General features: G+C 53.3%; 53 protein-coding genes and 3 tRNA genes (2 of these 56 running past the window's edge). 38 read left to right on the top strand and 18 right to left on the bottom strand.

Going from position 1 to position 57,671, the window contains the following annotated elements; genetic code table 11:
- Nucleotides 1–298 carry the start of an HTH-type transcriptional activator AaeR gene (gene aaeR, locus A6A26_RS03060; RefSeq protein WP_063877429.1) on the bottom strand. 620 nt of this gene lie to the left of the window's left edge, so the window shows 298 of its 918 coding nt (coding positions 1–298); it begins with the start codon at nt 296–298; its stop codon lies beyond the left edge, outside the window.
- A 230-nt stretch (nt 299–528) separates the two neighbouring features.
- Here aaeR and aaeX point away from each other — a divergent pair, with 230 nt between their 5' ends.
- The 6 genes from aaeX (at nt 529) to A6A26_RS03030 (ending at nt 6,659) form a co-directional block, all read left to right on the top strand.
- On the top strand, nt 529–732 hold the full coding sequence (gene aaeX / locus A6A26_RS03055) for a p-hydroxybenzoic acid efflux pump operon protein AaeX (RefSeq protein WP_006120970.1): 204 nt from the start codon (nt 529–531) through the stop codon (nt 730–732).
- A gap of 7 nt (nt 733–739) precedes the next feature.
- The gene (gene aaeA / locus A6A26_RS03050; RefSeq protein WP_063881045.1) at nt 740–1,672 is read left to right on the top strand and encodes a p-hydroxybenzoic acid efflux pump subunit AaeA; all 933 of its coding nucleotides are present in this window, start codon (nt 740–742) and stop codon (nt 1,670–1,672) included.
- A 9-nt stretch (nt 1,673–1,681) separates the two neighbouring features.
- On the top strand, nt 1,682–3,634 hold the full coding sequence (gene aaeB / locus A6A26_RS03045; RefSeq protein ID WP_063877428.1) for a p-hydroxybenzoic acid efflux pump subunit AaeB: 1,953 nt from the start codon (nt 1,682–1,684) through the stop codon (nt 3,632–3,634).
- A gap of 112 nt (nt 3,635–3,746) precedes the next feature.
- Entirely contained in the window at nt 3,747–5,201 is a 1,455-nt protein-coding gene (locus A6A26_RS03040) for an NAD-dependent succinate-semialdehyde dehydrogenase (protein ID WP_063877427.1), read from the top strand.
- A gap of 55 nt (nt 5,202–5,256) precedes the next feature.
- Entirely contained in the window at nt 5,257–5,526 is a 270-nt protein-coding gene (locus A6A26_RS03035; protein WP_063877426.1) for a barstar family protein, read from the top strand.
- 188 nt (nt 5,527–5,714) lie between these two features.
- Entirely contained in the window at nt 5,715–6,659 is a 945-nt protein-coding gene (locus A6A26_RS03030) for an Rpn family recombination-promoting nuclease/putative transposase (RefSeq protein WP_063877425.1), read from the top strand.
- 245 nt (nt 6,660–6,904) lie between these two features.
- Here A6A26_RS03030 and yhcN (A6A26_RS03025) read toward each other — a convergent pair whose 3' ends face one another.
- From yhcN (A6A26_RS03025) to argR, 4 genes are all read right to left on the bottom strand, one after another.
- Nucleotides 6,905–7,168: a peroxide/acid stress response protein YhcN gene (gene yhcN / locus A6A26_RS03025; RefSeq protein WP_063877424.1), complete on the bottom strand. Its 264-nt coding sequence runs from the start codon at nt 7,166–7,168 to the stop codon at nt 6,905–6,907.
- Between the two features lie 93 nt (nt 7,169–7,261).
- On the bottom strand, nt 7,262–7,534 hold the full coding sequence (locus A6A26_RS03020; protein ID WP_063877423.1) for a YdgH/BhsA/McbA-like domain containing protein: 273 nt from the start codon (nt 7,532–7,534) through the stop codon (nt 7,262–7,264).
- A gap of 75 nt (nt 7,535–7,609) precedes the next feature.
- The gene (yhcN, locus tag A6A26_RS03015) at nt 7,610–7,873 is read right to left on the bottom strand and encodes a peroxide/acid stress response protein YhcN (RefSeq protein ID WP_063877422.1); all 264 of its coding nucleotides are present in this window, start codon (nt 7,871–7,873) and stop codon (nt 7,610–7,612) included.
- 493 nt (nt 7,874–8,366) lie between these two features.
- A complete protein-coding gene (gene argR / locus A6A26_RS03010) occupies nt 8,367–8,837 on the bottom strand; it encodes a transcriptional regulator ArgR (RefSeq protein ID WP_013027416.1) in 471 nt (156 codons plus the stop codon).
- A gap of 552 nt (nt 8,838–9,389) precedes the next feature.
- On the opposite strand from argR, the gene mdh reads away from it, so the two are divergent.
- Nucleotides 9,390–10,328, top strand: a complete 939-nt coding sequence (gene mdh, locus A6A26_RS03005) for a malate dehydrogenase (RefSeq protein ID WP_063877421.1) — start codon at nt 9,390–9,392, stop codon at nt 10,326–10,328.
- Between the two features lie 50 nt (nt 10,329–10,378).
- Here mdh and mscM read toward each other — a convergent pair whose 3' ends face one another.
- The 3 genes from mscM to rsgA all read right to left on the bottom strand — a co-directional run bounded on the left by mscM (nt 10,379) and on the right by rsgA (nt 15,758).
- Nucleotides 10,379–13,714: a miniconductance mechanosensitive channel MscM gene (gene mscM / locus A6A26_RS03000; protein ID WP_172823881.1), complete on the bottom strand. Its 3,336-nt coding sequence runs from the start codon at nt 13,712–13,714 to the stop codon at nt 10,379–10,381.
- Nucleotides 13,715–13,719: 5 nt separating this feature from the next.
- The gene (gene asd / locus A6A26_RS02995) at nt 13,720–14,616 is read right to left on the bottom strand and encodes an archaetidylserine decarboxylase (protein WP_063877420.1); all 897 of its coding nucleotides are present in this window, start codon (nt 14,614–14,616) and stop codon (nt 13,720–13,722) included.
- A gap of 92 nt (nt 14,617–14,708) precedes the next feature.
- Nucleotides 14,709–15,758: a small ribosomal subunit biogenesis GTPase RsgA gene (gene rsgA, locus A6A26_RS02990; RefSeq protein ID WP_063877419.1), complete on the bottom strand. Its 1,050-nt coding sequence runs from the start codon at nt 15,756–15,758 to the stop codon at nt 14,709–14,711.
- A gap of 100 nt (nt 15,759–15,858) precedes the next feature.
- On the opposite strand from rsgA, the gene orn reads away from it, so the two are divergent.
- From orn to A6A26_RS02970, 4 genes are all read left to right on the top strand, one after another.
- Nucleotides 15,859–16,407 carry an oligoribonuclease gene (gene orn / locus A6A26_RS02985; protein ID WP_063881043.1) on the top strand — a complete coding sequence of 183 codons (549 nt, stop codon included), beginning with the start codon at nt 15,859–15,861 and terminating at the stop codon, nt 16,405–16,407.
- A gap of 153 nt (nt 16,408–16,560) precedes the next feature.
- Nucleotides 16,561–16,636 (top strand) — tRNA-Gly (locus A6A26_RS02980).
- Between the two features lie 25 nt (nt 16,637–16,661).
- A tRNA-Gly gene (locus A6A26_RS02975) sits at nt 16,662–16,737 on the top strand.
- Nucleotides 16,738–16,763: 26 nt separating this feature from the next.
- Nucleotides 16,764–16,839, top strand: a tRNA-Gly gene (locus tag A6A26_RS02970).
- Nucleotides 16,840–17,180: 341 nt separating this feature from the next.
- Here A6A26_RS02970 and queG read toward each other — a convergent pair.
- Nucleotides 17,181–18,320, bottom strand: a complete 1,140-nt coding sequence (gene queG / locus A6A26_RS02965) for a tRNA epoxyqueuosine(34) reductase QueG (RefSeq protein WP_063877418.1) — start codon at nt 18,318–18,320, stop codon at nt 17,181–17,183.
- Here queG and nnr point away from each other — a divergent pair.
- The 15 genes from nnr to A6A26_RS02890 all read left to right on the top strand — a co-directional run bounded on the left by nnr (nt 18,319) and on the right by A6A26_RS02890 (nt 36,358).
- On the top strand, nt 18,319–19,839 hold the full coding sequence (nnr, locus tag A6A26_RS02960; RefSeq protein WP_074180979.1) for a bifunctional ADP-dependent NAD(P)H-hydrate dehydratase/NAD(P)H-hydrate epimerase: 1,521 nt from the start codon (nt 18,319–18,321) through the stop codon (nt 19,837–19,839). The genes queG and nnr overlap by 2 nt on opposite strands.
- Nucleotides 19,836–20,312 carry a tRNA (adenosine(37)-N6)-threonylcarbamoyltransferase complex ATPase subunit type 1 TsaE gene (tsaE, locus tag A6A26_RS02955; protein ID WP_063877417.1) on the top strand — a complete coding sequence of 159 codons (477 nt, stop codon included), beginning with the start codon at nt 19,836–19,838 and terminating at the stop codon, nt 20,310–20,312. The genes nnr and tsaE overlap by 4 nt, the downstream gene beginning before the upstream one ends.
- Nucleotides 20,309–21,985 carry an N-acetylmuramoyl-L-alanine amidase AmiB gene (gene amiB, locus A6A26_RS02950; RefSeq protein ID WP_063877416.1) on the top strand — a complete coding sequence of 559 codons (1,677 nt, stop codon included), beginning with the start codon at nt 20,309–20,311 and terminating at the stop codon, nt 21,983–21,985. Before tsaE ends, amiB begins: the two co-directional genes overlap by 4 nt.
- A 49-nt stretch (nt 21,986–22,034) precedes the next feature.
- The gene (gene mutL / locus A6A26_RS02945) at nt 22,035–23,879 is read left to right on the top strand and encodes a DNA mismatch repair endonuclease MutL (protein WP_063877415.1); all 1,845 of its coding nucleotides are present in this window, start codon (nt 22,035–22,037) and stop codon (nt 23,877–23,879) included.
- Nucleotides 23,872–24,822, top strand: a complete 951-nt coding sequence (gene miaA, locus A6A26_RS02940; RefSeq protein WP_063877414.1) for a tRNA (adenosine(37)-N6)-dimethylallyltransferase MiaA — start codon at nt 23,872–23,874, stop codon at nt 24,820–24,822. Before mutL ends, miaA begins: the two co-directional genes overlap by 8 nt.
- A gap of 104 nt (nt 24,823–24,926) precedes the next feature.
- Nucleotides 24,927–25,241 carry an RNA chaperone Hfq gene (hfq, locus tag A6A26_RS02935; RefSeq protein WP_063877413.1) on the top strand — a complete coding sequence of 105 codons (315 nt, stop codon included), beginning with the start codon at nt 24,927–24,929 and terminating at the stop codon, nt 25,239–25,241.
- A 75-nt stretch (nt 25,242–25,316) separates the two neighbouring features.
- Nucleotides 25,317–26,597, top strand: a complete 1,281-nt coding sequence (hflX, locus tag A6A26_RS02930) for a ribosome rescue GTPase HflX (RefSeq protein ID WP_063881041.1) — start codon at nt 25,317–25,319, stop codon at nt 26,595–26,597.
- A 165-nt stretch (nt 26,598–26,762) separates the two neighbouring features.
- Nucleotides 26,763–27,995: an FtsH protease activity modulator HflK gene (hflK, locus tag A6A26_RS02925; RefSeq protein ID WP_063877412.1), complete on the top strand. Its 1,233-nt coding sequence runs from the start codon at nt 26,763–26,765 to the stop codon at nt 27,993–27,995.
- Between the two features lie 3 nt (nt 27,996–27,998).
- A complete protein-coding gene (gene hflC / locus A6A26_RS02920; RefSeq protein ID WP_063877411.1) occupies nt 27,999–29,003 on the top strand; it encodes a protease modulator HflC in 1,005 nt (334 codons plus the stop codon).
- Between the two features lie 55 nt (nt 29,004–29,058).
- Complete coding sequence (locus A6A26_RS02915; protein ID WP_013027400.1) at nt 29,059–29,259, top strand: DUF2065 domain-containing protein; 201 nt, start codon at nt 29,059–29,061, stop codon at nt 29,257–29,259.
- Between the two features lie 165 nt (nt 29,260–29,424).
- Nucleotides 29,425–30,723 carry an adenylosuccinate synthase gene (locus A6A26_RS02910; RefSeq protein WP_063877410.1) on the top strand — a complete coding sequence of 433 codons (1,299 nt, stop codon included), beginning with the start codon at nt 29,425–29,427 and terminating at the stop codon, nt 30,721–30,723.
- A 222-nt stretch (nt 30,724–30,945) separates the two neighbouring features.
- Nucleotides 30,946–31,389 (top strand): nitric oxide-sensing transcriptional repressor NsrR, encoded by a 444-nt coding sequence (gene nsrR / locus A6A26_RS02905; protein ID WP_063877409.1) that lies wholly within the window; start codon nt 30,946–30,948, stop codon nt 31,387–31,389.
- A gap of 16 nt (nt 31,390–31,405) precedes the next feature.
- Nucleotides 31,406–33,841: a ribonuclease R gene (gene rnr / locus A6A26_RS02900; RefSeq protein ID WP_063877408.1), complete on the top strand. Its 2,436-nt coding sequence runs from the start codon at nt 31,406–31,408 to the stop codon at nt 33,839–33,841.
- A gap of 68 nt (nt 33,842–33,909) precedes the next feature.
- Nucleotides 33,910–34,644 carry a 23S rRNA (guanosine(2251)-2'-O)-methyltransferase RlmB gene (gene rlmB, locus A6A26_RS02895; protein ID WP_063881040.1) on the top strand — a complete coding sequence of 245 codons (735 nt, stop codon included), beginning with the start codon at nt 33,910–33,912 and terminating at the stop codon, nt 34,642–34,644.
- Between the two features lie 85 nt (nt 34,645–34,729).
- Nucleotides 34,730–36,358, top strand: a complete 1,629-nt coding sequence (locus A6A26_RS02890) for an isovaleryl-CoA dehydrogenase (protein ID WP_063877407.1) — start codon at nt 34,730–34,732, stop codon at nt 36,356–36,358.
- Here the strand turns inward: A6A26_RS02890 and bsmA are convergent.
- Nucleotides 36,332–36,658, bottom strand: coding sequence for a biofilm peroxide resistance protein BsmA (bsmA, locus tag A6A26_RS02885; RefSeq protein WP_063877406.1), 327 nt, complete (start codon nt 36,656–36,658; stop codon nt 36,332–36,334). The two genes, A6A26_RS02890 and bsmA, sit on opposite strands and share 27 nt — an antisense overlap.
- A gap of 57 nt (nt 36,659–36,715) precedes the next feature.
- Nucleotides 36,716–38,647: a methyl-accepting chemotaxis protein gene (locus tag A6A26_RS02880; protein ID WP_063877405.1), complete on the bottom strand. Its 1,932-nt coding sequence runs from the start codon at nt 38,645–38,647 to the stop codon at nt 36,716–36,718.
- A gap of 156 nt (nt 38,648–38,803) precedes the next feature.
- Between A6A26_RS02880 and yjfP the strand changes: the two genes are divergently transcribed.
- From yjfP to rplI, 5 genes are all read left to right on the top strand, one after another.
- Nucleotides 38,804–39,553, top strand: a complete 750-nt coding sequence (yjfP, locus tag A6A26_RS02875; protein ID WP_063877404.1) for an esterase — start codon at nt 38,804–38,806, stop codon at nt 39,551–39,553.
- A gap of 273 nt (nt 39,554–39,826) precedes the next feature.
- Nucleotides 39,827–40,222: a 30S ribosomal protein S6 gene (rpsF, locus tag A6A26_RS02870; RefSeq protein WP_063877403.1), complete on the top strand. Its 396-nt coding sequence runs from the start codon at nt 39,827–39,829 to the stop codon at nt 40,220–40,222.
- A gap of 6 nt (nt 40,223–40,228) precedes the next feature.
- On the top strand, nt 40,229–40,546 hold the full coding sequence (gene priB / locus A6A26_RS02865) for a primosomal replication protein N (RefSeq protein ID WP_063877402.1): 318 nt from the start codon (nt 40,229–40,231) through the stop codon (nt 40,544–40,546).
- Nucleotides 40,547–40,550: 4 nt separating this feature from the next.
- Nucleotides 40,551–40,778, top strand: coding sequence for a 30S ribosomal protein S18 (rpsR, locus tag A6A26_RS02860; protein WP_000135199.1), 228 nt, complete (start codon nt 40,551–40,553; stop codon nt 40,776–40,778).
- A 39-nt stretch (nt 40,779–40,817) separates the two neighbouring features.
- A complete protein-coding gene (rplI, locus tag A6A26_RS02855; RefSeq protein WP_006120926.1) occupies nt 40,818–41,267 on the top strand; it encodes a 50S ribosomal protein L9 in 450 nt (149 codons plus the stop codon).
- Between the two features lie 356 nt (nt 41,268–41,623).
- Here the strand turns inward: rplI and A6A26_RS02850 are convergent, their stop codons facing one another.
- Nucleotides 41,624–42,289, bottom strand: coding sequence for an OapA family protein (locus A6A26_RS02850; RefSeq protein ID WP_156506640.1), 666 nt, complete (start codon nt 42,287–42,289; stop codon nt 41,624–41,626).
- 220 nt (nt 42,290–42,509) lie between these two features.
- Between A6A26_RS02850 and fklB the strand changes: the two genes are divergently transcribed.
- The gene (gene fklB / locus A6A26_RS02845; RefSeq protein WP_063877400.1) at nt 42,510–43,130 is read left to right on the top strand and encodes an FKBP-type peptidyl-prolyl cis-trans isomerase; all 621 of its coding nucleotides are present in this window, start codon (nt 42,510–42,512) and stop codon (nt 43,128–43,130) included.
- Nucleotides 43,131–43,165: 35 nt separating this feature from the next.
- Here fklB and A6A26_RS02840 read toward each other — a convergent pair whose 3' ends face one another.
- The gene (locus A6A26_RS02840) at nt 43,166–45,106 is read right to left on the bottom strand and encodes a bifunctional 2',3'-cyclic-nucleotide 2'-phosphodiesterase/3'-nucleotidase (RefSeq protein ID WP_063877399.1); all 1,941 of its coding nucleotides are present in this window, start codon (nt 45,104–45,106) and stop codon (nt 43,166–43,168) included.
- Nucleotides 45,107–45,400: 294 nt separating this feature from the next.
- Here A6A26_RS02840 and cysQ point away from each other — a divergent pair, with 294 nt between their 5' ends.
- The gene (cysQ, locus tag A6A26_RS02835) at nt 45,401–46,144 is read left to right on the top strand and encodes a 3'(2'),5'-bisphosphate nucleotidase CysQ (RefSeq protein WP_063877398.1); all 744 of its coding nucleotides are present in this window, start codon (nt 45,401–45,403) and stop codon (nt 46,142–46,144) included.
- Nucleotides 46,145–46,184: 40 nt separating this feature from the next.
- Here the strand turns inward: cysQ and A6A26_RS02830 are convergent, their stop codons facing one another.
- Nucleotides 46,185–46,742 carry a YtfJ family protein gene (locus A6A26_RS02830; RefSeq protein ID WP_063881039.1) on the bottom strand — a complete coding sequence of 186 codons (558 nt, stop codon included), beginning with the start codon at nt 46,740–46,742 and terminating at the stop codon, nt 46,185–46,187.
- Between the two features lie 313 nt (nt 46,743–47,055).
- Here A6A26_RS02830 and A6A26_RS02825 point away from each other — a divergent pair, with 313 nt between their 5' ends.
- Nucleotides 47,056–47,262 carry a DUF1107 domain-containing protein gene (locus A6A26_RS02825; RefSeq protein ID WP_003855513.1) on the top strand — a complete coding sequence of 69 codons (207 nt, stop codon included), beginning with the start codon at nt 47,056–47,058 and terminating at the stop codon, nt 47,260–47,262.
- Nucleotides 47,263–47,294: 32 nt separating this feature from the next.
- Here the strand turns inward: A6A26_RS02825 and A6A26_RS02820 are convergent, their stop codons facing one another.
- Entirely contained in the window at nt 47,295–48,614 is a 1,320-nt protein-coding gene (locus A6A26_RS02820) for a polyamine export protein PaeA (RefSeq protein ID WP_063877397.1), read from the bottom strand.
- Between the two features lie 513 nt (nt 48,615–49,127).
- Here A6A26_RS02820 and A6A26_RS02815 point away from each other — a divergent pair.
- The 3 genes from A6A26_RS02815 to A6A26_RS02805 are packed head-to-tail and all read left to right on the top strand — an operon-like array spanning nt 49,128 to nt 54,963.
- Nucleotides 49,128–50,843: an autotransporter assembly complex protein TamA gene (locus A6A26_RS02815; protein WP_172823915.1), complete on the top strand. Its 1,716-nt coding sequence runs from the start codon at nt 49,128–49,130 to the stop codon at nt 50,841–50,843.
- Entirely contained in the window at nt 50,840–54,607 is a 3,768-nt protein-coding gene (locus A6A26_RS02810; protein WP_063877395.1) for an autotransporter assembly complex protein TamB, read from the top strand. Before A6A26_RS02815 ends, A6A26_RS02810 begins: the two co-directional genes overlap by 4 nt.
- Nucleotides 54,608–54,609: 2 nt before the next feature.
- Nucleotides 54,610–54,963: a gamma-glutamylcyclotransferase family protein gene (locus A6A26_RS02805; protein WP_063877394.1), complete on the top strand. Its 354-nt coding sequence runs from the start codon at nt 54,610–54,612 to the stop codon at nt 54,961–54,963.
- A 73-nt stretch (nt 54,964–55,036) separates the two neighbouring features.
- Here the strand turns inward: A6A26_RS02805 and ppa are convergent, their stop codons facing one another.
- From ppa to A6A26_RS02790, 3 genes are all read right to left on the bottom strand, one after another.
- Entirely contained in the window at nt 55,037–55,567 is a 531-nt protein-coding gene (gene ppa, locus A6A26_RS02800) for an inorganic diphosphatase (protein WP_063877393.1), read from the bottom strand.
- A 100-nt stretch (nt 55,568–55,667) separates the two neighbouring features.
- Entirely contained in the window at nt 55,668–56,117 is a 450-nt protein-coding gene (locus A6A26_RS02795) for a DUF441 domain-containing protein (protein ID WP_063881038.1), read from the bottom strand.
- Nucleotides 56,118–56,177: 60 nt separating this feature from the next.
- Nucleotides 56,178–56,588 carry a lysozyme inhibitor LprI family protein gene (locus A6A26_RS02790; RefSeq protein WP_063881037.1) on the bottom strand — a complete coding sequence of 137 codons (411 nt, stop codon included), beginning with the start codon at nt 56,586–56,588 and terminating at the stop codon, nt 56,178–56,180.
- A 176-nt stretch (nt 56,589–56,764) separates the two neighbouring features.
- On the opposite strand from A6A26_RS02790, the gene A6A26_RS02785 reads away from it, so the two are divergent.
- Nucleotides 56,765–57,671, top strand: partial view of a methyl-accepting chemotaxis protein gene (locus tag A6A26_RS02785; protein WP_063877392.1) — the 5' portion only. Its footprint extends 653 nt past the window's final position; only the first 907 of its 1,560 coding nucleotides appear in the window; the start codon lies at nt 56,765–56,767; the stop codon falls past the right edge of the window.

Here is a 57,671-nt window from a genome sequence, read left to right as displayed (position 1 = left end):
AAGAGCTGCCAATACGTAATATACCGATCGGCGTGTTATTAAAGGCATACAGCTGTTCATGAACCTGGTTAGCCTCTGCCAGCATGCGGCGGCAGCCCTGATAATAGATTTTACCGGCCTCAGTAAGTCCGATGCTGCGTGTACTGCGGTTAAGTAACTTAACCTGGAGCGCATCCTCGAGTTTGGCGACGATCTGGCTGATCGATGACACGCTAAGATGAAGCTGCCGTGCGGCCGCGGTGAAAGAACCCAGTTCTACCACCTTCGCGAATATCGACATACCTTTAAGTCGTTCCATTGTTTACTCTGGCTAAAAAGTGATTTAGATCACATTCAGTAGAAAACGTATAGTTAAGCGCGTTACTATAAGCCTACCGGGGTATGACCTGGCGACGCTTCATTACCTGAAAACACCCGATGATACGCTATTATTAAGCCAGCCGTAGTTCAGATGTGGCTTATGGCGCACTGGCGTTTGCGTCCTTCAGGCGGTGAATTATCCCGGCCGTATCGAACTAAGGATTTTTAATGAGTGTACTTCCGGTATTTGTCATGTTTGGGCTCTCTTTTCCGCCCATTTTCATCGAACTCATTGTTTCACTCATGCTGTTCTGGTTGGTGAAACGCGTGCTGACGCCCAGCGGTATCTACGATCTTGTCTGGCACCCGGCACTCTTCAATACAGCCCTTTACTGCTGTGTATTTTATCTGGTATCCCGTTTATTTGTTTGAGGTTTACGTGAACACGCTTATAAGAAAAATCGCGCGTTACGCCATCACCCTTTTGCTGGTCATCATCGCTGTCATTATCATATTCCGTGCCTGGGTGTTCTACACCGAATCGCCCTGGACGCGCGATGCACGATTTGCGGCCGATGTCGTCGCGATTTCACCTGATGTCACCGGGTTGATTACCGAGGTCCCCGTTCGCGACAACCAACTGGTAAAAAAAGGCGACACGCTGTTTGTGGTCGATCGCCCACGCTATCAAAAAGCCTTAGATGAAGCACAGGCCGACGTGGAATATTACCAGGCGCTGGTTAATGAAAAACGCCGAGAGGCCGGACGTCGAAACCGACTCGGCACGTCTGCGATGTCACGTGAAGCAATTGAGCAATCCAACAACGATTTGCAAACCAGCGAACACCAACTGGCAAAATCTATTGCTACCCGCGATCTGGCGAAGATCGACCTGGAGCGCACCACCATCAAGGCCCCTGCAGATGGATGGGTAACTAACCTGAATGTCTACCAGGGCGAATTTATTACGCGTGGCTCAGTTGCCGTCGCGCTGGTTCAGCAGCGCTCATTTTACGTGCTGGCCTATCTGGAAGAGACCAAACTGCACGGCGTACAACCCGGCTTCCGGGCTGAAATTACCCCGCTGGGCAGCAACGTGACGTTGCGCGGTACGGTTGACAGCATCGCGGCAGGCGTGACCAACAGCAGTAGCAGCGTTGACAGTAAAGGAATGGCAACGGTGCAGTCGAATCTGGAGTGGGTGCGCCTGGCGCAGCGCGTGCCGGTACGCATCCGTCTCGATCAGGAGCCGGGCAATCTTTATCCCGCAGGGACGACGGCCACCGTGGTCATCACCGGAGCACACGATCGTCAGCATACTGAGACCTCGCCCATCATGTCCTTCCTTAACCGTCTGCGTGAGTTTGGTTAAGAGGGCGATATGATTGAGTTCCTGCGTTTCCCGATAAAGCTGACTTTTGCGCTGGTTGCCGCGCTGATGATCGGCTTTCATCTTAACCTTGAAACCCCCCGCTGGGCGGTCATGACTGCGGGGATTGTGGCGGGCGGAACGGCGTTTGCGGCAGGCGGCGATCCCTATTCGGGGGCATTACGCTATCGCGGTATTCTTCGTATCATCGGGACGTTTATCGGTTGTATCGCCGCGCTGGTCATCATGATTGCGACCGTACGCGCGCCGGTCGTTATGCTGCTGCTATGTTGTATCTGGGCGGGTTTGTGCGTATGGCTGTCTTCACTGATTAAGGTAGAGAATTCCTATGCGCTCGGGCTGGCAGGCTACACCGCATTAATCATTGTCGTCACGGCAAATGCCAATAGTGGACTGACGCTGGTCCCGCAATATGCCGTGGAACGCTGTAGCGAAATCATATTGGGGATTCTGTGCGCCATTCTGGCCGATATGATTTTCTCGCCACGTTCGATTAAGAAAGTGATTGATGCCGAAGTCGAGTCGCTGCTGGTGGCGCATTACAGGTTGCTACAACTGTGTGTCGCGCATGAGGACAAAGAAGAAGTCGATAAAGCCTGGGGGGCGTTGGTGCGGCGTACCACGGCGCTCAGTAGCATGCGCAGTCAGTTAATGATGGAGTCTTCGCGCTGGCAGAATACCAGCCGCCGGCTGCAAATGCTGAATACTCTGTCATTAACGCTGATTACTCAGGCCGCCGAAACGTTCTTAATCCAAAACTCACGGCCTGACTACATTCCTACGCAGTATCGCGTGCTGACCGGAAAAGAAGCCGCCACGGCAGAAGCTGTACACAAGCGTATGAAAACGCTGCGACGGTTAATCGCCGCCGGCAGTAAAACGGCACCGGAGACGCTGGAAAGCTGGGTTGAGGCCGCAACGGAATATCAGCTGCTGATTAACGGCATCAAAAGCAATGGCCGTATTACCGACCTGGAAGAGCGTATTCTTCAGCGCGAGGTGGTAATCCAGGCGCGTTCTGCGGAAACCCATCATGCGATGATTAACGGTATTCGCACCTTCGTGGCCACCGCCCTGGGTTCGTTGTTCTGGCTGTATACCGGCTGGACCTCAGGAAGCGGCTGCATGGTCATGCTGGGTGTGATTACGGCACTGGCGATGCGGATGCCCAATCCGCTGATGATGGCCAAAGACTTTGTTTACGGTATGACGGTGGCTGTGCCGCTGGGTGCGCTCTATTTTATGTATATTTTGCCCAATACCCAACAAAGCGCCACGCTGCTGTGCATTGCCATTGGCCTGTTAGGGTTTATTTCAGGCATGTTAATTCAGCGCCGACAGATCGGAACACTCGGTGCCATGGTCGGCACAATTAACGTCCTGGTGCTGGATAATCCGATGCAGTTCAACTTCACGGTGTTCATCGACAGTGCACTGGGACAGTGGATAGGCAGCTTTGTTGCGCTGATGGTCATCCTGTTAATTCGGGATAAATCCAAAGCGCGCACGGGACGTAAACTGCTTAACCGCTTCATGTATGCGGCGGTTTCGGCGATGACGACAAACCAGGCTCGCCGCCGTGAAAATCATCTTCCGGCGCTCTATCAGCAGCTCTTTTTGCTGCTTAACCTGTTCCCTGGGGATATTGATAAATATCGCATTGCGCTGACCTTAATTATTGGTCATCAACGCCTGCGCGCTGCAGATGTGCCGGTTAACGCCGATTTATCCGCCTATCACCGCCAGTTACGGCACACTGCCGATCGGGTTATCTCGGTGCGCAGTGATGAAAAGCGACGTTATTATTTTGAACGGTTACTCAAAGAGTTGGATGTCTATCAGCATAAGCTGGCGCACTATGACGCGCCGGACAGCGTGACCGAGCCGGTGAAGCGGCTGGCTGAGATGCTGACAAAATATCAAAACACGCTCGTCCAAATCTGAATTATGGCTGCCACAGGTGCTGGCGGCCATGATGCTGCCCCCTGTTACCTGACCTGTCATTTTTGCCATCTATACTTTCCTGACAGAAGACAAAACTGACAGGAGTAACCCAATGCATTCTCCACTGCAAGACAGCGAACTGTTCCAGACGGGCTATCTGGTAAACGGTCAGTGGCTGCAAACGGCTTCCACCTTTGACGTGACCAACCCTGCCACCGGTGAGCGCGTGGCTCAGGTAGCCAAAGCGGGTAAAACCGAAACGGAAGCAGCGATTAAGGCGGCACAAGAGGCCTTTCCGGCATGGCGTGCACAGACCGCGAAGGCGCGTTCAGAACTGCTTTACCGCTGGTACAGGTTGATCATTGAAAATAAACGCTGGCTGGCTGAGCTGATGACAACGGAGCAAGGTAAGCCGCTCAAGGAAGCAGAGGGCGAAGTGGAATACGCCGCGAGCTTTATTCAATGGTTTGCCGAGCAGGCTAAACGCGCCAATGGTGAAATCATCCCGCCCGCCAAAGCGGGGTCGCGTATTCTGGCAACCCGTGAGCCGGTCGGCGTAGTCGCCGCTATCACGCCATGGAATTTCCCGATGGCGATGCTGACACGTAAGTTAGGCCCCGCGCTGGCAGCAGGATGCACAGGCATTATTAAACCTGCGAATAACACGCCGCTTTCCGCATTTGCCTTACTGGCGCTGGCAAAAAAAGCCGGTATCCCTGATGGCGTGCTTAATGGGGTGGCTGGCGACACACATGCCATTAGCGATGCCATTATGGCCAGCAAAGCCGTCCGGAAAATTTCCTTTACCGGTTCAACGGCGGTAGGGAAAACGCTCATGCGTAACGCTGCAGAGACGATGAAAAAAGTCTCGATGGAGCTGGGCGGCAACGCACCCTATATCGTGTTTGAGGATGCGGATATTGATGCGGCCGTGCAGGGCGCCATTGCTAACAAATTCCGTAATGCCGGTCAGGTTTGCGTCAGCGTTAACCGTTTTTTCATCCACAGTGCGGTCTACGAACGTTTTACCACTCAGCTTGCAGCAGAAGTGGACAAGCTCAAGGTCGGAAACGGGATGGAGGACGGCGTGATTGTCGGTCCGTTGATTGAAACCTCAGCACTGGAAAAAGTTGAAGAGCATGTCAAGGATGCGGTGGCTCAGGGCGGCAAGGTGCTGGCTGGCGGTAAGCGACATGCGTTGGGAGGAAACTTCTGGCAACCCACCGTCATCGGCGATGCACATGAAGGGATGAAGCTGGCCCAGGAAGAAACGTTTGGCCCAGTGGCAGCCTGCTTCCGCTTTGATGATGAAGAAGAGGTGATCCGTCGCGCCAACCAGACTGAATATGGCCTGGCGGCCTATTTTTATACGCAAAACCTGCAGCGTGTATTCCGGGTATCTTCGGCGCTGGAGAGCGGAATGATTGGCATTAATGAATGTGCTGTCTCGACAGAGCTGGCACCCTTTGGCGGCGTGAAAGAATCGGGCCTGGGACGTGAAGGATCGGTGCTGGGGATGGATGAGTACCTGGAGGTCAAAGCGCTGCACCTCGGCGGTTTAAGCTAGATGAATATCCGGGCGGCCTCAGGTCGCCCAGAGCCGGATAACGGGAGTCGTCAGTATGAGAGTCGAGCGTTTTGATTTTAATGAGATTGTCGATCAGGCCCATTTCTTACGCCAGTTCTGCGATCGCTTCGCCCTGAAAGCGCGGTTTATCTGCGATCTCGATGGGCTCTGGGACGTCATTGTCAGCCAGGGGCTACCCATGCCGTTAAAAATTGAATTTGTGAATCTTGGCCAGGGGCAAAAACGCCGCTATGGCGCTTTAATTCTGTTGTTCGACGAGGCTGAAGAAGAGCTGGAAGGACGGCTCCAGTTTAACGTCGTATAACCTATCGCTCGATAGCATGTCACCACGTTAAGACATCCTCAGCGTTCGGTGGGTTAACCGGTCGCCGGAAGCGTGCAGCTACGGCAGAAAATCGACATTTCTCGACAGCCCTCGCAACCTCTTGTTTGGTTTCTCTTCAAATTTTTTGAGCGTGATAACCTGCGCCCGTTATGGTCTGGTCAGGTTAAATGAAAAGAAAAAAAAGCTCACTCACGCCCCACGATGCGACATTCCGGCAGTTTCTGTCTCAGCCCGCCATCGCGCGTGATTTTATGGAACTGCATCTTCCAGCAGAGTTTCTCGCTATTTGCGATCTGAGCACGCTGAAGCTGGAGTCAGGATCTTTTGTTGAAGAGGATCTACGTCAGTATTTTAGTGATGTGCTTTACAGCTTAAAAACCACGCGCCGCGATGAGGGATATATCCATGTGCTGATTGAACATCAGTCTTCTCCGGACAGGCATATGGCATTCAGGATGATGCGCTATGCAATAGCGGCCATGCAGCGCCACCTTGATGCGGGATATAAAACGATCCCACTCGTGATACCGGTTTTATTCTACAGTGGTAAACGTAGTCCTTACCCTTTCAGTACCCGATGGCTGGACGAATTCACAACGCCTGCGCTCGCCGCTAAGCTGTACGGTAGCGCCTTTCCGCTGGTGGATGTTACCGTCATACCGGATGATGATATTGTCGGTCATCGCAGCATGGCCGCGCTGACATTACTGCAGAAGCATATCCATCAACGCGATCTGGCTGAGCTGATTGATAAACTGGCCCCTGTTTTACTCACCGGATATCTTTCTTCATCACAGGTTATATCGTTGGTACACTATATCGTGCAGGCGGGTGAAGCGTCTGATGCCGACGCTTTTTTACGTAATTTGGCACAGCGAGTGCCGCAACACGGGGACGCACTAATGACCATTGCCCAGCAACTTGAGCAGAAAGGTCTCGAGAAAGGTATTCAGCTCGGTGAACAGCGTGGTCTTGAGAAAGGCCGCAGTGAGGGTGAACGTGCCGCCGCACTTAAAATCGCTCACACCATGCTGAAAAGTGGACTCGATCGCAGCACCGTTATCACAATGACAGGGCTGTCCGACGAGGATCTGACACAGCTTTCTCACTAACGTTTCTCTCTGTTAGCCGCTGGCGTGTTGATCGTATCGGCGGTCATGAACGGCTTTCCGCCACCGCTTCGCGATATCTGCCTACTGACATCCCTGAACACCGCGATAACCCCCTTTTATGCTGCCAGAACGGCTTCGGGTCCCCGGCATGGATCGTGACAAATGCCGGACTTTCTCTGTTTGACGGACATAAAAAAAGCCCCGGCGAGCGGGGCTAAAGGGTTCGTCATACTTAAGACGAGGAACTATTTATACAGCTGCGCGGTGATGTGATAGCTGTCACCGGTGTTCGCTTCGATAATTTTATAAGCGCTGGCACCTTGTTCATCTGCCTTCTGAGACAGCTGTGAACGGTAGTCGACAGGGGCACCTGCAACGCCACTGATGCTTACGGTTCCCACAGGTTGCAAGTTCTGCGTTTGGTCTGCTGTCACGAGTTGCGCTGCGGAAGCGCCAAAAGTCATTACGGAGAGCAGGCTAACAGTTGCGATGGTTGCTTTGATTTTCATGATTTTTCCTCATTTATATCAACAACCTGCGGAATGAATAACATAGAGCGGGTCGTCGATCTTGTCAGGGGCGGCCGCCTGGCCGCGGATAGCTTATTTGTACAGTTCAGCGGTGACGTGGAAGGTATCGTCACGGTTGTTCTCAATGACGCGGTAGTGGCCTGCACCTTGTGCATCGGCTTTCTGCGACAGTACCTGGCGAATATTGGTCTGGTCGCCGTTGATACCACTCACGCTAATTGTTTGATTCAGCGGCTGCAGGTTCATATCCTGCGCCTGTTGATTCGTTACCATGCTGGCGGCGTTAGCACCAAAAGAGAGCAGTGAAGCCAGGCTCAGCGCGGCAATCGTTAATTGGGTTTTCATGATTCATTCTCCGGTAATAATGTTTAACCAGCGAACGCGTGGATAGAAGCTGGTTACCTGTCAGTACCAACGATTTTATTTGTACAGCTCAGCGGTCGCGTGATAGTTGCCATCGTTGTAGGCCTCAATAACACGGAAGGCTTTTGCACCTTGCTGATCGGCTTTATCGCTCAGTTGCTGTCTGATATCGGATGGCGCACCGGCCACACCACTGACACTGACTGTGCCGACAGATTGCAGATTCTGTGCTTGCGAAGCAGAGATATAATCTGCTGCTGAAGCGCCGAATGACAGGGCAGATAAAATGCTTAAGGCAGCGATGGTAGTTTTAATTTTCATAAAAGATGTCCTCGTCGTGGTTGTTCTTCTTTTTTATTAGTGTGATTCACATCACGAAAGTAAGTATAGGACTAATAACGGCAGAAATTAATACCTGCCTAATAATGTTTTGTTGACTCAATTTAACCTTATGGGATTTTTTTATAACCAAAAGTTATTAAAATTGGTGAAAAACCTATCTCAGGCAGGTAATTACGCATAAAAACAGTAAGATGCGTGACTTTAACTTTTAGTGCGAAAAATCATGGTCGATCTGGCTGCTTAACTATTTTGGTCTGGGTGATAGCGCCACTATTTGAATGTAAAGCAGTGTAAAATAGCGCGTAATGGTAAGTAGCATAAAAGGTATGACCAATATTTCTTGTTCTGAAAGCATTACGGCTTAATGTTAAATTATTGAAAAATAATGTATTTGGCGAGCGATGGTCTGGAGAAGGGATGATAGAGAAAGGGCAGGGTAAACCGGCAGTGTGCTGCCGGTCAGGCGTAACGACTACAACTCTTGTTCAAACAGCACAAGGATCGCGTCGTGAAGTTGTTTGACGGTAAAGGCGCGGGCTGGGGTAATAAAGATAGTGTCATCACCAGCAATGGTGCCAAGGATACCTTCGGACTTACCCAGAGAATCCAGCAGGCGAGCAATCAACTGTGCGGCACCAGGACTGGTATGGATCACCACCAGCGCGTCATTGTAGTCAATGTCCAGAACCAGATTCTTCAGAGGGCTGGTCGTGGTAGGCACCCCGAGTTCGGCGGGTAAACAGTACACCATTTCCATTTTGGCATTGCGGGTGCGCACCGCGCCAAACTTTGTCAGCATCCGAGAAACTTTTGACTGGTTGATGTTCTCAAAGCCGTCTTCCTGCAGCGCCTGAACAATTTCGCCCTGAGAACTGAATTTTTCTTCTTTTAATAAAGCTTTGAAGGCTTTGATCAGATCGTCTTGTTTCGATGGGTTTCGCATAAGTTACCAGTAAACGTAAGAAAAACCGCGGTTCGGGCCGCAGTAAAGTCATTATTATGCATATAAATGAATTTTTATGCAATCGGTTGTTAATTGTACGAAGCGGTATCCATCGCGGGCGGCGATAATAGCAAAGAATTTACTCAGACCAAAACCCAGCTCACAGCCTGAAAAGGCAAAGGTTGCAAAGGTGTTATATTATTGATGAGGTAAGAAAATAAAAATGTACACTGCCGTTCTCTGTCTGCCGACGTCAAGATTGTCGGTCTCAGGTTATATCGATCACACTCTGGAGGGTTACCGGGTGGAAAGGCTGCATTTGTGAATGTCACTTACCCAAGGTAATGCTGACGGGACGAACAGGTCTGCCATCTGACTGCAATCCGGCGTGAGGAAGATAGTGAGATGATTACGTGCGTTTTTAATCCGGAGATTAAGTGCGTAAGCACGTAAAATAGTCGCGGATGCGCGTCATCGCCTGAGCAGTTGATTTAGGTCTGACACAGATGGAATTTCTGCTTTTCTCTGCCCCATCTTAATAAGGAGTTATGAATGAAAGTTGCCGTACTCGGTGCCGCTGGTGGCATAGGCCAGGCGCTAGCACTTCTACTCAAAACCCAGCTTCCCGCAGGTTCAGAACTTTCTCTCTACGATATTGCTCCCGTTACACCGGGCGTTGCGGTCGATCTTAGCCACATTCCTACCGCGGTTAAGGTCAAGGGTTTCAGTGGAGAAGATGCCACCCCCGCTTTAAAAGGTGCTGATGTCGTGCTTATCTCCGCCGGGGTTGCACGCAAACCCGGTATGGATCGCGCCGATTTGTTTAACGTCAATGCTGGCATTGTGCGTAATCTCATTGAGCAGGTTGCCACTACGGCACCTAAAGCGTTGATTGGGGTGATCACCAACCCTGTTAACACCACAGTGGCGATTGCGGCTGAGGTGTTGAAGAAACACGGTGTTTATGACAAGAATCGTCTGTTTGGCGTAACGACGCTGGACATTATTCGCGCCAATACCTTTGTGGCTGAACTCAAAGGTAAAAAACCTGGCGAAGTAGAAGTCCCGGTGATCGGTGGGCACTCTGGTGTCACTATTCTGCCGTTACTGTCTCAGGTTCCTGGCGTCACCTTCAGCGAGCAGGAAGTCGCAGATCTCACCAAACGTATCCAGAATGCCGGTACAGAAGTGGTGGAAGCGAAGGCCGGCGGGGGTTCTGCAACGTTATCCATGGGGCAGGCCGCCGCACGTTTTGGTCTGTCACTGGTCCGTGCTTTAAACGGCGAAGCGAATGTTGTGGAGTGTGCCTACGTTGAAGGCGAGGGTGAGCATGCCCGTTTCTTCTCGCAACCGCTGCTGTTGGGTAAGAACGGTATCGCGGAGCATAAAGCTGTCGGTGCGCTGAGTCCGTTTGAGCAGCAGGCGCTGGAAAGCATGTTGGAAACCCTGAAAAAAGATATCGCCCAGGGCGAAGCGTTTGTGAAGCAATAATATCACCGCCCAAACAGGAAAACGCCCGGTCTGACCGGGCGTTTTTTATTTTACAGTCCGCCTGATTTGAAGGTCCGTGTTGTTGGCGCCCCCGTCCCGGCAGCGCTTTTTCTGCTTAACGTTTCGACACGCATCTGGAACGGTGGGAACGGCATTTCAATGCCATTTTCGGCAAAGCCATGCAGGATAAGCTGATGTAATTCATGGCGAAGCGGCATGCGATGGCCCATCTCGGCCGCATGCACACGCAGTTCAAACAACTGTATGCCCTGTTGCAAATCCACCAGGAAGACTTCCGGCGGTGGTGTATCCAGGACATAGCTGCAACGGTCAGCCGCCAGTTTCAGCAAGGTAGTCACCTCCTCGCTACTTACCTGCGCGGGCGCAGGGATGGTCAGCACCACGCGGGTGACGGAGTCTGACAGCGACCAGTTAACGAACTGTTCTGTGATAAAGGCCTTATTGGGCACAATAATCTCTTTGCGATCCCAGTCGGTAATTGTGGTGGCGCGGGTGTTAATGCGCGTAATACTGCCGGTCAGATCGCGAATAGTGACGGTATCGCCGATACGAATGGGTTTTTCAAACAGGATAATCAGACCGGAGATAAAATTCGCAAAAATCTCCTGCAGGCCAAATCCCAGGCCAACGCCCAGGCCGGTCACCAGCCATTGTAGCTTCGACCATTCAATCCCAATCAATGAGAAGCCCAGCAAGCCACCAATCAGCAACAACAGATATTTAGTCAGTGTGGTGATGGCATAACCTGTGCCTGGCGACAAATCAAGATGCTGCAACAGCGCCAGCTCAAGCAGGGCGGGCATATTACGCACCAACTGCGTAGTAATCACGAACACCAGAATGGCGATCAGGACGGCACCCAACGTAATAGGTTGAATGCTCTCCACGCCCTGTACGGAGGTGTTCACATCCCATAAGCGGATATTCTCAAGGAAACCAAACGCAGAATGGATTTCTGACCACAGGACAATAAATGAGACCAGTGCAATCAGCGTCAGAATCGAACGCACCAGACGCAGTGACTGGGCGCTGATTGCATCTAAATCGATCACGGGCTCTTCAATTTCAATGACGTCAGTGTTTTGCGCCTGATCTTTTTCTTCTTCATTACGTGCGCGGTTGGCCAGCATGTCGGCCCGACGCTGACGTGCGCGATCGAAACCCAACCTGCGTCGTTGAATCAGCATCCAGCGACGGATGATATGGTAAATAACCAGCAGGAAAAACCAGATTGCCACGGAGGTTTCCAGACGCGCCAGCAGCGCCTGAGCCGTTTCAAGATAGCCAATCATTGAGGCCAGCGCCGCCAGCAACGGAATGGCGATCATGATATTCCACAGCAGGCGGTTAATCATATTTTCGCCGTTACCTTCTTTATCAAGGTAAAGCGGAATACCCGCTCGCTTCAGGCTCACCGTGACAATACTCAGGGCACCGCAGATTAAAATAAAACACAGCCGGCCAAGCGTTGCTGAAAACAGGCGATCGTCAAGGTTGTCAAAAGTTATCAGCAGCATGATCAAGGGCACGATCAGGCCAATACTCAATGAGTAGTAGCGCATCGCGCGTGCCACGCGCACCTGCGGCCAGCGGAAGTGCACGATAAACAGGCCGTTAGAACGGGCAAACTGGGCGCTGACCATGAATATCCACAGCAGAGGCAGGGTAGCTGTGATGCCATCGCCAATGGCCACAGCGACAGGATAGGGCCAGGCATTTTGCAGGCCGTATCCCAGGGTTGCCCAAAGCACGGGAAGCGGAAGCGCCACCAGAATCGACCAGAACACGGTTCGGATGGTCAGGCGGAAGCGATCCTGAGTGACCTTGCCGACCTTGCTGGCTGAGCGCTCAAGAAAAGCATTGAAGTGACGACGTGTGCTAAGGCTAAAACCGACCAGCAGCACTGCACCCAGAATGGGTAAGACGGTGCTGCGGCTGGTAAACATCATCGCCAGGGCTTTGCCAAGCTGCCCCAGCGTATCCAGGGTCAGCAAATGGGACAGGCCTTTCGCCACGTCCAGAGGATAGCTTAATGAAATGGGGCTAACATCAGCCGTCCAGAACAGATAGCGATGCGTGGCATCTTTAACTTCGGTTAACGCATCCTGAAGCTGAGTATTGGCAACCTTGAGTTTGGTGATTTCCAGAATCAGCGTATCGCAGCCAGAAATCAGGGAATTCAGCAGTTCTCGTTGCGTTTTTAACTGTGCATCCAGAATACGCTTTTGGTCACTGGTAAAAGGTTGCCCGTCTGCCTGATGGGCTTTACGCAGTGCGTTCTGACGTTCAAGCAGATCTTCATAATGCAGGCGCTGGACGCGCAGCTGTGCCATTTCATTGTCGATCTGCTGCGACTTCGGCATATCAGGTAAACGCGCAACCTGCGCGCGAAGCGCATCACCAAGTAAGTTAGAGGCGCCCAGCCATTGAGACTGCTCCCGTAACGTCGACAGCGCCTGACGTACCTGGATAATTTGATTCGTCGCGAGGCGCTGTTGCGACGCGACCAGATCCATGCGCTGCGCCTGCTGGTTCAGCGCACCAGATAAATCGCGGTTAACACGAAACTGCTCGCTAATCGCGGGCGGTAAATCGCCGCTGTTTTCCGCCAGCTGTTCCGTCCGTGCCAGCGCGGTTTCCGCCTCGCGCTGACGTTGCTCGTTCAACTGATTACGCAAAGCCTGCAGATAATTATCGAGCTGGGTCACTTTGCGCTGATGCACTTCGGCGCGCATGCGAGCCAGCTCCTGACGATTATTTGCTGACAGCTGCGCCAGCTCATACTCATCCACTTTGGCTTTGTTCGCGGCATTTTCTGCCTGGCGTGCCATTAGCTGGGCCTGACCGGCCGGTGTGGCAGCGCTGCCCGCGCTTTGTAAGCGCCGCTCACTCTCGGTTAACGCACGGCGCGCTTCTGTTTGCTGCTGCGGCAGCTGCGACAAGGAGTCACTAATCTCCCTGGCGCGATCCTGCTCCTGCTGCGCCTGGCGTCCTTCTTCGATCAACTGACTACTGATTTGCAGGATCTCTTGTTCCAGCTCCGCGCTGCTCATGGTGCTGCGCACGCTCTTAGCGTTGTCGTTAAGCGTGGCGATCTGCTGCCTCAGCTCACGGGCAAGGCGCGGGAAATCATCAATAACCTGCTGGTACTGTTGCGCGCGTTCGATAGCATCATCGCGTTCAGAAAGCGAGGCCAGAGCGGCTTCCAGCGACTGGATTTGCTCGGTTTGCGCGGCGGAATTTTTCGCTGCTTTGACCTCCTCCAACTGCTGTTTGAGTTGGCTGGCATCAGGCAGAGTGGCGGCTAGCGTGGCGGTGCTGAGCCAGAGGCTCAGCAGCAGACAAAAGATCGAACGCACGAACATAGGTTCTACTCGACAGCGTCAGGCGCGGTAGTCGTCAGTGGAAGGGCGATCGCCATAGGCTGGCCCAACCGAACTTTAGTTTCGGCCTCAAGGCTTTCTGCCAGTTTGATCCTGCCAGGCGCAAACAGATTGATAACGGTTGAACCCAGTTTGAAGCGGCCCATTTCCTGACCTTTAAGTAATACGACGGCACCGTCATGATCGGCTGCCGGGTAATGCCAGCGTTTGATAATCCCTTCGCGTGGCGGCGTCACTGTGCCCGCCCAAACCGTTTCAATGCTGCCGACAATGGTGGCACCCACCAGAATTTGCACCATAGGTCCCATATCGGTCTCAAAGTAACAAATTACGCGCTCGTTACGGGCAAAGAGATTAGGGATATTGCGTGCGGTCAGTGGATTAACGGAGTAAAGATCGCCGGGCACGTAGATCATTTCCCGCAGGATACCGTTACATGGCATGTGTACGCGGTGATAATCGCGCGGTGCCAGATAGGTGGTGGCGAATGCGCCATCATGAAACTGGGCGGCCATTTGCTCATTACCGGCCAGCAGGGCATCAATCGTGTAATAGTGGCCTTTCGCCTGGAAAATCTGGTCGCCTTCAATACGTCCGAGCTGGCTTATTGCGCCATCAGCAGGCAGGACGATCAGGCTGGCATCGGTATCGATCGGGCGTGCATCGTCTTTCAACGGGCGCACAAAAAAATCGTTAAAGGTGCGGTAACTGGCTGTATCAGGTTTACGCGCTTCCGCCATATCGACGTTGTAGTACCAGACAAAACCATCAATGACCAGTTTTGTCAGCCAGCCGCCGCGACGGCTTGCTCCCCAACCTGCAAGTTCAGTCAGCCATTTTTTTGGGAGAATGTGATTCAAGCCGAGTTTAAAACGATCAAACACCCTAGCCTCCTGGCTATCTTTCATAACATTGACAAAAAGGGAGCGGATTGTAACAGCGCCCCAGTCAGATGGCGAATACGTCGTTACGGGCCTTAATCTTCACTCTCAGCGAAGTTTTTCCGGCTTTTCATTTGTGCCATGCTTTCCAGAATACGGTGGTAGTTATAGAAGCGGGATTGATCGATTTTTCCGTTTTCAACGGCTTCACGAATCGCACAGCCCGGATCGGTGTCATGTTTGCAGTCACGAAACTTACAATCACCTAAGAATGCACGGAATTCGACAAATCCACGCGTGATTTGTTCCGGCTCAAGATGCCACAAACCAAACTCACGTACGCCGGGAGAATCAATAACGTCCCCGCCTTCTGGAAAATGATAAAGCCGGGATGCGGTGGTCGTGTGTTGACCCAGCCCGGATACGTCAGAAACGTCGTTAGTCAGAATGGCCGTCTCTTTCTGTTGGTCGAAGCCGAGCAGGGCATTCAGCAGACTGGATTTGCCTACGCCAGACTGACCCGCAAAGATGCTTATCCGGTCAGTCAACGCATTCTGCAGCGCATTCAGGCCATCTTTGGCATGGCTGGAAACCATCAAGACGCGATAACCAATCTTGCGGTAAATCTCCATCTGCTCATCAACCAATGCACGCGCGTTGTCATCCAGCAGATCGATTTTGTTCAACACCAGCAGGGGCTCAATATCCAGCGTTTCGCTGGCCACCAGGTAGCGATCGATAATGTTCAATGACAGCTCTGGCAGAATGGCTGACACGATAATAATTTGATCGATGTTCGCGGCAATGGGTTTCACGCCGTCATAGAAGTCGGGACGCGTCAGAACGCTGGTACGCTCATGCACAGCCTCAACAATACCTTTGCCGCCGTTTAACGCGGGACGCCACACCACGCGATCGCCTGTGACCAGTGAGCGGATCGTGCGGCGAATATTACAACGGTGCGTCAGGCCTGCACTGTCCTCGACATCGGCATGCATGCCAAATCGGCTGACCACCACGCCTTCTGCGTCCTGACCGAACATATTATCGTCCGCTTCCGGGCGCATTTTGCGCTGGTTTAAACGGCGATCGTGGTTAGCGCTGACGCGACGTTGTTGACCTTTCGACAGTTTATTTTTACTCACTCACCCTCACTGGTTTAGCTGGATTTCGCCCTGGGGGGCAAAACGTCTATGATACACCTTATTCACGATGAATGACGACTCAGCAACCACAGGTAACAGCATGGCAACTGGAAACGAAAATAATCTAATTTGGATTGACCTTGAAATGACCGGACTCGATCCGGAACGCGATCGCATTATTGAGATTGCCACTATCGTTACCGACGCCGACCTTAACATTCTGGCAGAAGGTCCGGTCATGGCGGTTCATCAGTCAGATGCGCAGCTGGGCTTGATGGACGAATGGAACGTCCGTACACATACTCATAGCGGTTTAGTGGAACGTGTGAAGGCCAGCAAGATTGACGATCGCGCAGCAGAAAAGGCGACCATCGAATTCCTGCAGCAGTGGGTGCCAGCCAATACGTCCCCGATTTGCGGCAACAGCATTGGGCAGGATCGCCGTTTCCTGTTTAAGTACATGCCGGAGCTGGAAGCCTATTTCCATTACCGTTATCTGGATGTCAGCACGCTGAAAGAACTGGCTCGTCGCTGGAAGCCAGACATTCTTCCGGGTTTCAAAAAGAGCGGATCGCACCAGGCTTTAGATGATATTCGCGAGTCTGTTGCCGAGCTGGCGTACTACCGCCAACACTTTTTGCAGCTTTAAACCGCAAAGGGTGCGCAGGAAATCGCCAGGTTGCTGCAATTATCAGCAAACGCATCAAAAGCGCAAAATTTTGCTGTAAGCATCTTGCAGCAGCAGCGATTTCTCGTATAATGCGCACCCCGTACCGGTGAAGAATTTATTACGGTACAAGGCGCGGGAATAGCTCAGTTGGTAGAGCACGACCTTGCCAAGGTCGGGGTCGCGAGTTCGAGTCTCGTTTCCCGCTCCAAATTATGTTTAGCAGTACCCTCTATGCGGGAATAGCTCAGTTGGTAGAGCACGACCTTGCCAAGGTCGGGGTCGCGAGTTCGAGTCTCGTTTCCCGCTCCAAAATGTGTTTAGTAGTGCCCTTCTATGCGGGAATAGCTCAGTTGGTAGAGCACGACCTTGCCAAGGTCGGGGTCGCGAGTTCGAGTCTCGTTTCCCGCTCCAGTTTTTTTGTCACTTACTTCGTCTCAGTGTTACAGGCTGAATGAAGATCTTCAGCACGACAATCAGAGTTATCCACAGCAGGCAGGTTACTGTCCACGCCACTTTTGCCATTCCGTAAAACTTTTTTAAACAGAGTTATCCACAGCTTTATGGATTAAGCCAGACGCTAGCCTTATTTGCAAAATATCACAAATTTTATTTAACTTTATGATATATAAAGAATTAATAATATTTCATTATGTTATTTGATTCTGTCACTTGTGTTATTACGATTGAATGACAAGGTATTTTTATTTTTATTCACAGGATGTGGAAATCTATAGCTTGCGAACGTTGCGCAATCAAGCATCACGGGGTAATCCCTTCTCAACAGCCCTGACCAGCCTTTTCTGCTGCGCGGGTTGAACGTCAATCTCATCGCGTTTCCGCTTAACCTGTTGTTGAGTAATAGCCCATTGAATATGCTCATCCAGCAAATCACTTTCACCTCGTCGCTGTTCAAGTACGGTGAGGATCTCAGTGCTCCAGGGCGCATTGCCCAGCGCCACCGCAATATTGCGTGACCAGCGCTGATAGCCGATACGGCGGATGGGAGAGCCTTCAGTAATCCGCAGGAATTTGGCTTCATCCCACTGAAACAGCGCCGTTAGCTCTGGCGCATGCAGTGCTTCACGAGGTGAAAAATCCTCTTCATCTGTCAACTGTCCATAACGGTTCCAGGGACAGATGAGCTGGCAGTCATCACAACCATAAATCCGATTCCCCATTAGTGGTCGCAACGCTTCGGGGATGGCACCTTCAAGCTCAATCGTCAGATAGGAGATGCAGCGTCGGGCGTCGACCGTATAGGGCGCGACAATGGCCCCTGTCGGGCAAATGGTCATGCAGGCCACGCAGCGTCCACACTGTTCTTCCTGAGGTGTGTCGACGGGAAGGGGCAGGTCAATCAGCAGTTCACCCAGGAAAAACCATGAGCCCGCTTCCCGGTTCAGAATGAGCGAGTGCTTGCCAGTCCAGCCTAATCCCGCCTTCACCGCCAGAGGGCGTTCAAGCAGGGGGGCAGAATCAACAAACGGCCGAAAATGGCTTTCGCCGCAGTGGGCCTGAATCATTTCTCCAAGCTTTTTCAGTCGATTGCGCAATACTTTGTGGTAATCACGGCCCAGCGCATAGCGGCTGACATAACCTAACCGGGGATTTTTCAGTGTGCTGGCGAAAGCGGCTTTGGCAGGCAGATAGTTCATACGAACGCTGATAACCCGAAGCGTACCGGGTAGCAGTTCATGCGGACGGGCACGCATCATTCCGTGGCGTGCCATCCATTCCATCTCGCCATGGTACTGCTTGTCCAGCCAGGCCTGCAGGCGCGGCTCTTCAGCGCTGAGATCGGTGTCGGCGATGCCGACCTGCTGAAAGCCCAGATCGCGTCCCCACTGTTTAATGTGTTGAGCGAGTTGATCAAGATCGAGAGGGTATGACATGACTAACCAGAATTCGAAGAGAAACGCCGACAGTTTACCACACTCTGTCTGGCCTGCGCAGGCACTGGCGCAACTTGAGCGTGAGGGGGCAGATGCACTCGGCATCACCTTGTATGAACTGATGTTACGTGCGGGCCAGGCGGTCTATGAGCATATTCGTGCGCACTGGCCGGATGCAGAGCACTGGCTGGTTTTGTGTGGACCCGGCAATAACGGGGGCGACGGTTACGTCGTTGCGAGGCTGGCACAGGCCGCAGGCAAACAGGTAACGCTGCTGGCCTGTGAAGGCAGCAAATCCTTGCCCGAAGAAGCAGAAACCGCCAGAAGCAGCTGGCTTGAAGCGGGCGGTGAGATCCATGCGCCTCATGCGGTCTGGCCCGAAAAGGTCGATATTATCGTCGATGCGTTACTGGGGACGGGAATCAGCCGTGCGCCTGGCGACCCTTTTTCCACTCTGATAGACCAGGCAAACGTGCATGCCGCGCCGGTGATGGCGGTGGACATTCCTTCCGGCCTGTCTGCAGCAACGGGAAATACGCCGGGAAGCGTCATGAATGCCACGCACACGTTAAGCGTTATTGCGCTGAAACCCGGGCAACTTACCGGCAAAGCCCGTGACTGTATTGGATCGCTTTACCTTGCCGACCTGGGATTACAGGGTTTTCTGGCGGCACAGCAGCCGCCCATGGCCCGCTACGATGCGCGTTTCCTGTCTCACTGGCTGACACCGCGTAAGGCGACATCCCATAAAGGCGATCAGGGCCGTTTGCTGGTGATTGGCGGCGACAGCGGGACGGCAGGTGCTATTCGGATGTCGGCAGAAGCCGCACTGCGCACGGGAAGTGGATTAGTGCGAGTACTTACTCACAAAGATAATATTCTCCCCATCCTGACTGCGCGCCCTGAGATCATGGTGGATGCGTTAACCGATGCGCGACTGGATGAAGCACTCGCGTGGGCTGACGTTATCGCAATTGGGCCGGGGCTGGGACAGCGGGAATGGGGCAAAAAGGCACTCGAAAAGGTTAAAAGCACTGAAAAGCCCATGCTTTGGGATGCAGATGCACTTAACTTGCTGGCAATAAGCGCGGAGAAACGTCAGAATCGCATTATAACGCCGCATCCTGGTGAGGCTGCTCGCTTACTGGGCGTCAAAACCAGCGAAATTGAAAGTGACCGCTTACAAGCTGCTCGGGATCTGGCGAAACGCTATGGTGGTGTGGCTGTCTTAAAAGGTGCGGGCACGATTATCGCCAGTGAAAGCGGGCAAATGGCTTTTGCCGATGTGGGTAATGCCGGGATGGCATCGGGTGGTATGGGTGATGTGCTCACCGGTATTATTGCCTCGTTAATGGGACAAAAATTGGCGCTGTTTGATGCTGCCTGTGCAGGTTGCGTTGTTCACGGTGCTGCCGCTGATACGTTGGCTGAGCAGCGGGGCACGCGCGGCATGCTGGCATCAGACTTATTTGATCTGCTGTGGCAGTTTGTTAATCCAGAGATGAATCAAGAAGCATGAAGAGCTGTGTTATACCTTTGCCCAATGAGGCGGCAACACTCGAACTGGGTGCTCAACTGGCGCATGCCTGCGGCAATGCGGCGGTGATCTATCTTTATGGCGACCTCGGCGCGGGGAAGACCACATTCAGCCGCGGTTTCTTGCAGGCATCCGGTCACGCGGGCAATGTGAAAAGCCCGACCTATACCCTGGTTGAGCCTTATGCTCTGGAGGGGCGTTCCGTCTATCATTTCGATCTCTATCGCCTTGCCGATCCAGAAGAGCTGGAATTCATGGGCATTCGTGACTACTTCACGAATGACGCTATTTGTCTGGTCGAATGGCCTCAGCAGGGCGCAGGCATTTTGCCACCGCCGGATGTCGCGCTGACGCTGCGTTACGTCAATGAGGCACGTGAAGCCGAGCTGGTAGCGCATTCCGCGCCGGGGCAGCGCTGGGTTGAACAGATTGAACAAGGCAGGGCGCAGGCATGATGTCATGGATGAAAATGCTTGTACTGGCAGGATTGCTACTTATCGCCAGGCCTCTGTTTGCGGCGAATCTGTCTGATATTCAGGTATCAAACGGTGGAAATCAGGCCACGGTGACGCTGAGTTTTTCCGGTCAGCCGATTTACGCCTATTTTCCGTTGCACAATCCCGATCGCGTGGTGCTGGATATTCGTCAAAGCGGTGTCATTAAAGGCTTACCGCTGACGTTTAGTGGCGATAACATCGTTAAGCGCATTCGTACCAGTACCCCGAAAGATAAACAAAGCATACGGTTGGTCTTTGAGCTGACTCAGTCGGGAAAAACCCGTGCCGTCACGCAACGTAATGGTAATAACTACAGCGTGGTTTTCACCATTCAGGGCAAACGTCCTGCCGTCACACGCAGTGCGCCTGTAGTCACGACGGAAGCACAGCCATCGCGTGCGCGGGAAACCGCCGCCAGCAATCCATTTAACGCTAATCCGGTGACCACGGTAACCAACACTAACAGCACCGCCCGTCCGGGTGGTGTGGCCAACCGGGATGATACGGTGATCGTGGCGATTGATGCCGGTCACGGCGGTCAGGACCCTGGGGCGATAGGTCAGCATGGGCTTAAAGAGAAAAACGTCACCATCGCCATCGCGCGCAAACTGAAAGTGCTGTTAAACGACGACCCGATGTTTAAAGGCGTTTTAACCCGTGATGGCGACTACTTTATCTCCGTGATGGGCCGCTCGGATGTTGCGCGTAAAGCAAATGCTAACGTACTGGTGTCGATTCACGCCGATGCGGCACCGAGTCATGCAGCAACGGGAGCCTCGGTCTGGGTATTATCCAACCGTCGTGCGAACAGTGAAATGGCCAACTGGCTGGAACAGAAAGAGAAACAGTCTGAGCTCTTAGGTGGAGCCGGTGATTTGCTGGCGAACAGCCAGGCCGATCCTTACCTCAGCCAGGCCGTACTGGATTTGCAGTTTGGTCACTCGCAGCGCGTCGGCTACGACATCGCCACAAAGGTCATACAGCAACTGCGTGGCGTGACGTCCTTACACAAGCGTTTACCTGAGCATGCCAGCCTTGGCGTGCTACGTTCGCCGGATATTCCTTCGCTTCTGGTGGAAACCGGTTTTATCAGTAATGCCTCGGAGGAGCGACTGCTCGGCAGTAGCGCACACCAGGATAAGATTGCTCAGTCGATATATAAAGGACTGCGCGCTTATTTCCTGGCGCACCCGCTACAATCGGTCCCAAAGGAGGAAAACCGGCCGCTGGATACGCCGCCAGCGGTCAGCGTAGCCAGTAATCCGGCGACCGGCGAGACGCAGTATACGGGGGCTATTCAGCGTCATACCGTGACGCGCGGCGAAACGCTCTCAGGGATTGCAGCGAAATATGGCGTCAGCATGGCCACCTTGCGGCAAATGAATACCCTGAAGCGGGATGTGGTCTGGGTCGGTCAGCGGTTGAAAGTGCCTGCCAGTGCCGTGGCAAGTCGCACTGCGCCCGCTTCGCCAGTGGCGCGCCGTCCGGTGCGGCACAAAGTGGTGCGCGGTGACTCGCTGAGCAGTATCGCCGCCCATTATGGCGTCAGCCCAAAATCGATTCTCCAGGCGAATAACCTGAAATCCACCAACGTGATGTTGGGTCAGAATCTGAAAATCCCTGCATCCTGATTGTTAGCCCGGCCTCTGCGCCGGGTTGCCAGCCACAAGGATATCCAGCATGCCAATACAAATTTTGCCGCCGCAACTTGCTAACCAGATTGCCGCCGGAGAAGTGGTTGAGCGTCCCGCATCGGTTGTCAAAGAGCTGGTGGAAAACAGCCTTGATGCAGGTGCAACGCGCATTGATGTGGATATTGAGAAGGGCGGCGCAAAACTGATTCGTATCCGCGATAACGGCTGTGGGATTGCAAAGAACGAACTGGCCATGGCGCTGGCTCGCCATGCCACCAGTAAAATTGCTTCGCTGGACGATCTTGAAGCCATCATGAGTCTGGGCTTTCGCGGTGAAGCCTTAGCCAGTATCAGTTCGGTTTCTCGCCTGACCCTGACATCGCGCACGGCCGAACAAACCGAAGCCTGGCAGGCCTACGCCGAAGGGCGTGATATGGCGGTTACCGTTAAACCCGCCGCCCATCCTTGTGGCTCTACGCTGGAAGTGCTCGACCTGTTTTACAACACGCCGGCTCGTCGCAAATTTATGCGCACCGAAAAAACCGAATTTGGTCATATTGATGAAGTGATCCGACGCATCGCGCTGGCGCGCTTTGATGTTGCTATCTCATTGAGCCATAACGGCAAACTGATGCGTCAGTACCGGGCTGTCAACGATGAAGGGCAACGTGAGCGTCGGCTGGGGGCGATTTGCGGCACGACATTTATGCAGCATGCGCTTCGCATTGAGTGGCAGCATGATGATCTGGCGTTACGCGGCTGGGTTGCCGATCCGGCCGGGTCGCGTCAGGTGAGCGATATACAGTACTGTTATGTGAATGGTCGCATGATGCGTGACAAGCTGATTAATCATGCCATTCGCCAGGCGTTTCAGAGCCAGCTGCAGGATGACCAACAACCTGCCTACGTGTTGTATTTAGAGATAGATCCTCATCAGGTGGATGTGAATGTGCATCCGGCAAAACACGAAGTGCGCTTTCATCAGTCGCGTCTGGTGCACGACTTCATCTATCAGGGCGTGATGAGTGTGTTGCAGGAAAGTGCCTCGCCCGTCCTGCCGACGTTGCAGGCGGAAGAACCGGCTCCGCGCTGGCAGCAAGAAAACCGTCAGGCGGCGGGCGGCAACCATTTTAGCCAGCCGGCTGTCACGGCGAAGGCTGCCGGGCCATCGGCATCGGCAGCTCCCGCCTGGCAAAGCAAAGAGCCGGGATACAGTCAGCGCGAAGGCCGGGTTTACCAGCAACTGCTGAAAACGCCTGCCAGTGCACCTGCAGCAAAAAGTGCAGAGCCTGCGGCACGTGCGCCAGTCAGTGCCGCACCGCCTTTGGCGGCCCATTCCCATAGCTTTGGCCGTGTGTTAACCGTGCTTGACGGGCAATATGCCCTGCTTGAACAGGACCAGAGTTTACTGCTGATGGCGCTGCCTGTGGCGACCCGCTGGTTAAAGCAGGCACAGCTAGAACCCCGCGAAAGTGGGCTGAAATCACAGCCGCTGTTGATTCCGGTGCGCTTAAAAATCGCCCCTGCCGAACGCAAAGCAGCCCAGGAAAATCTGAGCCTGCTTAATCAGATGGGCATTGATTTACACCCTGAGGGTGACCACATTATTTTGCGGGCGGTGCCTTTACCGTTACGAACACAAAATTTACAAATCTTGATTCCTGAACTGTTAGGCTATCTCGCCCGGCAGCAAGAGAACTCTGCTACGCAACTGGCCCAGTGGCTGGCGCGACGTGAAGATGCAGAGCCTCAAAACTGGAATCACTCCCAGGCGATTACCCTGTTGGCTGAGCTTGAAAGGCTTTGTCCGCAGTTACTTAAATCGCCACCTTCTGGCTTAGTACAAGCCATCGAGATTGAGAGCGCGGTAAACGCGTTGAAGCATGAGTGAACTGAACCAGGCTGGCCGGCCTAAGGCAATATTTTTGATGGGGCCTACAGCGTCAGGTAAAACCGCACTTGCGATTGAACTGCGCAAACAGTTGCCTGTAGAGCTTATCAGCGTTGATTCGGCTTTGATTTATCGTCAGATGGATGTCGGTACGGCAAAACCTTCTGCTGAAGAGCTGGCACAGGCGCCTCATCGTTTGCTGGACATTCGCGATCCGGCTGAAGCCTATTCGGCGGCAGAGTTTCGACGTGATGCGTTAGCAGAAATGGCGGATATCGTTCAGCATGGACGAATTCCGTTGCTTGTTGGTGGAACTATGCTCTACTTCAAGGCGTTACTTGAAGGATTGTCGCCGCTGCCCTCGGCCGATCCGGAGGTTCGTCAAAAAATAGAGCAAATGGCGAATGAAAGAGGCTGGGAAGCTTTACATCGTCAACTTTGCGAAATTGATCCGGTCGCAGGCAGTCGTATTCATCCGAATGATCCGCAGAGACTTTCGCGAGCACTGGAAGTTTTTTTTATTTCGGGTAAAACTTTAACGGAACTGACAAAAATTTCTGGTGAAGCGTTACCCTACGATGTCCATCAGTTTGCTATCGCCCCCGCGAGTCGCGAGCTGTTGCATCAGCGCATCGCATTGCGTTTTGAGCAGATGTTGGCGTCAGGATTTGAAGCGGAGTCTCGGGCCCTGTTTGCACGAGGTGATTTGCATACGGATATGCCTTCCATTCGTTGTGTTGGCTATCGCCAGATGTGGTCTTATTTAGCTGGCGAGATCGATTACGACGAAATGGTTTATCGGGGAGTTTGCGCAACCCGGCAACTCGCTAAACGCCAGATGACCTGGTTACGTGGTTGGGAGAATATTCACTGGCTAGACAGTGATGAACCTCACTTAGCGCGTGATACAGTACTGAAGGTTGTTAGTGCGAAGCATGGGTGATTGTGTACAATTGGCAAGTTACGTGCGCAAATTTTTACGCAGTTTTTTTCAGAACCACTGTGTTCTACAAGCAACAAACAACAAGCATATAAGGAAAAGATAGAATGGCTAAGGGGCAATCATTACAAGACCCGTTTCTGAACGCACTGCGTCGTGAACGTGTTCCGGTTTCGATTTATTTGGTCAACGGTATTAAGCTGCAAGGTCAGATTGAATCCTTTGATCAGTTCGTAATTTTGTTGAAAAACACGGTAAGTCAGATGGTTTATAAACATGCCATTTCTACCGTTGTGCCTTCACGCCCGGTTTCTCACCATAGCAATAATCCTGGCGGTGGCAGCAGCAATAATTACCATCATGGCGGCAGCAGCACTTCTGCTCAGTCGCAGCCACAACAAGACGGTGATAACGCAGAGTAAAGCGGCACCGTTTCACCAGGATCGGAAAGCGTCATGCTTTCCGTCCTGGTCTTTTTATATAAGCGAGGTTATAGCTTGTTTGACCGTTATGATGCCGGTGAGCAGGCCGTACTGGTACACATCTGGTTCTCCCAAGACAAAGAGCTGGAAGATTTACAGGAATTCGAAACCCTGGTGTCTTCTGCTGGCGTTGAAGCACTGCAGGTTATTACCGGCAGTCGTAAAGCGCCACATCCCAAGTATTTTGTCGGTGAAGGAAAGGCCGTTGAAATTGCCGATGCGGTAAAAACAAGTGGAGCATCGGTCGTCCTTTTCGATCATGCCTTAACGCCCGCTCAGGAACGTAATCTTGAGCGCCTGTGCGAGTGCCGTGTTATCGACCGCACTGGCCTTATTCTTGATATTTTTGCCCAGCGCGCGCGTACCCATGAAGGTAAATTGCAGGTTGAGCTGGCGCAGTTGCGTCACCTTGCAACACGTCTGGTACGTGGCTGGACTCACCTTGAACGCCAGAAGGGCGGTATCGGCCTGCGTGGCCCGGGTGAAACCCAGTTAGAAACTGACCGCCGTTTGCTGCGTGGGCGCATTAGCCAAATTTTGTCGCGTCTTGAACGTGTTGAGAAACAGCGCGAGCAGGGACGACAGGCGCGTGCCAAAGCCGATGTGCCGACCGTTTCACTGGTGGGCTACACCAACGCCGGTAAATCTACCCTCTTCAATGCCATCACGTCTGCCAATGTCTATGCCGCGGATCAACTCTTTGCGACGCTGGACCCAACGCTACGTCGGCTGAACGTTGCCGATGTGGGCGAAGTGGTGTTGGCCGATACCGTCGGTTTTATTCGCCATCTTCCGCACGACCTGGTTGCCGCCTTTAAAGCCACTCTGCAAGAGACGCGTCAGGCCACACTGCTGATGCACGTCATTGATGCTGCCGATGTGCGGGTTAACGAAAACATCGATGCGGTTAATGAGGTGCTGGAAGAAATCGAAGCTGATGAAATCCCCACGCTATTGATCATGAATAAGATCGATGTGCTGGACGGTTTCGAGCCACGCATTGACCGTGATGAAGACAATATGCCGGTTCGCGTGTGGCTGTCCGCGCAGTCCAGTGTCGGTATTCCCTTATTATGGCAGGCGCTTTCCGAGCGACTGTCAGGTGAGATTGCGCAGTATGATTTACGTCTGCCACCGGATGCGGGTCGCTTACGCAGCCGCTTCTATCAGTTGCAGGCGATTGAAAAAGAGTGGAACGAAGAAGACGGCAGTGTAGGTTTGCATGTGCGAATGCCGATTATTGACTGGCGCCGCTTATGCAAGCAGGAGCCGTCGCTGACCAGTTATATTGTTTGATATTGCCAAATCGAACTTACTCTGAGGATTTTATGTTGTCGTGCGGTGTGGGTTGATTCATCTCTGACTGCGATTTTGCTTACGGTCAGGCAAGGCGCACAACCCGCGCTGTGACAATATCAAATACGACGGGTAAGCCGCTAAAACTATAAATGGAGTAATGACATGGCGTGGAATCAGCCCGGAAATAACGGACAGGACCGCGACCCGTGGGGAAGCAGCAATAATCAAGGCGGCAACTCTGGGGGGAATAAGGGAGGTAAGGAATCTGGGCCTCCTGATCTGGATGATATCTTCCGTAAACTGAGCAAAAAGCTCGGCGGATTCGGTGGTGGCAAAAAAGGTGATAACGGTCAGCTCAGTTCCGGCGGTAGCGGCAAAATTTTTGGCATCGTCGCCGTGGCGGCCATCGTTATCTGGGCCGCGAGCGGATTTTACACCATTAAAGAAGCGGAGCGCGGCGTCGTTACTCGCTTTGGTAAGTTCAGCCACCTGGTCGAGCCCGGCCTGAACTGGAAACCGACCTTTATCGATCAGGTTCGTGCCGTCAACGTCGAGGCCGTTCGCGAACTGGCCGCGTCTGGCGTGATGCTGACCTCGGATGAAAATGTCGTGCGCGTTGAAATGAACGTGCAGTATCGCGTAACCGATCCTGAACGCTATCTGTTTGCTGTGACCAGTGCTGATGACAGCCTGCGCCAGGCCACCGACAGCGCCCTGCGCGGCGTGATTGGCCGTTCTACCATGGATCGTATTTTGACTGAAGGTCGTACGGTCGTGCGTAGCGAAACGCAACGTGAAATCGACGAAACCATTCGTCCGTACGATATGGGCATCACGGTGCTTGACGTCAACTTCCAGGCGGCTCGTCCACCGGAAGAAGTGAAGTCTGCCTTTGACGATGCGATTGCCGCACGTGAAAACCGTGAGCAATACGTACGTGAAGCCGAAGCCTATGCCAACGAAGTTCAACCGCGTGCGAACGGTCGGGCACAACGTGTTCTGGAAGAAGCGCGCGCTTATAAAGAGCGTACGGTTCTGGAAGCTCAGGGTGAAGTGGCGCGTTTTGCCAAGATTTTACCTGAATACAAAGCTGCGCCAGAAATCACTAAAGAGCGCCTGTACATTGAGACCATGGAGCGCGTACTGAGCCATACACGGAAAGTGCTGGTAAGCGATCGTGGTAATAACCTCATGGTCCTGCCTCTTGATCAACTGATGCGTGGCGGTCAGTCTTCATCCGCGAAAAGTGGACAGAAAAGCAGCTCAACATTGCCATCACTTGGCGATCGCAGTGCCAGCCGCAGTGACACCTCGTCATACAGTCCAGACAGCATCATGGATCAGCGTCGGGCTAATGCTCAGCGCAACGATACCCAGCGCGAAGGGAGAGAGTAATCAATGCGTAAGCCAGTAATTGTACTAATCATTATCGCGTTGGTGGCACTTTATGCGTCGCTGTTCGTGGTACAGGAAGGTGAGCGAGGCATTGTTCTGCGCTTTGGTAAAGTGTTGCGCGACGGCGAAAACAAACCGCAGGTGTTTGCGCCGGGTCTGCATTTCAAGATTCCGTTTATCGAAACGGTGAAAACGCTTGATGCGCGTATCCAGACCATGGACAACCAGGCCGATCGCTTTGTGACCAAAGAGAAGAAAGACCTGATCGTGGACTCTTACATTAAGTGGCGCATCAGCGATTTCAGTCGTTACTACCTGGCGACCGGCGGTGGTGATGTTTCTCAGGCCGAAGTGCTGCTGAAACGCAAATTCAGTGACCGTTTACGTTCAGAGATGGGACGTCTTGATGTCAAAGACATCGTGACCGATTCCCGTGGGCGTTTAACCACCGATGTCCGTGATGCGTTGAATACCGGCACGGCGGGGGGCGACGATGAAGTGGCCACGCCTGCAGCGGATAATGCTATCGCCAGTGCGGCCGCGCGTGTCGAGCGTGAAACCAACAGCAGTGAGCCTGCGCCAAATCCAAACAGTATGGCGGCGCTAGGCATTCAGGTGGTTGATGTACGGATTAAACAGATCAATCTGCCAACAGAAGTGTCAGATGCGATCTTTAACCGTATGCGTGCAGAACGTGAAGCCGTTGCACGAAGCCAGCGTTCGCAGGGTCAGGAAGAGGCCGAAAAACTACGTGCTCAGGCCGATTACCAGGTTACCCGTACGCTTGCAGAAGCACAGCGTGAGGCATTGATTACCCGCGGTGATGGTGATGCAGAAGCCGCGAAGCTGTTTGCCAACGCATTCAGTCAGGACCCGGATTTCTATGCGTTTATCCGCAGCCTGCGCGCGTATGAAAACAGCTTCAATGACAATCAGGACGTGATGGTACTGAGCCCGGATAGCGACTTCTTCCGCTACATGAAGGCACCTTCTAACGCCACGCGTTAAGAACTGATATAACTAACAGGCCGACAATGTTGTCGGCCTTTTTTTTGGATGCAGTATGAACGTGAATATCTGGATGGCACTGGCGTTAGTGCTGGTGCTTGAGGGCTTGGGGCCGATGTTTATGCCACGGCTGTGGCGACGGGTGATTTTGAGCATGACGCAGTTACCCGATCGCCTGTTACATCGGTTTGGCGGTGGCTTAGTAGTGGCAGGTATGGTGATCTATTGTATGTTGCGACTGCATGGCGAGCTGTAATGGGTCAGTATCGCCGTCTGAATGGTATCTCAGCCTTGTTTTTACCCCTGGATGTTGTAGTGATCAAAACCCAGGCAAAAAAGGGCGCAATCGTATGCTAAAAGTGCTGAAAACCGCAAAATCAGATGGTAGAATCCTTTTTTAAGCAATCGGTGATTTTGAGAAATGGGTAAGAACGTCGTCGTACTGGGCACCCAATGGGGTGACGAAGGTAAAGGTAAGATTGTAGACCTTCTGACTGAGCGCGCTAATTACGTTGTGCGTTATCAAGGCGGCCACAATGCGGGCCATACGCTTGTCATCAACGGTGAAAAAACCGTACTCCACTTAATCCCTTCTGGCATTCTGCGCGACAACGTGACCAGCATTATTGGTAACGGTGTGGTGCTTTCACCTGAAGCTCTGATGAAAGAGATGAAAGGCCTGGAAGCGCGTGGGATTCCGGTACGCGAACGTCTGCTGATTTCTGAAGCCTGTCCGTTAATCCTGCAATACCATGTGGCCATGGATATGGCGCGTGAAAAAGCGCGCGGTGCGAAAGCCATTGGTACAACAGGCCGCGGTATTGGACCGGCTTATGAAGACAAAGTTGCCCGTCGTGCACTGCGCGTCAGCGACCTGTTTAATAAAGAAACCTTCGCCGCCAAGCTGAAAGAAGTCATGGATCTCTATAACTTCCAGCTGGTGCATTACTACAAAGAAGAAGCCGTTGACTACGACAAAGTGCTGAGTGATGTGATGGCGGTTGCCGACATTCTCACCGGTATGGTCGTTGACGTTTCTGAACTGTTGGACGTGGCGCGCAAGCGTGGCGATCTGATTATGTTCGAAGGCGCGCAAGGGACACTGCTGGATATTGACCACGGTACTTATCCCTATGTCACGTCCTCTAATACAACTGCAGGTGGCGTTGCGACCGGCTCAGGTATTGGTCCACGCTATGTGGATTACGTGCTGGGTATCGTTAAAGCGTATTCAACGCGTGTGGGGGCAGGTCCGTTCCCGACCGAGTTATTCGATGAAACCGGTGAGTTCCTTTGCAAGCAGGGTAACGAATTTGGTGCCACAACTGGCCGCCGTCGTCGCACAGGCTGGCTGGATGCGGTCGCGGTACGCCGTGCCGTGCAGATCAACTCGCTCTCCGGCTTCTGTATGACCAAGCTGGACGTACTGGACGGTCTGAAAGAAGTGAAAATTTGTGTGGCTTACCGCATGCCTGACGGCAGCGAAGTGACCACCACGCCGCTGGCAGCGGAAAACTGGGAAGGCATTGAGCCGATCTATGAAACCATGCCGGGCTGGAGCGAAACCACTTTTGGTGTCAAAACGCTGGAAGGCCTGCCTCAGGCCGCGCGTAACTACATTAAACGTGTAGAAGACGTGACGGGTGTACCGATTGATATTATTTCAACAGGTCCCGATCGCAGCGAAACGATGATTCTGCGCGATCCTTTCAACGCCTAATCATCCTGTGGCCGGACATTGTCCGGCCTTTGTTTTTTATGTTATTTAATGCCACTAAATGCCCCTTCGCTTGTCAAACCTTTCACTGGCTGAAAAAAATACACAGCCGTCATCAGTCTGGTTTATCATCGTAGCTCGATACGTAAGAGCCAGTTCAATATTGAAATAAAAAGCAGGACGGGCGAGCATAGACGTGCCACCGGATGATTGACTGAGGTCACTGTGCAGCTAACAAGTTTTACCGATTACGGCCTGCGGGCGCTGATCTATATGGCCACCTTGCCTGAAGGCAGGCTGACCAATATTTCTGAAGTCACCGATACGTATGGCGTATCGCGTAATCATATGGTCAAAATTATCAATCAGCTTAGTCGCGCAGGATTTGTCTCGGCCATCCGGGGCAAAAACGGTGGTATTCGGCTGGGAATGCGCGCCAGCGACATCGTGATTGGTGAAGTGGTACGCAAAATGGAGCCACTACAGTTAGTCGATTGCACGACCTGTTCCATCGCGCCTGCCTGCCGCCTCAAAAAGGCCTTACATGATGCCGTGCAGCTGTTTTTACAGGAGCTGGATGGCTATACGCTGGCAGATTTAGTGGAAGGTAATACACCTTTATATGAAATTATATTGTCCGAACCGCCGGTGGCAATGAATATTAAATGACATCGGAGGAACCCTAATGTCAAAAGATCCTTTTCTGGACAGAGAAGCTGAAAAGTACGAAAACCCTATTCCGAGCCGTGAATTTATTCTGGCTCTGTTAGAAAAACGAGAAAAACCCGCCAGCCGTGAAGAGCTGGCACAAGAGATGAACCTGCAGGAAGAAGAGCACCTCGAAGCCTTGCGCCGTCGCCTACGTGCGATGGAACGTGACGGTCAGTTAGTTTTTACCCGCCGCCAGTGTTATGCCCTGCCAGAGCGTCTCGATCTGCTCCGTGGAAAAGTCATTGGTCACCGTGATGGCTATGGCTTTCTCCGTGCGGAAGGACAAAAGGATGACCTCTACCTGTCGGCTGAACAGATGAAATTCTGTATGCATGGCGATGTAATTCTCGCTCAGCCACTGGGTGCCGATCGCAAAGGTCGCCGTGAAGCACGCGTGGTGCGGGTGCAGGAACCGCGTAACAATCAGATCGTCGGCCGCTATTTTACGGACGCAGGTGTCGGTTTTGTGGTGCCAGACGACAGTCGTCTCAGCTTCGACATCCTGATTGGCCCTGAAGAAACCATGAATGCCCGTATGGGCTCCGTGGTGGTGGTCGAGCTGTTGCAGCGTCCCACGCGTCGTTCGAAGGCGATTGGCAAAATCGCCGAGATTCTGGGCGATGACATGGGCACCAGCCTCGCGGTCGATATGGCACTGCGCACCCATGAGATTCCACACAACTGGCCGCCAGAAGTTGAGGCGCAGGTTGGCAAACTGAATGAAGAAGTACCAGAGTCGGCGAAAAAAGGCCGCGTTGACCTGCGCGACCTGCCGTTAGTGACCATTGATGGCGAAGATGCGCGTGACTTTGATGATGCGGTCTACTGCGAGAAAAAACGCGGTGGCGGCTGGCGGCTGTGGGTTGCCATTGCGGATGTGAGTTACTACGTGCGCCCCGGTACACCGCTGGATAACGAAGCGCAGCAGCGCGGTACCTCGGTGTATTTCCCTTCGCAGGTCGTTCCGATGCTGCCAGAAGTGCTGTCGAACGGTTTGTGTTCACTGAATCCACAGGTCGATCGCCTGTGTATGGTGTGCGAAATGACCGTGTCGTCAAAAGGTAAGCTTACCGGCTTTAAACATTACGAAGCGGTGATGAATTCCCACGCACGTCTGACCTATAACAAAGTCTGGAATATCCTGCAGGGCAACCCGGAACTGCGCGAGCAATACGCGCCGCTGGTGAAAGATCTGCAGGAACTGCACAACATGTATCAGGTGTTGGAAACCGCGCGTGAAGAGCGCGGCGGAATCTCATTTGAAACCGAAGAAGCGAAATTTATTTTTAACGCGGAACGTCGCATCGAACGCGTCGAGCGTACCTCGCGTAATGATGCTCACAAGCTGATTGAAGAGTGCATGATTCTGGCGAACATCGCCTCCGCGCGTTTCGTTGAGAAGCACCAGGAGCCGGCGCTGTTCCGCGATCACGATCGTCCAAGCGATGACAGCATCAAGAGCTTCCGCACCGTGTTGAATGAGCTGGGCCTGAGCTTACCGGGCGGTAATAAACCACAACCGATCGATTATGCCGCGCTGCTGAAGCAGGTTGCCGATCGTCCGGATGCGGAAATGCTGCAAACTATGCTGCTGCGCTCCATGAAACAGGCGGTGTACGATCCAGAAAACCGCGGCCACTTTGGTCTGGCGCTGTCCTCTTATGCCCACTTCACCTCGCCAATCCGCCGCTATCCGGATTTATTGCTGCACCGCGCCATCAAGTATCTGCTGGCAAAAGAGCAGGGCGAAGTGAAAGGGCTGACCACGGAAACCGGCGGTTACCACTACGACATGCAGCAAATGCTGCAGCTGGGCCAGCACTGTTCCCTGACCGAGCGCCGTGCCGATGAAGCGACCCGCGACGTTGCGGACTGGCTGAAGTGCGACTTTATGCAGGATCAGGTGGGCAACGTCTTCAATGGCGTGATCTCCAGCGTAACCGGGTTCGGCTTCTTTGTGCGCCTTAGCGATCTGTTTATCGACGGGCTGGTTCACGTCTCGACGCTGGACAACGATTACTATCGTTTCGATCCCGTAGGACAGCGACTGATTGGTGAATCCGGCGGTCGTACCTATCGTCTCGGTGATACCGTTGAAGTGCGGGTCGAAGCGGTCCATATGGACGAGCGTAAAATCGACTTTGCGCTGGTGTCCAGTAAGCGCCAGGTTCGTGGTGAAGGCAAAACCGAACGGGATAAGGCGAAGCGTGATGGCAAAGCGCCGACAAAACATCGTCGCCAGGCCAGCCGTAAAACCAATTTCGAGCCGGATTCAGCCTTCCGCAACAGCAGCAGTAAGCCTGCCGAGGCCCGGACTGAGAAAAAAAGTAAAAAAGTTTCAGAGAAAACCCGTAAAATCGCCGCCGCCACTAAGGCCAAGCGTGCCGCGAAGAAGGCGAAGCCTGCCTGATGCGCACATCAGCCCCTGCAAGCGCGCAGGGGCTGTTATCCATTCATTTCCAACCACTGAGCAGATTGATGAGCGAAATTATTTTTGGTATCCATGCCGTGCAGGCACTGCTGGAACGCGATCCTCAGCGTTTCCAGGACGTCTTTATTCTCAAAGGCCGCGACGATCGTCGCCTGCAACCGCTGGTGACCGCGTTAGAAGCTCAAGGGATCGTGATTCAGCTGGCCGACCGTAAATGGCTGGACAGCCAGGTAGAAGGCGGCGTGCATCAGGGGATTGTGGCGCGGGTGAAGCCCGGCCGCCAGTATCAGGAAGGGGATCTGCCCGACCTGTTACAGAGCCTGGAGAAGCCATTCCTGCTGGTGCTGGACGGCGTTACCGATCCGCACAACCTCGGTGCCTGCTTACGTAGCGCCGATGCAGCCGGTGCCCATGCCGTGATTGTTCCCAAAGATCGCTCCGCACCGCTGAACGCGACCGCGAAAAAAGTCGCCAGTGGTGCTGCCGAAAACGTTCCCCTGATCAGGGTGACGAACCTGGCGCGCACCTTACGCCTGTTGCAGGAATATAACATCTGGGTTGTTGGCACCGCCGGCGAAGCCGATCATACCGTTTACCAAAGCAAGATGACCGGCCCGATGGCGCTGGTGATGGGCGCAGAAGGTGAAGGTATGCGCCGCCTGACACGTGAGCATTGTGATGAGTTGATCAGCATTCCGATGGCCGGAAGCGTTTCATCCCTCAATGTCTCAGTCGCCACTGGCGTGTGTCTGTTTGAAGCGGTACGTCAGCGCAACGCGTGATCGCTGCCGCAAATTCGTTTCTCTGTCAGGTCATAATGGTAACGCACCTTACATACTAAGTGGGTGACATCCGCGAGGAGCCGTTATGACCTGGACAACGCACACCGTTTTCAATCAACCTTTTCCCCTCAGTAACAGCAACCTGTTTCTGTCCGATGTTCCCCTCTGTGACGCACTGTTACGTGAAGGCGGCGGATGGGACAGTGAATGGCTGGCGTCGGTGGGCAGGCAACTGGGCAGCGCCGAATCCCTGGAGCTGGGCAGGCTCGCCAATGCCTGTCCGCCGGAACTCCATCGTTACGACGCTCGCGGTGTCAGGCTGGATGACGTCCGCTTTCATCCGGCCTGGCATTTACTGATGCAGGGCCTTTGCGCCAGCCGCCTGCATAACCTTAGCTGGCAGCCCGACGTACTACCCAATGCCAGTGTGGCCCGTGCGGCCCGGTTTATTCTACATGCCCAGGTCGAGGCCGGGACGCTCTGCCCGCTAACCATGACCCACGCGGCGATTCCCTTGCTACAGCGCTATCTGCCTGCCCATTTTGAATCCTGGATCGATCCTTTACTCAGCGATCATTATGATACGCATGCGGTTCCGGGCGATCAAAAGCGTGGACTGCTGATTGGCATGGGCATGACCGAAAAGCAGGGCGGCAGCGATGTGCTGACCAATACGACGCGTGCGGAGCCTCTTAATGGGCGCGGAAGTGGCGAAGCGTATCGAATCGTCGGCCACAAATGGTTTTTCTCTGTGCCACAAAGTGATGCGCATGTGATTCTTGCGCAAACCCAGCAGGGGCTAAGCGCCTTCTTTTTACCCCGCTTACTGCCGGATGGATCTCGTAACGCCATTTTCATTGAGCGGCTAAAAGACAAGCTCGGTAACCGATCCAACGCCAGCAGCGAGGTTGAGTTCAAAGAGGCGACCGGCTGGCTGCTGGGCGACGAGGGAGACGGCGTGCGCCTGATCCTCAAGATGGCGGGCATGACGCGTTTTGACTGCGCGCTGGGCAGCCACGGCCAAATGCGCCGTGCCTTTTCCGTCGCGCTTTATCACACGCATCAGCGTCAGGTTATGGGGAAAAATCTGGTGGATCAGCCGCTGATGCGGCAAGTGCTGGCACGTCAGGCTTTGCAGTTAGAAGGGCAAACGGCACTGCTGATGCGGCTGGCACGCGCGTGGTCCTCGCCGGGCGATGCACATGAGGCGGCGTTTGCCCGGTTATTTACCCCGGCGGCAAAATACGTGATTTGCAAAGCGGGATCGCCCTTTATTGCCGAGTCGATGGAGATGCTGGGCGGTGCAGGCTACTGCGAAGAGAGTGAACTGCCTCGCCTCTATCGTGATATCCCGGTAAACAGCATCTGGGAAGGATCGGGCAACGTGATGTGCCTGGACGTCCTGCGGGTTTTGACCAAACAGGGCGGCATGCTGGACATGCTCAAACAGGAATTTGACGCAGTGAAAGGATGTAATCGCCATTTCGATAGCAGTTGGCGACAGTTAGCCCTGGGCCTGAGGAAAATTGATGAGGTTCAGGCCCGCGAACTCAGCGAAAATCTGCTGCATCTGGCAACGGCAACGCAGCTGTTGAAGCATGCCGAGCCCTTGCTGGCGGATGCGTGGTGCAGTCAGTGGCTCGACAGGCGCGGTATGCGCTTACTCGAGGGCCCACTGACTGACCGGTTACTGGCGCGCGCCAGCGGCAGGTGAGGCGCCATACAGGATAGCGGTCGTGTACCAGATGCCTGGCGTGATCGTCTCATCAACCATCAGAATCTGATAGTAAACGGCACCGGCCTGGTTGGCGCGCGCGGCAATGGCGCGCTCCGCGTCATCGGGCGAGCCGCGTACGCTGGCGCTAATGGTACCCAGCTTCGGTAAACCGTAACTTTGGGCACGGGTAATGGACTGCGCCTCGCCAGTCGGCGCGGGCGGGGCTTTTGGCGTATCCTGGAACAGCGAGCAGCCACTTAAAAACAGACTTAACGTCAGTAACAGAGCGTAACGCATAGCAGATTCCTGGCAGTCATGTTAACAGGACAAGTGTAAGCCACTGGCTCGCAATCATCACGACTTGATTGAGAACACGCTGACTAACTGTGTCAAATGATGACCTTTGTCACTCAGGCTCTGCGCCGTCTGTTCTGCCTGTGCCACCAACTCGCTATTTTGATGCGTCGCCTGGCTAATCTGGTTCATCGCCAGGTTAACCTGACCAATGCCCGCCGACTGTTGTTGCGCGGCCACGTTAATTTCACCCATCAATGCCTGTACCTGCTCAATATGCGTCACGATATTACTCATCGCATCCCGGGTTTGCTCGGATAACGTATGACCTTCCGCGACGTGACGTATTGAGGTCGCAATCAGCGTATCGATTTCTTTTGCTGCCTGAGCCGAACGCTGTGCCAGCGCGCGCACCTCGGCGGCCACCACGGCAAATCCGCGACCGTGTTCACCTGCACGCGCGGCTTCAACGGCGGCATTCAGGGCCAGAATATTGGTCTGGAACGCAATGGACTCAATGACATGAGTAATGTCAGCAATGCTCTGCGACGATACGTTAATCGCCGACATGGTACTGACCGAGCGCGTCACCGTCTGGTTGCCGTTATTCACGATACCGCTGGCTTCGGCGACCAGAGACATCGCCTGACACAGGCTATCGGCGGTGTGCTCAACGGTTGCACCAAACTGCTCCATGCTGGCCGATGTCTCTTCGACACTGCTGGCCTGGCGTCCAATCTGCGCACTAATGTTGTGGCTGCTGGCCGCAATCGTATCCGTGCCGTCGCTGATCTCCTGCGCGGCGCTGCGAACCTGAGCGACAATTTTCTCCAGACCTTCGCCAATACCGTTGATCGCGTTAATCAACTGGCCAACTTCGTCATGGCGCCTGGTGTCCAGGTGCTCCAGCAAATTACCGGCGGCATACTGCTCGGCTAAGTGAATAACCTGTTGCAATGGGCGCGTGATGGCGCGGCGGCTGTACCAGACAAAGCAGGGGGCAAACAGCAACACCAGAATCAGTCCTGTGATAAGAAACATATTTCGGCTGTGAATAACCGGTGCCAGCAGGCTGTCACGGTTAACTTCACCGACCACAATCCAGTTCCAGCCGGGCAACTGTTGCCAGGCCAGCATCCTGGCTTCACCGTCGATCTCGGCTTGCTGCACGCCCTCGGGCTGGGTCAGCAGCTGCTTCATGACGCTATCCTGCCAGTCTGGACGTTTGCCTTCGTTCTGTTTATCAAACAGATACTGACCTTGCGCTGCGCCCGGCGAGCCGTTTAGCACATAAAAATGTCCGCTATCGCCAAGACGGCGAGCCAGCACTTTTTCGCGAATCAGGCCATACTGTTTGTCGATCTGTACGCCGACAAATAAAATCGCGATGACGGTGCCGCTGTCGTCTTTTATCGGTTGGTACTGGGTGATGTAGCGGTGGTCAAATAAGGTGGCCAGTCCGCGGTAGGTTTCCCCCTTCGTCACGCTTTTCCAGGCGGCACTGGCGCGGTCCAGTTGGGTACCGATCGCCCGGCTACCATCCTGCTTTTTCAGTGAGGTTGAAATCCGGATGAAATTATCACCATCACGGACAAAGATGGTGGCGACTGCCGCGGTGCGATCTGTAAAATCATCAACGGCAGTCTGATCAAGGTTAAGGGTTTTAAGTCCGGCGCGCAGCGTCGGGGTGGAAAACTCACCAACCTGAATACGTGAGCTTTCATCACGGCTGAAGCGCTTAGGTAAAAAGCTGACGAAGAGCTGAGTGTAGTTGCCCACTTCCTGGGTCAGCGTCGCATTAAACATGGACGTCATTTCAGTGATGCCCTGCACCTGATTGACCATGTCATCTACGGCAAGACTTTCCAGCTGGCGTGAAGCATTCTGGCTTTGAATAAGTGTCAAAGCCAACAACAAAACGCCTACACTGAAGGACGTTATGACGCACAGCTTCACTCCGAGGCTAGTGCGGCTAAGAGAGAAACGTTTCATAGAATACCTTTGTTTTCTTGTCAAATATGCATTAACAACGGCAGCGCAGCGGAAATGTTTAGTTAAGAAATTATTACTATTGTAATGTTGAAAACCCTCACCCAGCTTATGTTTGCTGGCGAGGCGTCCTAATCAGCCCCTGTTTCAGGAGAAAAAATGATAGAACTCACCACGGAAAGGTTTGCAGGTATTGAATGTCTGCATGCGGCACCTGCGGGCCAGCGCCAGCAGCGACTGCCAACGGTAGTGTTTTATCATGGCTTTACCTCGTCGAAAGAGGTGTACGCCTACTTTGCTGTGGCACTGGCACAGGCGGGATTTCGTGCGCTGATGCCCGACGCCGATATGCACGGCGCGCGCTACAATGGCGATGCCGACACGCGGTTTACGCATTTTTGGGACATTCTTAAACAGAACATCGATGAATTCCCGTTGATAGAAACGGCGTTGCGTGCCGACGATCTGATTGCCGGTGAACGTCTTGCCGTGGCGGGCGCGTCCATGGGCGGCATGACGGCGCTGGGGATTATGGCGCGCTATCCGCATATTCACAGCGTCGCCTGTATGATGGGTTCCGGCTATTTTATGCAGCTCAGCCAGACGCTTTTCCCTCCCGTTACGGTGACGAGCGAAGAGCAGAAAGCCCTGTTCACGAAACGCATGGCTCCGCTGGCGGAGTATGATCCTTCAAGCCGTCTGCCGAATCTTGCGAACCGGCCGCTCCTGTTATGGCACGGCGAGGCTGACGAAGTGGTGCCTTTCGCGGAAGCCCAGCGGCTGGATCGCGCTCTGCGCGAACAGGGGCTTGATGCTCATCTGATCACCTTGTCTGAAAAGCATATCGGCCACAAAATCACGCCGTCGGGCCTGACCGCGCTGGTCAGCTTTTTTAAGCGTCAGCTGTAGCCCTCAACGCCATCACCTCCTGCGTCTGCCACGGTTTATCGCCCTGTTCCCGCTTTCCGCACAAAAGGGCGGGAAACAGGGCGGTTTCCGACCATTTACATGAAATCCCTGCTTGAGTTTGTCCGGCGTCGCCAGTATGATTACGCGTCAATTTTTCAGCTGCATTCAGAGGTGTGTGTCATTTCGATGATTCACAACCTATAACGTTCCTTGCTTCCGTGGGCCGCAGCTGACCCTGACAGGAGGCTGAATAATCCGTAAGGAGCAATTTCGATGCGTCATTACGAAATCGTATTTATGGTTCATCCTGACCAGAGCGAACAGGTTCCGGGCATGATCGAGCGTTACACTGGTGCTATCACTGGTGCAGAGGGCACGATCCACCGTCTGGAAGACTGGGGCCGTCGTCAGCTGGCTTACCCGATCAACAAACTGCACAAAGCACACTACGTTCTGCTGAACGTAGAAGCGCCGCAGGAAGCGATCGATGAGCTGGAAACGAACTTCCGCTTCAACGACGCCGTTATCCGTAGCATGGTTATGCGCGTTAAAAACGCGGTAACTGAAGCATCACCGATGGTTAAAGCGAAAGACGAGCGTCGTGAGCGCCGCGAAGATTTTGCTAACGAATCCGCTGATGACTCAGATGCTGGGGATTCTGAAGAGTAATCCATCGTGACGGTTAATCGGCTGTGCTTGTCTGGCACTGTGTGTAAGACGCCAGTTCGGAAAATTAGCCCGTCAGGAATTCCGCACTGTCAGTTCGTGCTTGAGCACAACTCGGTGCAGGAGGAGGCCGGATTTCACCGGCAAGCCTGGTGTCGAATGCCTGTTATTATTAGCGGCAGCGCCCATCAGGTGATTACTCAACATATAACGGTCGGCACGCAACTCATTCTCGAAGGCTTTATCAGCTGCCATCAGGCGCGAAATGGTCAGAGTAAAATGGTGTTACATGCCGAGCAGATTGAATTGATAGATTCTGGAGACTAGCCAAATGGCACGTTATTTCCGTCGTCGCAAGTTCTGCCGTTTCACCGCGGAAGGCGTTCAAGAGATCGATTATAAAGATATCGCAACGCTGAAAAACTACATCACTGAAAGCGGCAAGATTGTACCAAGCCGTATCACTGGTACTCGCGCAAAATACCAGCGTCAGCTGGCTCGTGCTATCAAGCGCGCGCGTTACCTGTCTCTGCTGCCGTACACTGATCGTCATCAGTAATCGGCAACTGTCCATTAACGACTTTAAGAGGATAAGGTAATGCAAGTTATTCTGCTTGATAAAGTAGCAAACCTGGGCAGCCTGGGTGATCAGGTTAACGTTAAAGCGGGCTACGCTCGTAACTTCCTGGTTCCACAGGGTAAAGCTGTTCCTGCTACCAAGAAAAACGTTGAATTCTTCGAAGCACGCCGTGCAGAACTGGAAGCCAAACTGGCTGACGTTCTGGCAGCATCAAATGCGCGCGCAGAAAAAATCAACGCACTGGGCACTGTTACCATCACGTCTAAAGCAGGCGATGAAGGTAAACTGTTCGGTTCCATCGGTACTCGCGACATCGCTGACGCTGTAACTGCAGCTGGCGTTGACGTGGCTAAGAGCGAAGTTCGTTTACCGAACGGCGTTCTGCGCACCACCGGTGAGCACGAAGTGGACTTCCAGGTTCACAGCGAAGTATTCGCGAAACTGATCGTGAACGTAGTAGCAGGTTAATTTTATTAATCTGCCGCACCTGAACGCCGACACTTGTGTCGGCGTTTTTGTTTTAAGCCCTGAATAACCTTCCTTTTGCCCGCTTGCCGCACCGCACAAGCATCGACATGTTCAACACAGAATGCAGCGCTATTTCATTGTTGGCCAACCGGGTGCCAAATCTCTGCCTCTGCCTCTGCCTCTGCCTCTGCCTCTGTTCCTGTAGCCGGAATGCTGCGCCCGGCGCGCTTTCCTGCCGAGGCTGAAATCATCCTGTCTCTACTTGCGCTGCGGGTCTGCGCGGGAATCATGCTGGTAAAGAACATCAAACAACCGTGTTAGCGCCCATCCAGTGGCGTTCCGCCACCGGTTGTCGCTTATTCCACGCGCAGAAAGCTGCCGTCTGGCTGGCGGGTAAACAGCACCGGACCGTTCGTACCATCCAGCGTTAATCCTGTTACCACACCTTTCGCATCCCGACGTACTTTCACCTGTTGACCTTCTTTCAGCGTACTGAGCGGCTGACCGTTGCCCTCCACGCGCGCCATCGCAAACACGTCATTAACCGGGAGGTTATTGTCGCGGAACAACTGCGCCAGCGTCTGTCCGGAGGCGATTTGGTAGCTGCGCCAGTCGCCCTGCGAATCGGCTTTTGCCTCCGGCTGGGAGGTGGATTTAGCGGGTTTGTTATCATAAATGTCCGCCTGCATCGGTACCTCTTTTTCAGCCGAGGGGGTAACGGGACGCTCTACCGGATACTGCGGTGTGCTGGACGGCCAGAGGAAGGCCAGCAACAGGATGAATACGGCAATCACAATTCCACGGCGGTGCAACGCCGGCAGCGGGTCCATCCAGCGAATATCGTCTGTAAAATGCCAGAGGCGATACAGCCAGTTTGGCAGGCGAGACGGGACGTCTGAAGTCATATCGGGTTCCTCCGCTCCGGCACCTTGCGGCTGCTTTCGTTGCGGCAGTCGAGCTTGTAACCGGGTTAACATACGCCGTGCGAGCATCCTGCGGCGACGAGGGGCAATCTGGCCCATATTTTCTCTCTTTCTTATTGTGCCACTGATAAGGGGAAACGTGTCACTTATACAGTATGGGCAATGTGGACGCGAAGTGCCTGCCAGCATTGATAAATTTGACCTGCGTATTGTTTCTCTTTCGCCAGCAAAAGTCATCTACGACGCTGCGGATTTTACGCCAGCGGCCTGCGCTGCTATGCTGCCCGTCTTACTATATCCGAGAGTGAAAGGAACGAAGATGACTACCCCTTCTTTCGACAGCGTCGAAGCACAAGCAAGTTACGGTATTGGTTTACAGGTTGGCCAGCAGCTGCTGGAGTCTGGTCTGCAGGGGCTGCAGCCAGAAGCACTGCTCGCGGGCCTGCGCGACGCGCTGGAAGGGAACTCACCCGCGGTGCCTGTTGATGTGGTTCACCGCGCGCTGCGTGAAGTTCATGAGCGTGCTGAAAGCGTGCGTCGTGAGCGCGTGGAAGCGATGGCCGCAGAAGGCCAGGCTTTCCTGCAGCAGCATGCCCAGCGTGAAGGCGTCAGCAGCACCGAGTCAGGTTTACAGTTCAGCGTGATTACCCAGGGCGAAGGCGCGATTCCTTCCCGTCAGGACCGCGTACGTGTGCACTATACCGGCAAACTGATTGACGGCACCGTATTCGACAGCTCCGTTGCCCGTGGCGAACCCGCTGAATTCCCGGTGACTGGCGTGATTGCAGGCTGGATCGAAGCGCTGACGCTGATGCCTGTTGGCTCTAAGTGGGAACTGGTGATCCCGCACGACCTCGCTTACGGTGAGCGCGGTGCCGGTGCTTCCATTCCGCCGTTCAGCACCCTGATTTTTGAAGTTGAACTGCTGGAAATCCTGTAAAGGATAAGGGCGGCACCGTGCCGCCCTTAGTTATTTTACTGTTGTAGATTTACCTTCCAGATAGCAAATCCCGTCTCGTCATTCCCTGTTGCCTTCATCGGATATTGCGCATACTGCTGAATAAAGCGAGTTGCTTTATCGCCAGGCGCGGTCTCAAAGCGAATATCAAGAGGCTGTGCGCTATGTATCGCGGCCAGTCGCCAGTTATGATCGGCCTGCGGACGGACCTCGCCATTCTTTTTGGTTTCTGCACTGATATAAGCCGCCAGTATTGCGCGATTTTCATCCGGCGAGGCAAAAGCAATGTACTTATCGCCTGTTCCGGCAAATTTTCCGCTGTAGGCCCGGTAGTTATTGGTCGCCACCAGGAAGGTCGCTTTAGGATCGACAGGTTTCCCCTGCCAGCGCAGATCTTTAATGCGTGAAGCATCAGGATGGATCAGTTTGCACTCTTCGTCGTAACGGGCCGGTTGTGTCACATCAATTTGATAGCTGACACCGTCGATAACGTCGAAGTTATAGGTGCGAAAATCCCAGTTGATCAACGGCTGCGTCCGGCTGCTGGCAGGATCGATCTGATTAAACTGGCCCGCAGAGCATTCCAGCCACTCTTTCACCTGTTCGCCGCTGACTTTCATTACCACCAGGGTGTTGGGATACAAATAGAGGTCGGCCGCATTACGGAACGTCAGGTTGCCTTTCTCGACCTCCACATAGCTGGCAGGATCGTTCTTGCGCCCGCCGGCTTTAAAGGGGGCCGCCGCTGACAGCACCGGCAGCTTCGCCAGGTCGGGATCGCCCTGAATAAAATGTTCAACATAGGCACGCTGCGCATTATTCACAATCTGTACGGTCGGATCGTCCTGAACCAGTGACAGATAGCTGTACATCACATCAGCCGATTTGCCGATGGGCTGAGCTACAAATGCGCGGGTAGCATGATGATCGTCTTTCAGAACCTTAACCAGTGCGGGATCTTCAGCGGCCAGCGATTTTTTATGGGCGGTGTCATAGATGGGGCGCGCCTGTGCTGTACCGCCAGTGACCTGCCAGCGACCATCACCGTTGTTTAGCACCAGATCTACCACACCCAAATGATCGCCCCACATGCCTGGCATCACCGCAGGAATACCGTTTAGTGTGCCTTTCTCGATATCCGCACCTTTGATCCCGGCAAACTCCTTGCCCGGGAATACGGCATGCGCATGACCAAACATAATGGCATCAATGCCCGCAACCTCGCTGAGGTAGTAGACAGAGTTTTCGGCCATCGCCTGATAGGGTTCGCTGCTCAGGCCCGAGTGGGCTAGGGCGATAACCACATCCGCGCCTTTCGCTCGCATTTCTGGCACGTAGCGGCGTGCGGTTTCAGTGATGTCATCTACCCGAACGTTGTTCTGCAGGTTAGTTTTATCCCACACCATAATCTGCGGGGGAACAAAGCCGATATAGCCTACCTGCAAAGTATGCGTTTTCCCGTCACGATCGGTCACGCGAGTGGGTTTAATCAGATAAGGGGTAAAAAGCGGCTTGCCGCTTTTAAGATCGATGACGTTTGCATTGACATAGGGGAAACGCGCGCCCGCCAGTGCCTTGTGCAGATAGGGCAGGCCGTAGTTGAATTCATGGTTGCCCAGCGTACCCACGCTATAGTCCAGTGTGTTCATGGCTTTATAGACCGGATGAACATCGCCCTGTTTAAGTCCTTTGGCTGCCATATAGTCGCCCAAGGGACTGCCCTGAATAAGGTCGCCATTGTCCACTAATACGCTGTTGGTGACTTCCTGACGTGCTGCATGGATCAGCGACGCCGTGCGCACCAGACCGTATTTTTCTGTGGGCGTATCTTTGTAATAGTCGAAGTCCATCATATTACTGTGCAGATCGGTTGTTTCCAGCACGCGCAAATCCACGGTGGCTCCCTGTACTGCAACTGAAACGCTCAACGCCAGTAACATCATTCCCGCCTTAAACATGCTCTCTCCCAAAGCTAAAAGATCAAGGCTACAAAAATAATGTAAAAGTCTGATGAAAGGGCAGATTAAATCGTGATGGATGTAACGTTTTGAGCCTGCCATCCGTCGCGCTCGGGCCGTCGATCTCATCGCTTAAGCCGAATAAGATCGTTGCTATTTCTGTCTATTGTGTTGATATAGCTGAAAAATGATTCAGAATGTTTGCCTGAAATCAGCGGTAAGCATGAAGCTGCTAGACTGTACTCCAACGGGTATGACAGTTAACGCGTAGCATTCGCATACATGAGGTGAAAAATGTTAGAGCAAATAAGCCAACTGGCGCGTGAAGCAGGCGACGCGATTATGCAGGTCTACAACGGTTCTGTTCCGGCAGAGATTTCCCACAAAGCGGATGATTCTCCTGTCACGGCGGCAGACCTGGCCGCTCATGATGTGATTGTATCGGGCTTAAAGCGGCTGACGCCGGATATCCCGGTCCTGTCAGAAGAAGATCCGCCTGGCTGGGATGTCCGCCAGCACTGGCAGCGCTACTGGCTGGTCGACCCGCTGGATGGCACCAAAGAATTTATCAAACGTAACGGTGAGTTTACCGTGAACATCGCATTGATTGAGCAGGGTAAGCCGGTCATGGGCGTGGTTTACGCGCCCGCACTGGGCGTGATGTATTCCGCCGCAGAGGGCAAGGCCTGGAAAGAAGAGAACGGAGAGCGACAGCAAATTCATGTGCTTGATGCGCGTCCGCCGTTAGTGGTGGTGAGTCGTTCACATAATGACGATGAAGAGATGCAGGAATACCTGAAGCAACTGGGTGAACACCAGACGGTTGCGACCGGTTCTTCCTTGAAGTTTTGCCTGGTGGCTGAAGGGAAAGCCCAACTCTATCCGCGTTTTGGGCCAACCAACATCTGGGATACCGGTGCAGGCCATGCCGTAGCCGCTGCTGCGGGTGCGCACGTACATGACTGGCAGGGAAGAACGCTGGACTACGCGCCGCGTGAGTCTTTCCTTAACCCGGGCTTTCGCGTTTCACTGTTTTGATGCAGTGCGGGAGGCATCAGCCTCCCGCCTTCATCTTTATCTACTCTTGCAACAGCGACCTTAATAAGGTCATCACCTGCTCAACCTCCTGCTGAGACAGGGCACCATCTTTAACGTATTTAACCTGGCCTGTTTTATCCAACACCACAATAGCCGAGCCGCCCTGCTGCAATTGCCAGGCGTGCTGCACGTTACCCTGGCTGTCGACAATAAACTGCGACCACGGATACTGCTGCTTATTACTGTGAATACTGCTGCGGACAAACATGCTGGTGCCGGGAATAGCATCATCGGTGTTAACAATCGTGGTGGTCTGATAGCGATCGTGAGGCAACCTGGCTGCCTTAATTGCTTCAACCAACGCAGCGTTCATCTCTTTCGCTGATGAGCGTCCGGCAATATGTTGTACCACCCGCACTTTTCCACTTAGCTGGGCGCTGTTCCAGTTTTTATAACTGAATTTTTCCTGCTGTAAAATCAGCTCGCCTTTATCATTAACGCCTACCGCCGGCACACGTTTTCCCAGCTCAATATCGTGAGCCAGCGCGCTGACGGGAATCAGCAGTGATAAAGCCAGTGCTGCCAGAGTTACACGCATCATCATCCTCTCCAGTGATCAGACCAGTTAGTCATTCAACTGTAATAGTAAGCAGGGATGATGCGCCTGTCTCAAAAAGCTGTCAGCTTTGTTATCAACTACACAATTCCGTAACGAATGAAGGTTTATACTGAATAGTGAAAAGTAAATAACAGAGTATTCTGTAATGTTCTGTCAGAACGGTAAAAAAACTTATTTCTTATCGTGCGAAGTAAACAGAGTGTTCTATAGTTTATCTCGAATTCGCGCTTCATGGACCCGTACCGAATTTGGCAACGGTGAAGCGTGCTTAAAAATGAAGGAGTTAATCAGTATGAAAATCTTCCAGCGCTATAATCCACTACAGATAGCAAAATATGTTAAGACGCTGTTTAAAGGAAGGTTATACATCAAGGATGTTGGCGCATTCGAGTTTGATAAAGGTAAAGTCCTGATCCCACGGGTCAAAGACAAACAGCACCTGAGCGTGATGTCAGAAATTAACCGCCAGGTCGTTCGTCTCAAGCTAGAGTTCAACTAAAAAACAGGGCGCCGATGGCGCCCTTAGTCTTTCTATTCTTCGGTTTTTGCCACATTCAGCATTGGCGGTCGTTCATCAATCCGCGTTACCAGCAGCTGGTCAATTCGGTAGCTGTCGATATCCACCACTTCAAACTTGTAGCCAGCAAACTTCACAAAGTCCGTCCGTTTCGGGATCTTGCGCAGCATATACATCATAAAGCCGCCAATCGTTTCGTAGTTACCCGACTGCGGAAAATCATCGATATCCAGCACGCGCATAACATCATCAATTGGCGTCCCGCCTTCCACCAGCCAGGAATTCTCGTCACGCGCGACAATCTGCTCTTCCATGCCCTGGCCTACCAGGTCGCCCATCAGCGTCGTCATGACATCGTTAAGTGTGATGATGCCGACCACCAGCGCATACTCGTTCATGATGACCGCGAAGTCATCGCCTGCCGTTTTAAAGCTTTCCAGCGCTTCAGACAACGTCAGGGTATCCGGTACGATAAGCGCCGAGCGGATTTGAACGCCGCTGTTCAGCGCCATGCTCTGATTACCCAGCACGCGCAGCAATAATTCTTTGGAGTCAACGTAGCCGACAATGTGGTCAATATCGCCATTACAGACCAGGAATTTGGAGTGAGGATGTTGAGCGATTTTGGTTTTCAGGCTGACTTCATCTTCATGCAGATCGAACCAGACGATGTTTTCACGTGAGGTCATGGATGAAGGTACGGTGCGGGATTCCAGTTCGAATACGTTTTCGATCAGCTCATGTTCCTGTTTGCGCAGTACACCAGCCAGCGCGCCTGCTTCCACAACCGCATAGATATCATCTGAGGTGATATCGTCTTTGCGCACCATCGGCAGTTTAAAGACGCGAAAGAACACGTTGGCCAGACCGTTAAACAACCACACCAGCGGGCGCATCACCAGCAAACAGAAGCGCATGGGATTGATAATCCGCAGAGCAATGGTTTCGGGCGCGATCATGCCGACCCGTTTCGGCGTTAAGTCGGCAAACAGAATAAACAGGCTGGTTACGATGGTGAACGAGCAGATAAAGCTGAGTTGTTCGGCAAGGTCATGTGACACAAAACGGTTGAACAGGCTGGAAAAGGCCGGCGAAAACGCTGCATCACCCACGATACCACCGAGGATAGCCACGGCATTCAGACCGATTTGCACCACGGTGAAGAACATGCCAGGGGTTTCCTGCATTTTCAAAACGCGCTGGGCGTTGATGTTGCCCTGGTCAGCAAGAAGTTTCAGCTTAATCTTGCGGGCGGCGGCCAACGAGATTTCCGACAGAGAGAAAAAAGCACTGATTACAATCAGTAGCAGAATGACAAGTAGGCTATCAAGCATATGAGATCCAAAGAGTTATTCACTTGTCATTTTTGGCCTGGGCAGCGTGCGATTTATGCGCTCATTCCCTGTAGTGGCGACTTAAGGGGAGCTATCCGTGCCAAAAATGTCTGCGCCCATTCAACAATATCAGTGAGGTGCAGGGGCAGAAATGAAGACAGGCGGGATGCCTGCGGTGGGTGATTATAGCAGCAGCGACGATGCCGCCGCCAGAGGGCAAACGATGGCTCTCTGCGTGAGTATTTATTGTCTTGTCCTCCCCCGCGTCGATAAGCAGGCAAACCGCGAAGCGCCCAGGACGTTACAACGCCGTTGTAACCTAAGTGGGTTTTGCCGACAATAATGCTCAATTTGGCTTAGATCTCGTTGTACACTGCCAGTTGGCAAAAAGTGCGGCTATGATGAGTGAGTTGCCGTCGCGATTGTATCGGTAACGAGGATTAACACGCGCCCTGTGGAATGGGGCAGGCATGACAGACAGGAGTACAAGTGCCACGATTTTATGTTTATTGCATGACGGGTTTGCTGCTCGTCGCGCCCGCCTTTGGGGCGGCACCGGTTCGACTACAGCTGGAAGGGCTAACCGGAGAACTGCAAAAAAACGTCAGGGCACGCCTGTCGACCATTAGCAGCGACGAAGTCACCAACGACGGCCGCTTTCGCTCTCGCGTCTCTTCGGCGATCAAAGAGGGACTGCGCGCGCTTGGCTATTATGAGCCGGATATCGACTTCGAATCGCGCCCCGCGCCTCCTCAGGGCGGCCGTCCGGTGTTAATCGCCCGTGTTACGCCCGGTCAGCCGATAAAAATTGCGGGCAGTACGATTGTCGTCACCGGTCAGGCGAAAAACGATGCGGATTATAAAAACTGGATTGCACAGGGACGGCCCAAAGTCGGGACGGTGCTTAACCACGGCCAGTACGATAAATTCAAAAGCGGCTTTACCAACCTTGCCCTGCGTAACGGCTATTTCGATGGTGAGTTTGAAAAAAGCCAGTTAGGTGTGTCTGTTGACCGCCATGAAGCCTTTTGGGATCTGGACTACAACAGCGGTCCGCGTTATCGCTTTGGCGATGTCACCTTTGAAGGCTCGCAGATCCGCGAAGCCTATTTGCAAAATTTAGTGCCCTTCAAAGAGGGGGATTACTACAGTTCCCGCGATCTGGCTGAACTTAACCGCCGTCTTTCCGCGACCGGCTGGTTCCAGTCAGTGGTGGTTGCGCCCGAGTTTAAGCAGGGCCGTAAAACCAAAGTTCTGCCCTTAAATGCCGTGGTGTCACCCCGCGCTAAAAATACCATTGAAGCCGGTGTCGGTTATTCGACGGATGTTGGACCGCGTCTGAAAGGAACGTGGAGAAAACCCTGGGTTAACGATCGGGGCCACAGTATGGCCGCCAGTGCCTATGTTTCCGCCCCCGAGCAACAGGTCGATCTCAGTTACAAAGTCCCGTTGCTGAAAAGCCCACTGGAGCAGTACTACACCTTTTCCGGCGGCCTGAAACGCACCGATCTTAACGACACCAAAGCAGATACCAGTACGCTGGCGGTATCGCGCAACTGGGACAGCAGCAGCGGCTGGCAAAGAGCCCTTAACCTGCGCTGGAGCCTGGATCACTTTACGCAGGGTAACGTCACCAATACCACGATGCTGCTCTATCCCGGCGTCAGTCTGAACCGCACCCGTTCACGCGGCGGCTTAATGCCAACCTGGGGCGATTCGCAGCGTTATTCCGCAGATGTGTCCGATACCACATGGGGTTCGGATGTCGATTTCTTAATCCTGCAGGCGCAAAACGTCTGGATTCGCACGCTGGGTGAAAAGAACCGTTTTATCGCCCGCGGTACGGTGGGCTGGATTGAAACTAACGACTTTGACAAAGTGCCGCCGGATCTGCGCTTTTTCGCCGGTGGTGACCGCAGTATTCGCGGTTATAAATATAAAAACGTTTCTCCACGTGACAGTGACGGCAAGCTGACCGGCGCATCCAAAATGGTTACCGGCTCGCTGGAATATCAGTACAACGTCAGCGGCAAATGGTGGGGCGCGGTGTTTGTCGACTCAGGCGAGGCGGTCAATGACATTAAGCAAAGCAATGTAAAAACCGGCGCAGGTATTGGGGTGCGCTGGTCATCACCGGTGGGGCCCATTAAGTTTGATATTGCCCGCCCCATTGGGGATAGCGAGGAGCATGGTGTGCAATTTTACGTAGGGTTGGGGCCAGAACTATGAAGCGCTGGAAAAAGGTCCTGATTGGCTTTCTGATTTTTTTGGTCTTGCTGTTTGCGGGTTTGGCATTTTTAATTGGTACGACGCCGGGATTACATCTGGTGTTAAACGGCGCGTCGCGCTGGGTGCCGGGCTTGTCGATCAACAAAGTGGACGGCGGCTGGCGTAATCTTACCCTTAGTGGATTGCGCTATGAGATGCCTGGCGTCAGCGTTAATGCGGGCACTATCCATCTTGCTGTGGATCTCAACTGCCTGCTGCACTCGTCGGTCTGTGTTAATGATCTGACGCTGAAAGATATCAGCGTGGTGGTCGACAGCAAAAAGATGACGCCATCGACGGCACCTCCGGAAGAAGAGAGCGGCACCAGCAATCTCAGCACGCCTTATCCGATCAGCCTGCGTCATGTGGGCTTGCACAACATCAGCGTGAAAGTCGATGAGAGCGCTATTTCGCTGGCGGATTTTACGACCGGCTTGCAGTGGCAGGATCGTGCCCTGACGCTGAATCCCACCCATATCCAAAGTTTGCTGATCGCGCTGCCTAAAGCGGCGCAGGTGGCTAAAGAGCAGGTGGTGCAACCCAAAGTACAACAGCCTCAGCCGGATGAGAAGCCGCTGGGCGAAACCTTGCAGGCGCTGTTTGCAAAACCGCTGTTGCCCGCGCTGCCCGACTTTCAGCTACCGCTGGATATTGACGTACAGGAAATTCTGGGCGAGCAGCTACGCATCACCGGTGATACTGATATCTCGGTTAGTCGACTGCGGGTGAAGGCGAAAACGCTGGACCGCCATATGCAGCTGCAAACGCTGGAGGTTGACTCAAATCTGGGCAAGCTGAACGGCGGTGGTCAGGCTACGCTGGCTGACAACTGGCCCGTTGATTTTGCCCTGAACGGTGAGGTGAACGTTAACCCTGTCAAAGGGGAAAAACTCAGTTTGACCTTAAAGGGGGCGATGCGTGACGAGTTGAAACTGGCGCTGAACCTTTCCGGCCCGGTACGCGCACAGCTTGATGCCAGCGCTCAACCCGCCGTGGCTGGTCTACCGCTGGCGTTAAACCTGACCAGTCCGCAGTTGCGCTGGCCGCTGACCGGGGCGATTCAGTATCAGGCCGATAACCTTAACTATCAGTTCAAAGGCAAGGCGACAGACTATGTCATGTCTCTCCGCACCTCGGTCAAAGGGGAATCGGTGCCGCCTGCTACGGTCGCGCTGGATGGCAAAGGCAACGTGCAACAGTTCAGTCTGGATAAGCTGCGTGTGGCGGCGTTGCAGGGCAACATCGACCTCACCGCGCTGGTGGACTGGAGCAAAGCCATCAGCTGGCGCAGTGAGTTGACGCTGGACGGCATCAATACCGCGCGCCAGTATCCTGACTGGCCGGCTAAGCTGGACGGTAAGATCACCACCCGTGGCAGCCTGTATGGTGGCAGCTGGCAGGTGAGCGTACCGCAGCTGATGCTAAAAGGTAACGTTAAACAGAACGCGGTAAGCGCTGACGGCACCTTGCGGGGCAACAGCTACAACCAGTGGGATATCCCCGGCATCAAGATAGCGCTGGGACGTAATCATCTGGATGTAAAAGGCAGCCTGGCCGATACACTCAACCTGGATGCCAGCGTTGATGCTCCGCATCTCGATAATGCGCTGCCGGGGCTGGGCGGGGTGGTTAAAGGGGATATCAAGGCACGGGGTACGCTGAAAGCGCCACAACTGCTGGCCGATCTTACCGCCACCGGTTTACGCTGGCAGCAACTGCTTGTCCGCCGCATCACCCTGAAGAGTGATGTGCGCTCCAGCGATCAAATCGCCGGTAAGCTGCAGTTGCGGGTTGAGCAGTTGACGCAGGATGCACTTAATATCAGCCTGCTGACGCTCAATGCCGATGGCGATGAAAAGCAGCACCAGCTCAAACTCAACGTGCAGGGCAAGCCGGTGTCAGGCCAGCTCGCGCTGACAGGCAGCTTCGACCGTCAGACCGAGCAGTGGAAGGGCAATCTGAACAATACGCGTTTTGATACGCCGGTGGGGGAATGGCGACTGACGCGCGCCATGGCGATCAACTATGTCAATCAGAAACAGACCGCCACCATTGGCCCGCACTGCTGGCAAAACCCCAATGCGCAACTCTGTGTGCCTGAACCCATAGAAGCCGGGCCAGATGGCCATGCTCATGTGGTGTTAAACCGTTTTGACCTTGCGATGTTAAAACCTTTCCTCACTAACCAGACACAGCTGAGCGGCGTGTTTAGCGGGGATGCCCGAGTAAACTGGACGGCGGACGGCAAACTGCCGACCGGCAGCCTGGCGCTGAAGGGCAACGGCGTTAAAGTCGCGCAGGATGTGCAGGGCAATACGCTGCCTGTCGCCTTTAACACGCTCAATATCAATGCCGCACTGCGCGATGGACGGGCGCAGCTCGACTGGCTGATTCGTATCGTCAACAACGGTCAACTGGATGGCAATGTGCAGATCACCGATCCGCAACAGCGCCGTACGCTGGGCGGTAATGTGAATATCCGCAATATCTCCCTGGCGATAATCAATCCGGCGTTGATGCAGGGCGAAAGCATTAAAGGCAACCTGAACAGTAACCTACGCCTCGGCGGAACGGCACAGCAGCCCCAGGTCTTTGGTCAACTCGGCCTGAAAGATGTGAATGTGAAAGGCAACTTCATGCCGGTGGATTTAACCCGCGCCAGCCTCAATATGGTGTTTAACGGCATGAGCTCAACCCTGAATGGTCTGCTGCAGACCGCGCAGGGCAATATCAACCTCACGGGTGATGCGGACTGGAGCCAACTGGACAACTGGCGTGCACGTGTCGCTGCCAAAGGAAGTCGGGTACGGGTTACGGTGCCGCCAATGGTGCGGATGGATGTCTCGCCGGATGTGGTCTTTGAAGCCACGCCAGCCGCCTTTAACCTTGACGGCCGGGTGGATATTCCCTGGGCACGCATTACGGTACAAGAGGTGCCAGAGAGCGCGGTGGGCGTTTCCTCTGACGAGGTCATGCTGGATAAAAACCTTAAACCGATTGAGCCTCAAACCGCTTCAATACCGATTAACAGTAACCTGATTATCCATGTCGGCAACGACGTGCGCCTGTCCGCATTTGGCCTGAAAGCGCGACTGAATGGCGACCTGAAAATGGTACAGGATAAATCAGGTCTTGGACTGAACGGACAGATCAACATTCCTTCCGGCCGTTTCCATGCCTATGGCCAGGATTTGATCGTACGCAAAGGTGAACTGCAATTCGCCGGGCCACCGGATCAGCCTTACATCAATCTGGAGGCGATTCGTAATCCGGATGCGACAGAGGACAGCGTGACGGCAGGCCTGCGCGTTACCGGACTGGCGGACGAGCCGAAAGTTGAAGTGTTCTCGGACCCGGCAATGTCACAGCAGGAAGCCCTTTCTTACCTGTTACGGGGTCAGGGACTGAAGAGTGACGGTGACGGTAATGCACTAACTTCGGCGTTAGTGGGGTTAGGGGTTGCACAAAGTGGTCAGGTTGTGGGTAAAATCGGCGAGACATTCGGCGTCAGTAACCTTGCTCTTGATACCACCGGCGTTGGCGACAGTCAGCAGGTGCAGGTCAGTGGCTATGTACTGCCGGGTCTACAAGTAAAATACGGAGTGGGCATCTTTGATTCACTGGCAACGTTAACCTTACGTTACCGCCTGATGCCTAAACTCTATTTGGAAGCCGTGTCCGGTGTGGATCAGGCTCTTGATTTGCTTTATCAGTTTGAGTTTTAGCAATGCGAATAATTGTCTATGGCAGTTTACGGCGCAAACAGGGAAACAGTCACTGGATGACACACGCGCAATGGTTGGGTGACCATCAGATTGAGGGCTATGAACTCTACAGTCTTGGTCACTATCCCGGCGTGGTTAATGGCGAAGGAAAGGTATATTGCGAAGTATACCGGATTGATGCCTCCATCCTCGCCGAGTTAGATGCGCTTCGTACTAAAGGTGGAGAATACAAACGTCATCTGATTCAGACGCCGTTCGGTAGCGCATGGCTTTATGTCTATCAACGTTCAGTCTCAGGACGCCAGCGTATTATGAGTGGTGACTGGCTGAAGCGTGATGAGGAGTCGAAAGCCTGAATAAAAACACCGTCCAGTTGGACGGTGTTTTTATCTGTTCAGCTGAGATGAATCACGCAGCCAGGATACAGAATTACTTCTTAGCCGCACGCTCGAAAGAAGAGATGATTTCGGCTTTTGCCGCTTCAGCGTTATCCCAGCCGTCAACCTTAACCCATTTGCCTTTTTCCAGATCTTTGTAGTGCTCAAAGAAGTGGGTGATCTGCGCACGCAGCAGTTCTGGCAGGTCGTTCACATCTTTAATGTGATCGTACTCTTTGGTGAGCTTGGTGTGCGGAACGGCAACCAGTTTGGCATCTTCACCTGACTCGTCGGTCATTTTCAACACGCCAACTGGGCGGCAACGGATGACTGAGCCTGGCTCCAGTGGGTACTGGGTTGGTACCAGCACGTCGACCGGATCACCATCCAGCGACAGGGTATGGTTGATGTAACCATAGTTGCACGGATAGAACATCGCAGTGGACATGAAGCGATCCACAAACAGGGCACCAGACTCTTTATCAACTTCATATTTGATCGGATCGGCATTGGCCGGGATCTCAATAATTACGTAGATATCTTCTGGCAGGTCTTTACCTGCTGGCACCTGGTTCAAACTCATCGGGTATTCCTTTAGTCGTCGTATGTTGAGTGTCGGTTATTATAGCCAACTGACTGTGAAAGTCCGCCCCCTTTTTGGCGTTTCAGAATGCTCCTCAACGCTATTTGGCGGTGATAAACAAGGAAACAATGCCCGCAGCAATCAGTGGCCCTACCGGGACGCCACGGAAAAACGCCACACCAATCACCGTCCCCATTAACAATCCGCCAATAACGGAAGGCTGTACGCTCATAAAACTCACGCCACGTCCGCCCAGCCAGGCGACAAAAATGCCTACCAGAATCGCCACAATCGACTGCCAGCTGGCAAAGGACTTCAGCAGTGATGACGCAGGCAGCGAACCGCTCGCCAGCGGTGCCATGACTGCCACCGTAAGAATGATAATGCCTAACGTAATGCCCTGTTTTTCCACGTAAGGAAAGAACTGCGCCAGCGGAGTCAGTTTAATGGCCAGCAGAATCAATATAGAAAGGGTTACGGCGGTGTTGTGAACAAAGTAACTCAGCACGGCAAGGCCGATTAAAATAAGCGTGGAGGCATAAGCAGCCATGATTTTTTCCTGCAGGTAAATGAAAACGTCGGCGAATAGCCAGTAACGAACTGACATTAATCAACAATCGTCGGGGTTAGCGCAACTGCCTTTGTTTAAAGATTGCAGCATCAGCGTTTGATCGCGCACCAGCGCAATGCCCTGTGTGCCGAGCGCAACGGACCCCAGTGTGCCCTGGGTGCTGAGCTGGCTGCGGCTGGCGGCCAGCCAGGCATCACGGTAGCTGAGCCAGGCCCGCTGTGCCGCACGCAATTTATCCTTAGGTTCACCGCTTAATTTTTTCATCAGTAAACCGTACTGGGTGTTCATTTCCTTATCCCAGCCTTTCATGGCGCTGTCATTACACTGCACCATTGCAAGCGTGGTGCTGGCTTTATTAAGGCACTGATTTAGCTGAAGATCGATATCGGACTGCTGCGCGAATGCGCCTCCGCAGTTAACCACCAGCGCCAGTATTAACCCTCTCTTCATGCTTTTCCTCTTTGGCTTACCCACATAACCGGTCAGTTTCATTAACAGGTTAACGGTAATAGAGATGTTAATCATCTATTGACGTTAAAGTTTAGCCAGGTCATTGCCGATACTTTTTCCGTTTAAGGGTTGTCGAAATTATTTCGCCTTTTACTACTCATACGGAAACGATCAAGATGAAACAGTTATCACTGCGCACGGGGTTGCTGGCGTTGCTGGCGTTCATGACACTGCTGCTGTTGGCGGTGAGTGTGATGGGCATTGTGGCAATTAATAAGGGGAATCGTTCGCTGGATGTGGTTAACCGCATTCAGGGGATTGAGTTAAACAGCTTGTATCAAAGTAATGCCGATTTAATGCGCGCACGTGCCAGTGCTGCGCTGGCAGTGCGTAAAATTGAGATTGGTTTACTGGATGAGGGAGCAAGCATCACCAAAACCGCGCAGGCGGATGTGGTGGCATCTCAACAGAATCTTAAGCGTTTTGTTGATGCCGGTACGGTGACTGCCGAAGGGAAGATTATGGCCGATGCGATTGCATCAAGCTATAAGGACTACCTTGATCAGGGCATCCTGCCGATGATGAAGGCGCTGGATAAACAGTATAACGATGAATACTACCAGTTGCTGGAAGGCAAACTGGAGCCGCTGTCAGTGAAATACAGCAATGCGGTAGAAACCTTCGGTAAAAAAGCCGATGAAATTACGCATGCGCAGTTGGCTGAAGCCCAGCGTAACGAAATCATGATGAAGGTGCTGATTGCCATCGCCGTGCTGCTGTCACTGCTGCTTCTGGTGCTGGCCTGGGTACTGTTACGCCGTATGCTGCTGACGCCGTTAAACAACGCGATTACTCACCTGGAGCAGATTGCGGCGGGCGATTTGTCTCAGGTCTTACCGCTGGCGGGCAATAATGAACTAGGCCGACTGAATAATGCGCTGGCAGGCATGCAGCACGCACTGCGTGAATCGGTTAATCAGGTCCGTGAAGCCGGCCTGAAGATCGATATCGGCAGCCGTGAACTGGCGGCAGGCAACGTGCATCTTTCTCAACGTACGGAAGAGTCCGCTGCATCGCTGGAGC

It is taken from the genome of Pantoea sp. OXWO6B1, assembly GCF_001641135.1.
GTDB lineage: Bacteria > Pseudomonadota > Gammaproteobacteria > Enterobacterales > Enterobacteriaceae > Pantoea > Pantoea allii.
The sequence above is the reverse complement of the archived record's forward strand: the minus strand, read 5'-3'. Positions and strand labels throughout refer to the sequence as shown.

Bases quoted from the DNA above. Each gene is read 5' to 3' on its own strand.
- mscM (WP_172823881.1), bottom strand. From the start codon at position 13,714: ATGTTCGTGCGTTCGATCTTTTGTCTGCTGCTGAGCCTCTGGCTCAGC.
- A6A26_RS02840 (WP_063877399.1), bottom strand. From the start codon at position 45,106: ATGTTTAAGGCGGGAATGATGTTACTGGCGTTGAGCGTTTCAGTTGCA.
- A6A26_RS03035 (WP_063877426.1), top strand. From the start codon at position 5,257: ATGAGAGTCGAGCGTTTTGATTTTAATGAGATTGTCGATCAGGCCCAT.
- amiB (WP_063877416.1), top strand. From the start codon at position 20,309: ATGATGTCATGGATGAAAATGCTTGTACTGGCAGGATTGCTACTTATC.
- yhcN (WP_063877422.1), bottom strand. From the start codon at position 7,873: ATGAAAATTAAAACTACCATCGCTGCCTTAAGCATTTTATCTGCCCTG.
- A6A26_RS02810 (WP_063877395.1), top strand. From the start codon at position 50,840: ATGAAGCGCTGGAAAAAGGTCCTGATTGGCTTTCTGATTTTTTTGGTC.
- A6A26_RS02825 (WP_003855513.1), top strand. From the start codon at position 47,056: ATGAAAATCTTCCAGCGCTATAATCCACTACAGATAGCAAAATATGTT.
- fklB (WP_063877400.1), top strand. From the start codon at position 42,510: ATGACTACCCCTTCTTTCGACAGCGTCGAAGCACAAGCAAGTTACGGT.
- mutL (WP_063877415.1), top strand. From the start codon at position 22,035: ATGCCAATACAAATTTTGCCGCCGCAACTTGCTAACCAGATTGCCGCC.
- yjfP (WP_063877404.1), top strand. From the start codon at position 38,804: ATGATAGAACTCACCACGGAAAGGTTTGCAGGTATTGAATGTCTGCAT.
- cysQ (WP_063877398.1), top strand. From the start codon at position 45,401: ATGTTAGAGCAAATAAGCCAACTGGCGCGTGAAGCAGGCGACGCGATT.
- A6A26_RS02850 (WP_156506640.1), bottom strand. From the start codon at position 42,289: ATGGGCCAGATTGCCCCTCGTCGCCGCAGGATGCTCGCACGGCGTATG.
- A6A26_RS02815 (WP_172823915.1), top strand. From the start codon at position 49,128: ATGACGGGTTTGCTGCTCGTCGCGCCCGCCTTTGGGGCGGCACCGGTT.
- A6A26_RS02820 (WP_063877397.1), bottom strand. From the start codon at position 48,614: ATGCTTGATAGCCTACTTGTCATTCTGCTACTGATTGTAATCAGTGCT.
- A6A26_RS02880 (WP_063877405.1), bottom strand. From the start codon at position 38,647: ATGAAACGTTTCTCTCTTAGCCGCACTAGCCTCGGAGTGAAGCTGTGC.
- A6A26_RS02910 (WP_063877410.1), top strand. From the start codon at position 29,425: ATGGGTAAGAACGTCGTCGTACTGGGCACCCAATGGGGTGACGAAGGT.
- rpsF (WP_063877403.1), top strand. From the start codon at position 39,827: ATGCGTCATTACGAAATCGTATTTATGGTTCATCCTGACCAGAGCGAA.
- mdh (WP_063877421.1), top strand. From the start codon at position 9,390: ATGAAAGTTGCCGTACTCGGTGCCGCTGGTGGCATAGGCCAGGCGCTA.
- orn (WP_063881043.1), top strand. From the start codon at position 15,859: ATGGCAACTGGAAACGAAAATAATCTAATTTGGATTGACCTTGAAATG.
- miaA (WP_063877414.1), top strand. From the start codon at position 23,872: ATGAGTGAACTGAACCAGGCTGGCCGGCCTAAGGCAATATTTTTGATG.
- rlmB (WP_063881040.1), top strand. From the start codon at position 33,910: ATGAGCGAAATTATTTTTGGTATCCATGCCGTGCAGGCACTGCTGGAA.
- A6A26_RS02830 (WP_063881039.1), bottom strand. From the start codon at position 46,742: ATGCGTGTAACTCTGGCAGCACTGGCTTTATCACTGCTGATTCCCGTC.
- A6A26_RS03030 (WP_063877425.1), top strand. From the start codon at position 5,715: ATGAAAAGAAAAAAAAGCTCACTCACGCCCCACGATGCGACATTCCGG.
- aaeX (WP_006120970.1), top strand. From the start codon at position 529: ATGAGTGTACTTCCGGTATTTGTCATGTTTGGGCTCTCTTTTCCGCCC.
- A6A26_RS03040 (WP_063877427.1), top strand. From the start codon at position 3,747: ATGCATTCTCCACTGCAAGACAGCGAACTGTTCCAGACGGGCTATCTG.
- hflK (WP_063877412.1), top strand. From the start codon at position 26,763: ATGGCGTGGAATCAGCCCGGAAATAACGGACAGGACCGCGACCCGTGG.
- rpsR (WP_000135199.1), top strand. From the start codon at position 40,551: ATGGCACGTTATTTCCGTCGTCGCAAGTTCTGCCGTTTCACCGCGGAA.
- A6A26_RS02915 (WP_013027400.1), top strand. From the start codon at position 29,059: ATGAACGTGAATATCTGGATGGCACTGGCGTTAGTGCTGGTGCTTGAG.
- nnr (WP_074180979.1), top strand. From the start codon at position 18,319: ATGACTAACCAGAATTCGAAGAGAAACGCCGACAGTTTACCACACTCT.
- A6A26_RS02890 (WP_063877407.1), top strand. From the start codon at position 34,730: ATGACCTGGACAACGCACACCGTTTTCAATCAACCTTTTCCCCTCAGT.
- hfq (WP_063877413.1), top strand. From the start codon at position 24,927: ATGGCTAAGGGGCAATCATTACAAGACCCGTTTCTGAACGCACTGCGT.
- A6A26_RS02805 (WP_063877394.1), top strand. From the start codon at position 54,610: ATGCGAATAATTGTCTATGGCAGTTTACGGCGCAAACAGGGAAACAGT.
- aaeB (WP_063877428.1), top strand. From the start codon at position 1,682: ATGATTGAGTTCCTGCGTTTCCCGATAAAGCTGACTTTTGCGCTGGTT.
- queG (WP_063877418.1), bottom strand. From the start codon at position 18,320: ATGTCATACCCTCTCGATCTTGATCAACTCGCTCAACACATTAAACAG.
- ppa (WP_063877393.1), bottom strand. From the start codon at position 55,567: ATGAGTTTGAACCAGGTGCCAGCAGGTAAAGACCTGCCAGAAGATATC.
- A6A26_RS02790 (WP_063881037.1), bottom strand. From the start codon at position 56,588: ATGAAGAGAGGGTTAATACTGGCGCTGGTGGTTAACTGCGGAGGCGCA.
- hflC (WP_063877411.1), top strand. From the start codon at position 27,999: ATGCGTAAGCCAGTAATTGTACTAATCATTATCGCGTTGGTGGCACTT.
- rplI (WP_006120926.1), top strand. From the start codon at position 40,818: ATGCAAGTTATTCTGCTTGATAAAGTAGCAAACCTGGGCAGCCTGGGT.
- rnr (WP_063877408.1), top strand. From the start codon at position 31,406: ATGTCAAAAGATCCTTTTCTGGACAGAGAAGCTGAAAAGTACGAAAAC.
- tsaE (WP_063877417.1), top strand. From the start codon at position 19,836: ATGAAGAGCTGTGTTATACCTTTGCCCAATGAGGCGGCAACACTCGAA.
- A6A26_RS03020 (WP_063877423.1), bottom strand. From the start codon at position 7,534: ATGAAAACCCAATTAACGATTGCCGCGCTGAGCCTGGCTTCACTGCTC.
- yhcN (WP_063877424.1), bottom strand. From the start codon at position 7,168: ATGAAAATCAAAGCAACCATCGCAACTGTTAGCCTGCTCTCCGTAATG.
- bsmA (WP_063877406.1), bottom strand. From the start codon at position 36,658: ATGCGTTACGCTCTGTTACTGACGTTAAGTCTGTTTTTAAGTGGCTGC.
- argR (WP_013027416.1), bottom strand. From the start codon at position 8,837: ATGCGAAACCCATCGAAACAAGACGATCTGATCAAAGCCTTCAAAGCT.
- A6A26_RS02795 (WP_063881038.1), bottom strand. From the start codon at position 56,117: ATGGCTGCTTATGCCTCCACGCTTATTTTAATCGGCCTTGCCGTGCTG.